Here is a 46,067-nt window from a genome sequence, read left to right as displayed (position 1 = left end):
CGGTCCGGGGGCGGTCAGGCGCCCGCGGCCTCCGGCTGCGCCGGGGTGTCGGCCGGGGCCGGGCGCGCCGGCGGCGGCACGAAGTCCTTCTGCCGGATCAGCAGCGCGCTGAGCACCGCCGAGACGATCGCCACGACCGCGCCGATCCACAGGATCAGGTTGAGCCCGCCGGTGAAGCCGTGGTGCTCGCTGCGGGTGGTGAACACGGTGCCGAGCACCGCGATCGCGGTGGCCAGGCCGACCTGCCGGGCGGTGGCGTTCACCCCGGAGGCGACCCCGGCCTGGGCCGGGGCGACCACGCCGACCGCGGTGGAGGCCAGCGGCACCGTGACCATGCCCGCGCCCAGCCCGGAGACGATCATCCCGGCGAGCAGGTGCGTCCACGTCGAGGACTCCGTCACCCCGGTCATCAGCGCGATGCCGACGGCTATGAGGACGAACCCGGCGCTGATCATCAGCCGCACCGGCACCGCGGAACTCAGCCGCCCGGCGGTGGTGGACGCCACGAACATCGCGCCGGTCAGCGCCAGCAGCCGCAGCCCGGCCTGCGCGGGCGTGTAGTGCAGGTCCTGCTGGAGGTAGAGCACGAGGTAGGTGATGAGCGCGTAGATCGAGGCGTTGAGGCCGAACGCGGCCACCAGCCCGCCGTTGAAGGTGGGTTTGCGGAACAGCGTCAGGTCCAGCATGGGGTGCGCGGTGCGCCGCTCCTGGACGCCGAACGCGGCCAGCAGCACCGCCGCGCCCGCCAGCGTGCCCCACACCTTCGCCTGCGACCAGCCGTCGGAGGCGTTGATCAGCCCGTACAGCAGCAGTGACAGGCCGCCGCTGAAGGCCACGAACCCGGCCCAGTCCGGCCGGGCGGCCGACGGGTTGCGGGACTCCTCCAGCTTCAGCAGGGTGATCGCCACCACGGCGACGCCGATCGGCACGTTGACCCAGAAGATCCAGTGCCAGCTCAGGCCGCTGGTGAGCGCGCCGCCCAGCACCGGGCCGACGGCGACCGCGATGCCGAGGATGCCGCCGTAGATGCCGAAGGCCAGGCCCCGTTCACGGCCCTGGAACGCCTGGCTGAGCAGCGCCAGCGAGGTCGCCCACACCACGGCGCCGCCGATGCCCTGGCCGGCCCGGGCCAGCGCCAGGAAGAGCGGGCCGGTGGCCAGGCCGCACAGCAGCGAGCCGATCGTGAAGACCGCGGTGCCCGCCGCGTACAGCCGCCGCCTGCCCCATAAGTCGGCGAGCGAGCCGCCGGTCAGCAGCCCGGCCGCCAGGGCCAGCGCGTAGGCGTCGATGACCCATTGCAGGTCGGACAGCGACGAGTGGAAGTCGTCACTGATGTCGGGCAGGGCCACGTTCACGATGGTGATGTCCAGGACGAGCATGAACACTCCGGCCACCACGGCCACGAGCGTCCACCATTTGCGTGCCATGCGGGATCTCTTCCTCTCGGATCAGGTCAGGTGGGGCCCGCCGGGCCGCGGCTTCGCGGCTCGGCGGGCCCGCGGGGCCGGGTCAGGCCCGGGCGAACTCGGCGCGCACCAGCGGGGCCACCTCGGCGGCGAAGCGCTCGCGGTCCTCCGCGTGGTCCAGGCCGAACAGCAGCGGGAAGGTGAACCCGGCGCGCACCACGGCCGCGAGCTGCTCGGCCACCTGCTGCGACGAGCCGGCGACGACGCGCCCGCCGGCGGCGGGCCCGCCCAGGCGGATCTGCACGTTGCAGGCGCAGGTGAGGCTGTCCGGGTCGCGTCCGGCCGCGCGGGCGGCGGCCCGCACCCGGTCCCGCAGCGCCACCGCCTCGGTCAGGCTGAGGCGTTGCAGCGACGGCAGCCAGCCGTCCGCGAGGCGCCCGGTGACGGCCAGCGCCCGCGGTCCGTAGGTGCCCAGCCACACCGGGACGGGGTGCGCGGGGCGCGGTTCGATGCGGGCGTCCTGGACGGAGAAGTGCCGGCCGCGGAACGTCGTCCGGGGCTGCCGCCACAGGGCGCGGATGATCTGCACGGCCTCGTCGAGGGCCGCGACCTTCTCGCCCGGTGTGCGGGTGCTCAGCCCGAAGGCGGCGAACTCGGCCTCGTAGCCGCCGTTGCCCAGGCCCAGCACCAGCCGCCCGCCGGAGAGCCGGTCGAGGGACTCGGCCATCTTCGCCAGGACCGCGGGGGCGCGGTAGGGCAGTCCGAGTACGTCGGTGGCCAGGGTGATCCGGTCGGTCGCGGCGGCCAGGAAGCACAGCGCGGTCCACGGCTCCCAGGTGGCGCGGTCGCTGTGCAGGTGGTCGCTGAGCGCGAACAGGTCGTAGCCGAGCTGTTCGGCGTGGCGTGCCTCGGCCACCAGCAGGTCGGGGTCGGGGCCGCGGTAGTGGGAGACGAGGCCGAAGCCGAGCTGCGTTCCTTCGACGGGGCTCATCGCGCGGCCTCCCCGGTCGCGGGCGCCCCGGTCGCGGGCGCTCCGGTTCCGTCGGCCGCGAACGGCCGGGTGCCTTGCACCACCGGGCGGTCCGGGTCGGCCGACCACGCCGACCAGGAGCCGACGAAGAGCGCGGCGTCCGGCAGCCCGGCCAGTTCCACGGCGAGCAGGTTGTGGCAGGCGGTGACGCCCGAGCCGCAGTGGAACACCACCTCCTCGGCCGCGGTCAGGCCGAGTGCGGCGAACCGGGCGCGCAGTTCGGCGGGCGGGCGGAAGAGGCCGCCGGCGGTGAGGTTGTCCTGCCAGGGGGCGCTGAGCGCGCCGGGCAGGTGCCCGGTGCGGGTCTCCCCGGCGTGGGCGTCGGCGCCCGAGTAGCGGGCGGCGGCGCGGGAGTCCAGGAGCAGGGCGGTCGGCGTGCGGCCGGCCGCGGCCGCCTCGTCGGCGTCGCGCAGCAGGTGGGCCGGCCACGGCGTCACCTCGCGGGTCACCGGCGCCCGCGTCACCGGTCCGGTCTCCAGGGTGCCGTCCCACGCGGCCAGGCCGCCGTCGAGCAGGGCGGCCCGGCGGCCGGTGCGCCGCAGCAGCCACACCAGGCGCGCGGCGAACCCACCGCCCTGGTCGTCGTAGGCGACCACCACGCTGTCGTCGGCGATGCCGAGCCGGCCGAGCCGCGCGGCGAACTCCTCGGCCGCGGGCAGCGGGTGGCGGCCGCCGGCCGCGGTGCCGGGCGCGGCCAGGTCGGTGTCGACGTCCACCCATACGGCGCCGGGGAGGTGCCCGGCGAGGTAGGCGTCGCGGCCGGAGCGGCCGTCGAGGTACCAGCGGACGTCGGCGAGTACGAGGGCGCCGTCCGAGGCAGGGCCCGGGGTACCGTCCGAGGCGGTGTCCGGGGTGGCCGCCGTACGCTCCCGGACCCAGGCGGCCGGGACGACCGGCGGTATCTGCGGGGCGGTGCGCGCGGGTATGTGCGCGGGTATGCCGTCCGGGGTGCTCATACGGCGCCCCCGACCTGGGCCACCGACGCAGCCGGAGCGGCCGGGCGTGCGGCGACGGTGCCGCCGGTGGGGCGGTCCGCGCCGAGGCCCGCGACCTGCGGGACCACGTCGGAGGCCACCAGCTCCATGGCGCGGGCGACCTTGGCGTGCGGGATGCCGCCGATGTCGACGGACAGCAGGTGCAGGTCGTGGCCCCACAGGTCGTGGAGCCGGCCGAGCTTGTCGACCACCTCGGCGGGGCTGCCGCAGATCGCCGAGCCGGGGCCCACCAGGTCGTCGAAGTCGAAGGCGAGCGGTCGGGCGCCGACCGGCAGCTTCGCGCCGCGGAAGTAGTTGGCGTAGTACTCCCGCCACTGCTCGCGGGCCTGCGCGGTGGTGTCGGCGACGAAGACGTGGCTGGCGGCGCCGGTGCGCGCCTGCTCGGCCGGGCGGCCGGCCTTGGCCCACAGCTCGCGGTAGAGCGCGAACATCGGGGCGTGGGTCTGCGGCGGGCGGGCGGTGGTGCCGAAGACCATCGGCAGCCCGGTCTCGACCGCCAGGTGCACCGAGTCCGGCTTGGAGCCGCCGCTGACCCACACCGGCGGCCGCGCCTGGTGCAGCCGCGGCTGCACCCGCACCGCGTCCAGCGGCGGGCGGAAGGCGCCCTGCCAGGTCACCTCGGGCTCGTCCTCGGACCACAGGCGCAGCAGGAGTTCGAGGTTCTCCCGCTTGCGGTCGGCCTTGCTCTCCGGCGGCTGGGCGAAGACGCTGTAGGGGTCGGGGAAGAAGGACGCGCCCGCGATGAGCTGGAGCCGCCCGCCGGAGAGCTGGTCGAGCGTCGCGTAGTCCTCGGCGACCAGCACCGGGTCGCGGTTGGCGACCAGCGTGGTGCCGGTGGCCAGGGTGATGGTGGAGGTGCGGGCGGCTATCGCCGCGAGCACCACCGGGGGCGCCGATATGACGTCGCGCTCCCCGAAGTGGTGCTCCCCCACGGTGAACCAGGAGAAGCCGAGCCGCTCGGCGAGCACCGCGCTGCGGACCACCTCGTCGAGGCGCTCGGCCTGGGAGACGCGGTGCCCGGTGAAGGGGTCGCTGAGTAGGGTGCCGAAAGTGATGGTCCCGATATCCATGTGCACGGTCCTCTGGCGGGTTGACGGAAAGCCCTCAAAGTAAAGTACAACGTGCATGGTAAATTGGGCAACGGACGACGACCCGTATCGGAGGCTTCCCCTGAGTACCCCACCGACGGCCCCCGCCCGCAAGGCGGCACCGGAGCGCCCCGGCCCCGCCCGTACCGGCGGACGGGCCGGCAAGCGCGACGCCATCACCCAGGGCGCCCGGACCGTCTTCGGCCGCGAGGGCTACAGCCGCACCAGCATCGAGGCGATCGCCGCCGAGGCCGGCGTGTCCACGCGCACCATCTACAACCACTTCGAGGGCAAGGACCAGCTCTTCTCCGACGTGGTCCACGACAGCGCCGGGCAGGTCGCGGACGCGTTCGTCGCCACCGTCGAGAAGCAGGTGACCGGCACCGACCCGCGCGCCGACCTGCTCGCGCTCGGCCGCGCCTTCGTCGGCCAGCGCACCCAGTTCCCCGAGCACTTCGCGATGATCCGGCAGATCAAGGCCGAGGTGCAGCACTTCCCCGCCGCCGTGATCGACGCCTGGCAGCAGGCCGGGCCGCAGCGCGTCCAGCGGGAGGTCGCCCGGCGGCTGGAGCAGCTCGCCGGCGCCGGGCTGCTGCGCATCCCCGAACCCGCCCGCGCCACCGTGCACTTCATCGCCCTGGTGACCTCGGAGATCACCATCCGCCCGCACGGCAGCCCGCCGCTGGGCGCGGCCGAGATCCGCGACTGCGTCACCCGCGCCGTCGACGCCTTCCTGCACGGCTACGGCACCGACCGCCCGTCCTGACCCCCGCTCCGCACTCCCCTCGCGCGGCCCTTCCCGTCAACTCCGGGCGGGGCCGCGGCCGTTGGCACCGGGCCCTACCCCCGCGGCGGTGCGGGCCCTCCGCGCCCTGTGATCCGGCCGGCCGGGCGGGGCGGCGCGTTTGGTAGCGTGCGCGTGCCGTGGTGCACGGGAAACCGGTCGGAAGCCGGTGCGGCCCTCGCCACTGTAGTCGCGGAGTTCCGCGGCCCTGCGCCGACCGTCCCCACGACGGTCGGGGCCACTGGGCGGACCGGCAACGGACGCCTGGGAAGGCCGGCCGTGGAGCGTCGACGCGAAAGCCAGGAGACCGGCCACGGCGCGACATCTTCCACGAGGGTTTGGAGTACACGTGCCGAGCAGCGCCCTGCGCCCGTTCCGCCATATCAGCCGTCTCATACGCCCCGGCGCCCGGGCCCGCACCCGCCCGCTACGGCTGCCGGCCGCCGCCGCGGCCCTGCTGGCCACCGGGTGCCTGGCCGCCTGCACGGGGGCGCCCGCCGCGAGCGGCCCGACGTCCTCCGCCGCCGCGCGCAGCAGCACCGCCCCGGTCAGCGTGCGCAGTTGCGGCGTGGCCACCACCGTCGCCGCGCCCCCGAAGCGGCTGGTCACCCTCAACGAGGGCGCCACCGAGGTCGCCCTCGCGCTGGGCCTCCAGTCGCGGATGGCCGGCACCGCCTACCTCGACGACACGATCCCCGCGAAGTGGAAGGCCGCCTACGACTCCGTGCCGGTGCTCAGCAAGGAGTACCCGTCCAAGGAGAAGCTCCTCGCCGCGCGCCCCGACTTCCTCTACGCCTCCTACACCAGCGCCTTCACCGGCAAGGTCGCCGGCACCCGCGCCGAGCTGGCCGCCGAGCACATCGGCTCCTATCTGTCGCCCTTCGGCTGCGCGGACGCGAAGCAGGTGCCCGCCGCGTCGTTCGAGGCGGTGTGGGGCGAACTCGCCGACATCGCCGCGGTCTTCGGGGTGCCGCAGCGGGCGGCCGCGATCGAGCGGCAGCAGAAGACGGCGCTGGCCGCACTGGCCGCCCAGGGCGCGGGCAAGGGCCTGGACGTGCTCTGGTACGACTCCGGCACCAAGTCCCCCTACGTCGGGGCCGGCCACGGCGGACCGCAGACCGTCCTGGACGCCGTCGGCGCGCACAACGTGTTCGGCACCCTGAAAGGCGGCTGGCAGAACGTGAGCTGGGAGCAGGTGGCCGCCGCCGACCCGGACGCCATCGTGCTCGCGGACGCGAGCTGGGACAGCGCCGCGGCCAAGATCTCCTATCTGGAGCACGACCCCGTGCTGAGCCGGCTCACCGCGGTGCGCCGGCGCGCGTTCGTCGTCGTGCCGTTCTCGGAGTCGACGCCCGGCGTGCTCCTGGCGGACGGCGCGGCCCGGGTCGCGGCCGGTCTGGCCGCGCTGCCCGCCGCGTCGTGACGGCCGCGGACCGTACGCGTACGCGTACGCCCGACCGCGCCCGCGACCGTACAGCGGCCCGCTCGGCTGCGGTGCTGGCCGCGGCCGCGGTGGCGCTGCTGGCGGTGTGCCTGCTCGGCCTCGCGATCGGGTCGGTGCACGAGCCGCCGCGGGTGGTGGCCGACGTCCTGCTGCGGCGGCTGGGCCTGGGCGACCACCATGTGACGCTGCTGGACGACCAGATCGTCTGGCAGCTGCGGCTGCCGCGGGTGGTGGGTGCGGCGGCCACCGGCGCCGGGCTCGCGGTGTGCGGCGCGGTGCTCCAGACGCTCACCGGCAACGACCTCGCCGACCCCTACCTGCTGGGCATCTCCGACGGCGCCGCCGTCGGCGCGGTCACCGTACTGGTGCTCGGCGTCGGCGCGTCCGGCGCGGCGGCCGCCGGTGCGCTGCCGGTCGCCGCGTTCGCGGGGGCGCTGCTCGCGGCGGCGCTCGTCATGGCGCTGGCCGGTGCGGGGTCCTGGTCGCTTTCCGGGACCCGCACGGTCCTCGCCGGGGTCGCGGTGGGGCAGATGTGCGCGGCGTTCACCTCGTTCGTGGTGCTCGTCCTGGGCGACCGGGACGCCGCCCGCGGTGTCATGGAGTGGACGCTCGGCTCGGTGGCCGGGGTGCGGTGGCACACGGCGCTGTTCCTCGCGGCGGTCGCCGTCACCGGGACGGCGGTGGCGCTCGCCGCGGCCCGGGACCTGGACGCCTTCGCCTTCGGCGAGACCGCGGCACGCTCCTTCGGCGTTCCGGTGGAACGGCTGCGGTGGCTCCTGGTCGGCACCTGCGCCCTGGTGACGGCCTGCCTGGTGACCGAGACCGGCGTCATCGGCTTCGTCGGGCTCGTGGTCCCGCACGTCGTCCGCCTGCTGTGCGGCCCGGGGCACGCGGTCCTGCTGCCGGCCTCCGCGCTGCTCGGCGCGGCCCTCCTGGTCGGCAGCGACCTGCTCGCCCGGTCCGTCCTGCCCGACCAGGAGATCCCGGTCGGCGTGATCACCGCGGGGCTGGGCGCCCCCTTCTTCGCCGCCCTCCTCCGCCGCCGCACCCGCACCGCGGCCCCCGCGGGAGCCCGCCCATGACCGCGGCCCGGCGCCCCCTCCCCCACCCGAACCACCACGCGAGCCCGCACATGACCGCCAGGCAACAGCCCCACCCCGGGCAGGTATCCGCCACGGGCGGAGGGCGGCCGCCGTTCGCCCCGCGCCACCACCTCGCCGGACCCGCCGTGCGGGGCCGGGCGTGAGCGCCCGGGAGCCGGTGGTGCTGGGGTGCGCCGGGGTCGGGGTGCGGGTCGGGGACGCCGTGCTGCTGGAGGACGTCGCGCTCGACTTCGCCCCCGGCCGGCTGACCGGCCTGCTCGGGCCGAACGGCGCCGGGAAGACCACGCTGCTGCGGGTCCTGGCCGGGCTGGGGCGGCCCGGCCGGGGGCGGGTCGAGCTGGACGGGCAGGACCTGTACGCGCTGCCGGCCCGGCGCAGGGCGCGGCGGGTGGCGTTCATGGAGCAGCAGGCGGACACCGGCCTGCCCCTGACGTCCCGTCAAGTGATCGAGCTGGGCCGGACCCCGCACCGCGGCCGGTGGCCGGTGCCGCCGGGCTCGGCCGCGGCGGCGCGGGAGCAGGCCGTACTGGCCGGGGCAGTGGCCGCCGCCGATGTCGGCGCCCTGCTCGACCGGAGCTGGTCGTCGCTGTCCGGGGGCGAGCGCCAGCGGGTCCAGCTCGCCCGGGCGCTGGCGCAGGAGCCCGGTGTGCTCCTGCTGGACGAGCCGGCCAACCACCTGGACCTGCGGCACCAGTTGGCGTTCATGGAGACGGTCCGCGCTCTGGGCGTCACCGCGGTGGCCGCGCTGCACGACCTCGAACTCGCGGCCGCCTACTGCGCGGACATCGCCGTCCTGCACGGCGGCCGGCTGGTCGCGCACGGCCCGGTGGAGCAGGTGCTCACCGCGGAACTGGTCGGGCGCGTGTACGGGGTGGACGTGACCGTGGCGCGCCATCCGGTGCACGACCGCCCGCATGTGCGGTGGAACGGCGTACTGCGCGGGGCGGACGCGTCATGAGCCTGGTGCTGGTCGGCATGTCGGCGGTGGAGGCGGGCCGCCGGGCCGAACTGCTGGCCCTGGCCCGGCGCTCCGGCGCCACGATCGCCTTCCTCCAGCAGGGCGAGCCGTCGCTCACGGCCGAGTTGGCCCGGCTGGCGGACGCGCGGACCACGGAAGAGGGCACCGGCACCGGCGGCGCCCCCGTCGTCCTCGTCGGGGTCCGGCTGGGCGGCGGCGGGCCGGGGCCGTCCTGGCTGCGCCGGGTCGCCGCGTACTGGTGGCGGGAGCACGGCGGCCCGCGCCCGGAGGTGCGGGTGGGCGCGAAGCTCGCCGGGGACCTGGCGGAGGTCGCCGCGGCCGCGGCCACCGCGCGGCCGGTCACCGGCGAGGAGCCCGGCCTGACCTCGGCCGCCTGGGCGGAGGTGCCCGGACACCGCCACCAGGTCCTGGTGTGCCGCGGCCCGCGCTGCACCGCGAAGGGCGCGGACGCGACCCTGCGCGCCCTGGTCGGGGGGCTCGGCGCGCACGGGCTCGGCGACGACGACGTGCTGGTGACGCAGACCGGCTGCCAGTTCCCCTGCAACCAGGCACCGGTGGTCAGCGTGCAGCCCGACGACGTCTGGTACGGCCGGGTGGACCCGGCGGCGGCCGCGGCGATCGTGGCCGCCCACCTCGCCGGCGGCCGCCCCGAGGCGGAGCACCGCCTGCCCCGGCACCGCGCCGGCCCGCCGTCCCACCCACCGGACTTTGCCGGGTGCTAAGTTTGCACAGCGCAAGGTTTTTGTTGCATCATGCAAACGTGCTGACGCCTGCCGACTTCCCGCCCGAGCGCCCCGCCTCCCCCGCCACCCCCGCCACCGCGGACGCCGCTCTGGACGCCGCTCTGGCCGCCACCGCGGGCGCTGTCCGCGTCGGCCGCGGTCCGGCCGCCCTGCTGACGGCGCTGCGGGAGGCGAAGGGCGGGCTGCTGGTGCTGGCCCTGGCGGTCGGGTGCGGGGCGGGCGCGGGCGCGATCGCGTTCCGCTGGCTGATCGGGACCTTCACCCGCGCGCTGTCCGGCCACACGGACTACTCCGCCGCCGGCCGCGCCGCCAATCCGCACGTGCCCTGGCTCGGGCACTGGTTCGTGCTGCTCGCCCCGGTGCTGGCCGGCCTGGTCTACGGCCCGCTGGTGCAGCGCTTCGCCCGCGAGGCCCGCGGCCACGGCGTCCCCGAGGTGATGTACGCCGTCGCGCGCCGCGGCGGGCGGATCGCGCCGCAGGTCGCCGTGGTGAAGTCGCTGGCGTCCGCGCTGTGCATGGGCGGCGGCGGCTCGGTCGGCCGCGAGGGCCCGATCGTGCAGATCGGCTCCGCGCTGGGCTCCACGCTCGGCCGCGCGGTGCGGGTCGCCGAGGACCGGATGCGGGTGCTGGTCGCCTGCGGCGCGGCCGGCGGCATCGCGGCCACCTTCAACGCACCGCTGGCCGGGGTGTTCTTCGCGATGGAGCTGATCCTGCGGGACTTCACCGCCGAGTCGTTCGGCATGGTCGTCCTGGCCTCGGTCACCGCGAGCGTCATCGGCCGCGCCGCGTTCGGCGACGAGCCGTTCCTGCACCTGCCCGCCTTCACCGTGACCCACCTCTCGCAGTACCTGCTCTTCGCCCTGCTCGGCGTACTGGCCGGCGCCGTCGGCGTCGCCTTCACCCGGGTCCTGTACCGGGTGGAGGACGCCTGCGACTGGGCCTGGCGCGGCCCGGAGTGGGCCCGCCCCGCGGTCGGCGGCCTCCTGCTCGGCGGCCTCCTGCTGCTCCTGCCCGAGATGTACGGCGTCGGTTACCCCGTCCTGGAGCGGGCCGTCGGCGGGAAGTACGCGATCGGGTTCCTGGTCGTCCTGCTGCTGGGCAAGATGCTCGCCACCAGCCTGACCATCGGCATCGGCGGCAGCGGCGGGGTCTTCGCGCCCTCGCTGTTCATGGGCGCCATGCTCGGCGCCGCCTACGGTGCCGCCGCCCACCACCTGCTGCCCGGCGGCGCCGGACCGGTCGGCGCCTACGGCCTGATCGGCATGGGCGCCGCCTTCGCCGGCGCGGCCCGCGCCCCGATCACCGCGGTGGTCATCATGTTCGAACTCACCGGCGAGTACACGATCATCCTGCCGCTCATGACCGCGATCGTGCTCGCCACCCTGACCAGCCGCGCCCTGTCCGCCGACACCATCTACACCCTCAAGCTGCGCCGCCGCGGCATCGACCTCGACCAGGCCCCGGGCGGCACCGTGCTGGCCGGGATCACCGTGGGCGCCGTGATGGAAGCGGTCCCCCCGCCCCTGGACGGCGCCACCCCGCTCGCCGGCGCCGCCGAGGCGCTGGCCCGCTCCCCGCACGGTGTCCTGCCGGTGACCGCCGACGGCGCCTACCTCGGCACCGCCACCGCCCGTACCGCCGCCGAGACCCTTGCCGACGGCGCCCACGCGGACGCGACCGTGCGGTCCATCACCCACCTGCCGGCGCCCGTCACCGCCGCCACCGACCTGTCCACCGCCCTGGACGCCCTGGTCAGCTCCGAAGGCGCCGGGCTGCCGGTGCTCGACGACGACCGGGCGCACCTGACCGGCTGGATCACCCACCAGGCCGTCCTGCACGCGCTGCGCGGACCGTCGCGGAGCGCCGCCGCGGCCGCCGGCTGAGACGGGACGCCCCGTACGGCGTCCAGGACCCGCCGCAGAAGCCGCGCGCCGGCTCCGGAGCACGACCGTCGGCGGTCAGCCGGCCACCGGGGCGAGCAGTTCCGCCGGCAGGTCCGCGGTGGCGCGCGGAACGATGCAGAGCAGGTGCCCGGCCGGGTCCACGAAGACCTTGAACCGGTCGCCGCCACCTGCCCGCCGAGGAAACCCTGGTAGAACCGGGCCAGCCGGATCGGATCGGGGCAGTCGAGGGTGATCGCGAGGAGCCGGGCCGCAGGGTGCATGGGCCGAGTCTTCCACCGTCGGCCCGCCCGCGGCAGGCGCCCACGGCCCGTGCCCCGCCTTCTCCGCCGGCCGAGGGGGGCCGGTGCCTGCCGGGGACACGGCCGGGGATGTAGAAAGGTGTCCATGGTCGCTTCCCCGTCCGTGCCGGACAACGACGCCGAGGCCATGGTCAGCGCGCTGCTGACCGCCTCGCGGCTCCTGGTCGCCGTTTCCGCCCGCTCGCTCGCGTCGGTCGAGGAGTCCTTGACGCTGCCGCAGTTCCGGATGCTCGTGGCCCTGCACAGCCGCGGACCGCTCAGCCTGTCCGCGCTGGCCGCGGAGTTGGACGTCCAGCCGTCCACCGCGATGCGGATGATCGACCGGCTGGTCGCCGTGGACATGGTCGAGCGGGGCACGGTGCCCACCGACCGCCGCACCACGCTGATCTCCCTGACCGCCGCCGGGCGCCGTACCGTCACGGAGGCGACCGAGCGCCGCCGCAAGGAGATCGCCCGGATCGTGGACGCGATGCCCGCCGTGCGGCGCCGCGAACTGCTGGGGGCGCTGCACGCCTTCACCGAGGCGGGCGCCGAGCCCGCCGCCAACTCCGCGAGCCTGCCCGCCTGGTGACCCGCCGGGCGCGCGCCGCCCGGCCACCCGCCCGCGCGCGCCGCCCGACCGACCCCCGCCGGAACCGCCGCGGCTACCGCCCGACCAACCCTTTCAGCAGCCGGACGCGGCCGCCCGCACCTCCTCGAACGCCTGCCGGGCGAGCGTGTCGAAGTCGTCGCCGTCCGACGTGCGGCTCCAGCGGTCGAAGGCCATCGCGGAGGCGAGCGCGCCGAGTTCCGCGGCCACCCGCGCGGTCGTGTCGGGCACCCCGCGCTGCCTGAGCGCGTCGGCCACCGACGCCACGAGGGCGAGGTTCTTCAGCGCCTCGCGCTCCCGCAGTTCGGGGTGGGCGTCGATCACCGCCTGCCGGCGGGCGACGAACGCCCGGCGCTCGGGGGTGAAGACCTCCCGGCCGACCGCGTCCAGCGCGCGGCCGACCGCGTCCAGCGGCGCCGCGCTCTCCGGCGCCGCGGCGATCGCCGCCACCAGCAGCACATCGATCGAGCCGCCGCCGAAGAGCACTTCCCGCTTGTCCTGGAAGTGCCGGAAGAAGGTGCTCTTCCCCAGCCCCGCGCGCTGCGCGATGTCGATCACGGTGGTGTTGTCGTATCCCCGCTCGTCGAACAGCTCCAGTGCGGCGTGCGCGAGCCGTTCGGCGGCATTCGGTTCCCAGCGGGCCATGGGCCCAGTCTACGGGACTCGGTCCCGTCACTCGTGTACCGTAGGTGATGGAACCAAGTCCCATCACTCTCGGTGCAGCACCGGCGGAGGAACGGCGAACCATGAAACGCATCCAGTACCACCAGTACGGCGGGCCCGAGGTCATGCGGCTGGAGGAGTTCGAGCCCGCGCGGCCCGGCACCGGCGAGATCCTCGTCCGCGTCCGCGCCGCCGCGGCCAACCCGATGGACTTCGGCATCCGCGAGGGCCGGATGAAGCAGGTGACCGGCCGGCGCTTCCCCCGCGCCATGGGCTACGACTTCGCGGGCGTCGTGGAGGCGGTCGGCGACGGCGTCACCCGGCTGCGGGTCGGCGACGAGGTGCTCGGCGGGACGCCCATCAAGGCCGCGGGCGCGTTCGCCGACGTGGTCGTGGCGCGGGAGCGGGACGTCGTGCACAAGCCCGCGGGGCTGTCGTTCGAGGACGCCGCCGCGGTCCCGACCGTCGGCATCACCGCCCTTCAGGCCCTGGTCTCCAAGGGCAGGCTGCGGGCGGGCCACGCCGTGTTCGTGCACAGCTGCCTCGGCGGCGTCGGCCGCTCCGCGGTGCAGATCGCCCTCGCCCGCCAGGCCACGGTCGCGGGCAGCTGCCGCGACAGCGCCGCCGACGAGGCCCGCGCCCTCGGCGTCGAGCCCGTCGTCGGCTTCGACTTCGACCCGGCCCCGCTCGCGCGGCGGTTCGACATCGTGCTCGTCGCCGCCGGCCCCCTGCCGCTGAAGTCCGCCCGGGCGCTGCTCAAGCCCGGCGGCCGGATCGTCAGTGTGCTGCCCACCCCGGCGAACCTCGCCCGGAGCGTCCTGCCCGGTCCGCTCCACGTCGTGATCGCCCGGCCGGTCACCGAGGACATCGAAACGGTCGCCCGGGCGGCCGGCGAAGGCACCCTGCGGCAGCCGATCGCCCGGACCGTCCCGCTGTCCCAGGCGGTCCCGGCGCTCACCGAACTGGAGCAGGGCGGCGCGAACGCACGCGGCAAGCTGATCATCACACCAGGCTGAGCCGCGGCCCCGCCCCCGGCGCCGTTGCCGGGACGGCGGCCGGGATGCGTTCCAGGACACCGCCCGCGAACACGTCGTACAGCGGGAGGGTGTTGAGGTGGACGTAGCCGATGTGGCAGTCGCACGCGGTCAGCGGACAGGGGCGCGGGCGCAGGGCGGCCCGGAAGCTGCCGTCGTAGAGGTTGCCGAGCGGTGCGGGCACGAAGTGGCAGCGGCGCACGGTGCCCGCGCCGTCGACGGAGACCACCGACTCACCCGTGCGGCAGGGCAGTCCGGCGCTCGCGTGCGGGTACCTGCTGTACGGGAAGAGGGGGTCGATGCCGGTCCAGGCGCCGGCCTCCTCGTCGGTGTACGCGCGGCCCTCGGCGGCATTGACCCACAGGTAGACGTGGCCGGGCAGATCGGCGCGCAACCGCCGGGCCGCGTCGAGGTGTTCGGGCTGCCCGACCACGCCGACGCTGAAGCGCACACCGCGCCCGGCCAGGTCGCGGCACTTGCCCAGGAAGCGGTCGTAGGGCGTCTGCCCGGGGTGGTAGGTGCACCACAGGGCGACGGTGTCCAGGTCCGCCGCCTCCAGCCAGTCGGTGCGGCAGCTCAGGTTGGTCTGGATCGCGACGCGCCGGACGTGCGGCAGCCGGGACAGTTCGGTCAGGGCGCGCCGGTACCAGGAGCGGACCAGGCCCTCGCCCCAGGGGGTGAAGAGGATCGACAGCCGGTCGTCGCTGCCCTGCTGCCGCGCCCAGTCGGTGAAGCGCGCGAGCGCGGCCCGGTCGGCGCGCAGTTGCTCCCCGGTGTCGCGGCGCTTGGCGAACGGGCAGTACGGGCAGTCGTAGTCGCAGGAGGCGAGCGGTCCGCGGTAGAGCAGGGTCAGGTCCACCGGGTGCTCACTTCCGCTCGTAGGCGGCCATCGCGGCGCGCACCGCCGGGGAGAACAGGGCCGGGCCGATCGCGTCGGAGTGGGCCAGGCCCTCGGGGGTCAGCCGCAGGGTGGTGCCGTCGTCGGTGAGCCAGCCGCGGTCGGCGAGGCGGTCGAGCACGGCGCCGAAGTGGTCGGCGGGCGCGGCGCCGAACCGGGCCCGGTAGCCGGCGTGTTCGAGCCCGGCGGCCTGGAGCAGCGACTGGAGCAGGTGGCGTCGGCGGGCCTCGCCGGTGTCGATCCGGCGGCCGGTCTCGGCGCGGGCGAAGTCGGCCGCGGGGCGGGCCGCGAAGTCGTCGATGATGCCGCGGATCTGGTGCATGCCCACCGCGTAGTCGAAGGAGTAGTGCAGGCCGGAGGTGTAGGAGCGGGCGCCGCAGCCCAGGCCGATCATGCCGTCGGTCTGGCAGGCGTAGTCGTCGGCGCCCTGGGGCGGGGCGTCGGCGCGGCGGAACATCCGCATGGACTGCTGCGTGTAGCCGTGGGCGAGCAGGTGGTCGCGGCCGGCGCGGTACAGGCGCAGCCGCTGCTCGTCCCAGGCCGGATCGGGGTCCTGCGCGTCCTGCGTGCCGCGGCGGTGCAGGCCCGTCAGCGGGCGGACGTAGAGCGGGTAGAGGTAGAGCTCCTCGGGGTGCCAGGCCAGGGCCGCGTCCAGGGAGGCGCGCCAACTGCGGTCGGTCTGGCCGTCGATGCCGTAGATGAGGTCGATGTTCAGCACGGGGATGGCCGCGTCCCGGACCCGGCCGAGGGCGGCCTCGACGTCGGCGCGGCGCTGGGGGCGGACGGCGGCGCGCGCCTCGGTGCCGACGAAGCTCTGCACGCCGAGGCTGAGCCGGGTGGTGCCGCGCTCGGCGAGCACCCGCAGCCGGTCGGCGGTGGCGGTGGCCGGGGACGCCTCGACGGACAGCGGTACGGCCCGCAGGTCGGCGCCCATGTGCTGCTCGGCGATGTCGCACAGCCGGGTCAGCTCGGCGGCGGTCAGGAAGGTGGGGGTGCCGCCGCCGAACGCGGCGGTGGCGAAGCGGGCCCCGTCCTCCAGGGCGGCGCGCACCGCGCCCGCCTGCCGCTCCAGGGCGTCGAGGTAGGCGCCGGTCAGGCCGTCGGGGGCGCCGACCCGGGTGAAGAGGTTGCAGAAGCCGCAGCGGACCTCGCAGAAGGGGATGTGCAGGTAGAGGGAGAGGCTGTGCTGGGGTTCGCCCGTCCACAGGTCGCGCAGCGCGGGCCGGTCGGGCAGCGGCCGGTAGGCGGTCTTGTGCGGATAGGCGTAGACGTAGCTCTGGTAGGGCCCGCCGTCGAGGGCGTCGAGGGCGTCGGGGGTGACGGCGGCGGGGGGTGGGGCGACGGTCATCGGGCGGCCCTACCTTTCAACTCACGGGTGCTGGGGGTCGAGGAAGAAGTGGGCGTACGGCACGGTCCACACCGAGGGGTGGCCCAGGCGGTGGCCGGTGTAGCCGTCGTCGCCGTAGGCGGTGCCGTGGTCGGAGCAGACGATCGCGAAGCAGCGGCGCCGGCTGCTCGCGGCGGCGAAGAGCCGCCCGATGTGCCGGTCGACGTACTCCAGCGCGGCGGCGTGGGTGGCGCGGCTGTCCCCGGCGTCGCGCCCGGCGCCGGGCAGGTGGAACCAGTTCGGCTGGTGCAGCGCGGAGACGTTGACGAAGAGGAACAGCCTGCGCTCGGGCGGCAGGGCGCGCACGATGTCCTCGGCGCAGGCGACCTGGTGTTCGAACGAGGTGGGCGAGGTGACGCCGAACTCCTCGGTCCAGTGGGCCTCGTGGAAGAGCCCGGGCAGCACCGAGCCGAGCGGGCCGCGCCGGTTGAAGAAGCCGACCCCGCCCACGCAGGCGGTGTGGTAGCCGGCGGCGGCGAGCCCGGAGACGAGGTCCGGCGTGTCGTAGACGAAGGTGCCGGGCGCGGTGGTCTCGCTCCCGGCGAAGCGCGCGGCGAACAGCCGGGCGTGCGGGCCCGGGGCGGCCGGGGTGGGCAGGAAGCCGGCGAAGATCGCCTGGTGCGAGGCGTAGGTGAAGCTCCCGGGCGCGTGCCGCTCCTCCCACCGCCCGCCGGGAAGGTGCCGGGCCAGGTGCGGGATGCGGCCGCGCGCGGCCAGCTCCGCGGCGACGTCGTGGCGCAGGGTGTCCAGGGTGACCAGCAGGAGGTCGTGGCTGCCGACGACCTCGGTCATGTCCGGCTCAGCGGCCGGCGGGGCGGCGGGCATCCAGGCGTCCTTCGTCGTGCGGGGCGGGCGGGGCGGGCAGGATGGGTGGGGTGGGCCGCGTGGGCAGGAGGTGCCGAGTGCTCGGCGCGGCCGGGTCGTCGGGGTCGGCTGAGGTCGGTGGGCCGGGCGGCTCCTCCAGCAGCGCCCTGACCTGGGCGGCGTAGGTGGTCAGGCCCTCGGCGGGACCGCCGGACAGGCCCGGCAGGCCCGGGAGGAGGTCGCCGAAGGCGTTCACCTCGCCGACGAAGGAGCGGCGCCAGCCGACCGCGGGGAGCAGGTCGACGCCGACGCACAGGGTGCGCGGGAAGCAGGCGGCGGCGCGCTCGCACACGTCGAGGAAGTCGCCCCAGCTCGCGCCGGACGCCTCCACCGCGGCGCGGGCGGCGGCGAGGTCGCCGCGCCGCCCGCCGAGGTGGAGGTTGGTCAGCGGGGACCGGCTGGTGCGCACCACCGCGTGGGTGGCGCGGCCGCCGACCACGACGACGCGCAGGTCCGCGGCGCGCCCGGACTGGGACGCCTTGGGCAGCCAGCGCTCCAGGTGCAGGCCGTCGGGGGCGAGCGCGTCGACGATCGCGGCGATGTCGGTCTCCTCCTCGTAGCGGCGCACCTTCAGGGAGTTGTGCAGATGGCCGTCGGCGCCGCGCTCCACGGAGGTGGTGGCCCGTATCCGCCCGCCGCCCGCGGTCTCCACGGCCAGCACCCCGGACGCGGAGGAGCCGTGTGCGGGTTTGACGAACAGCCGCGGCATGCGGTGCTCGCGGACGGCCGTGCGCACGTCGTCCCAGCCGCGGACCGGGGCCGCGCCGGGCCCGGAGGTCGGCGAGTCCGGGACCGGTATCCCGGCGGCGCGCAGCACCGCGTGGCAGCGCCGCTTGTCGAACAGCACGGCGAGGTCGGCCGGGTCGTCCAGCCGCCGTCCGCCGCGCAGCCCGGCGACGGCGGCCAGGAAACCGGTGTACCAGCGGGCGGAGCCGTCCACCCGCGTGGCGGCGTGGCCCGCGCCGCGCAGCCGCCGGTCGACCTCGGCGTCCTCCCCCGGCGAGTCGAGACGTACGACCTCGCGCGGGTCGAAGTCGGCGCCGCCGTCGCGCAGGACGTCGCGCCAGGCGACGACGCGCGGGGCGGGCAGCCCGGCGGCCCGGACGGCGTCCGCGAAGAGCGTGACGCGCCGGTTCTCCGGGTTGCCGACGACCGCGAGGCGCGGTGCGGCCCTGCTCGCCGGGGAGGCCATCACTCGCCCACGGAGACGTAGCGCCAGACGGTGCCGTCGCTCTCGCGGTCCTCGTCGGCGTCGTCGGCGTCGACGTCCACCTCGACGCCGGACGGGCGCAGGGTGTCGGTCAGCCGCTCCCGCATCGGGTCGCTCAGGTAGTTGTGGTGCAGGTCGAGCGTGGTGAGGTGGGTCAGCGGCTGGCCGGCCAGCAGCGCGCCGGCGCCCTCGTCGGTCAGGACGCCCATGGACAGGTCCAGCACCTCCAGTCGGGCCACGACCGGCGCCGCGGCGACCGCCGCCGCGACCGCGTCCTGCATCTCGCTGTTGCGCAGGGCGAGGTGGCGCAGCTTCGGGAAGCGGACGCCGGACAGGATGCCCTCCAAGTCGGACACCTCGCTGTCGCCGCCGTAGTCGGGGGTGCCGAGCCACAGGTCCAGGTGCTCCAGCGCCGGCAGGTCGCTGGCGCCGACGCCGCGCACCACCTGGGCGGGCAGCCCGCCGGTCTCCATCACCAGCCGGCGCAGGGCGGCGTGCTCGACGGCGGGGAACTCCAGTTCCGTGCCGCCGCGCACGCCCAGCTCCAGCAGCTCGGGGTAGGCGGCCAGCACCGGGGTGACGTCGCCCTGGTGTATCCAGGAGATCTCGCACTCCTCCATCACCATGTCGCCGATGAACACCGCGCGCAGGGCGGGGAAGCGGTCGCGGGCGCCGGCCAGCGCCTCCACGACGGGGTCGGACGAGCTGTCGTACGCCTCCTCCCAGGCGCCCACGATCAGCGCCTTGACCCGGGTGGTGTCGACGGCGCCGCAGAAGCGGGCGAAGGCGCCGTGCCAGTCCTCGTCGGAGTCGTACACCTCGCCGCGGACGCGCCAGGCGACCGTGTCGGGGCCCGGGAGGCCGGCCACGGGCGCGTCGGGGCCCGGGAAGTCGAAGGCGGGCAGCCCGTGCTGCTCGTCGAGGTGGTCGCCGATGGTCATGCGCCTGCTCCTGTGCGGAAGATCCGGGTGGTGCCTGGTGCCCGCAGTTGTACCAACCGGGTCTGACAACAGCCGTGCAGGGGTGGTCCGGCGGGTGCCGGGCGGGCGAACGGGCGCGGCGCCGCGGGCGGTTGGCGGCTGTCTTGCCGCTGGCCGCCGCCGGCCGCTGCCGCCGGCCGTTGTCAGTGCCCGGCCCTAGGGTCGAGGACAGATGGCCGGCGCGCGGTGCGCCGCCTTGGGGAGGAGGTGTGCCGTGTACCGGCAGGGAGACGTGCTGATGGTGCCCGTGGCGGCGGAGGCGCTGCCCGCCCACGTTGGCGCGGCCGACCGGGAGCCGCGGGACGCGCGCGGCCGGCTGGTGCTGGCGCTGGGCGAGGTCACCGGTCACGCCCACGCGGTGGTCGGGCCGGGCGAACTGGTCCGGGAGCCGGGTCCGTTCGGGCCGTTCCTGCTCCATCTGCCGCAGGGCGGCCGGGTGGTGCACGAGGAGCACGCGACGATCACGCTGCCGCGCGGCTGGTTCCGGGTGATCCGTCAGCGGGAGTACGTACCGGGGTCGGTGCGGATCGTCGCGGACTGAGCGGGGCGCGGGCACGCGCGTCGCACGCCGTCAGGCATCGGATCTGGCGTCGGATCAGGTATCGGCATCAGGCAGCAGGCATCGGGATCGGGGCAGAGCAGGGGATGGACGGGAACGCGATGAGCATGGTGGACGCGGTGGGGACGGCGACGGACCCGGCGGGCGTGGTGGGGCAAGTGGCCCCGGTGGGCGGCGCGGCGGGCGAGGGCGCGCCGGGCGACCCGGTGCGGGTCTGGCGGGAGTACGCCTCGGCGACCGGCCCGGCCGACCGGGCGGCCGCCGAGCGCGGGATACGGCTCGCCTACACGCGGGCCGGGCTGCCGCAGCCGCGGGAGATCCGCTGGGTCGGCTCGCCGCGCGAGGCCGTCGATGTGCTGCGCGCCCTGCCGGACGCCGGTCCCAGCCTGCGCGAGCAGATCCGTACGGCCCCGTGGGCGGCCGAACGCGCCCGGCTGCACACCGAGTTGGGTGCGGCGGGCTGGTCGGCGCACTGGGGTGCGAGCGGCGGGCGGCTGTGGGCGGCGACGCAGGCGCTGGTCGACCGTGTCCGGGAAGGCGTCGTCGAGGACGTCACCGGGGTCGCCCCGACCGCGCCCGGCGGCGCGACCGGGGGCGCCGCGGGGCTTCCGCGAGAGGAGCGGGCGGCGTACGAACGGGTGGCGACCGAGGTCCGGCTGCTGATGCTCGACGCGGTGCTCGGCCAGCACGACGCCCCGTGGCTGGCGGCCTTCCCGGCGGACCTGCCCCCGCTGGACGGGCTCGCCCAGGTGTGCCGCCACGCCGGCTGGTGGTGGCCGTTCGCGCGGGTCGCGGTGGTGAGCGAGCGCCCGGTCGCCCTGCACCGCGACGAGGCCGGGCGCCTGGACCACGGCGCGGGCCCCGCGCTCGCCTACCCCGACGGGTTCGCCCTCCACGCGTGGCGCGGCATGCCGGTGCCCGCCTCGTTCCTGGCGGAGTTGGGCGCCCTGACGCCGGACCGCATCCGCGCGGAGGAGAACGCCGAACTGCGGCGGGTGATGCTGGAGTACTACGGCTACGACCGGTACCTCGCCGAGTCCGGCGCCCGCCCGGTGCACCGCGACGAGACGGGCGTGCTGTGGCGGATCGACCTCACCGGCGACGAGCCGGTGGTGATGGTGGAGGTGGTCAACTCCACCCCGGAGCCGGACGGCACCCACCGCACGTACTGGCTGCGGGTGCCGCCCTCGACCCGCACCGCCCGGGAGGGCGTCGCCTGGACCTTCGGGGTGGCCGCGGAGGCGTACGAACCGATGCAGCAGACCTGACCCGGGCCGGGCGTCCGTTCAGCGCCGTACGAGGCCGGGCCGTACCGGGTCGTGGCCCGCGCGCATCCCGGCCACCGCGCACCCGCACAGCAGGACGACGAGCGCGGTCAGCGGCGCGGTCCAGCCGCCGGTGGCGCCGTGCAGGGCGGCCGCGAGCACCGGGCCGGTGGCGGCGAGCAGGAAGCCGCAGGTCTGGGCCATGGTGGACAGGGCCGTGACGTGGTCGCGGTCGTTCCCGCGGTGGGAGTAGAGCACGCCGGGCAGCGCCTGCCCGGCGCCGAGCCCCATCCCGAGGACCGCCACCCACACCGTCCAGCTGCCGGCGGGGGCGAGCAGCAGCCCGGTGAAGCCGGCGGCGCAGGCCAGGGCGGTGCCGAGGATATGCGGGCGCTGGTCGGCGCGTTTGGCCGCCAGCACCGGCGCGACGAACCCGCCGACGGCGACACCGCAGATCAGCAGCGCCTGGCCGGAGCCCGCGGCGCCGCTGGCGACGCCGGACCGCACCAGGATCGAGGGCAGCCAGGCGAGCGTGGTGTAGAAGGCGAGGGTCTGGACGCCGAAGAAGGCGGTCAGGCTCCAGGCGACCGCGGTGCGCGCCACGTGCGGCCGTTCGCTGTGCCGGGTGCCGGTGACGGCGGGGGTGGCGGGCCGTGCCGGGCGGGGGCGGTCGCGCGCCGGCGCGGTCATCCCGGCGGCGGCCAGCACCGCGGGCACCACCGCCAGGCCGATCGCGGGCTGCCAACTGCCGGTCGCGCGGGCGACGGGCACCACCAGGGCCGCGACCAGCGCCGAACCGGTGCCCATCGCCAGGGCGTAGACGCCCATCATCGTGCCGACGCGCTCCCGCGGGAAGCGGGTGCGCACCAGGACCGGGATGAGCACATTGACGACGGCGGTGGCCGCGCTGACCACGACGGTGCCGGCGAACAGCCCGCCCATGCCGCACATCCGCAGCACCGCGCCGGCCACCACCACCAGCGCGGCCCACCACAGGCCGCGCTCCTCGCCGAGCCGCCGCCGCACCGCGCCCGCGAGCGGCGCGAACGCGCCCATGCACAGCGGCGGCAGCAGTCCCAGCAGGGAGACCGTGGCCTGGCTGAAGCCCGCGACCGGGGCGAGCGGCCCGACCTGCCCGAACGCGACACGGGTGTTCAGGCTCATCAGCACGAAGCCGACGACGAGCAGCGCGCCGGCGCCCTTGGCGGACGGCGGCGCGGTGCGCCCGCGCGGCGCGGCGGCACCGGCTTCTGCGGCAGCGGCGTCCGCGGCGGCGGAGCCGGTGGTCGCGGCGGAGCCGGTGGTCGCGGCGGGCGGCGGGGACGCGGACACGGCAGGAGCCTCCAGGCGCTCGGGTGGTTCGGTTACGCTGGTGACCACCCTGCGCGCTCAAGCGGACTTGAGCGCAAGTGCCGTCGTCCCGGGAGGTGCGCATGCCGCGTCGGCTGTACTCGATCAGCGAGGTCGCCCGCGCCTTCGGGGTCTCGGTGCCGACACTGCGCTACTACGAGGAGTGCGGACTGATCCGTCCCGCGGCCCGGCGCGGCCGGGTGCGCCACTACGACCGGGCGGCCCTGGAGCGCCTGGCGTACGCGCAGCAGTGGCACGACGACGGCATGATGTCGCTGGCCGACACCGCTGCCGTGATGTCCAGCGCGCACGCGCCCGAGCGGCACGCGCTCATCGCCGCCGAGTACGGCGCGATGCAGGAGCGGATCGAACGCCTCACCCGGGCCGCCGCCCTGCTGCGGCACATGATGGACTGCCCGTCGGACCACCCGCTGAGCTGTCCGGTGACCGGCGCCGAGATCCGCGCCCGCGTCGACGCGGCCCTGACCGCCGCGGACCTGCCGCCGAGCTGACCCGAGCCCCAACCGGCCGTTCGGCCGACCTGCCCGCCGACCGGTGCCCGCCCCGGGCGCGGCGGCCCGGGGCGGGACGCGGTCAGCTCGCGCTGCTGACGGTGATGTTCCGCCAGCTCGCCGTGCTGGACTGGTCGCGCACGCCGATCGCACCCTGCGTGAAGGCGCAGCCGGTGTCCTGGTAGCTGAAGCTCGCGGTCGGCCCGCCGGCGGCGGGTGTGCCGGTCACCTCCAGCGTGCAGCCGCTCACCTGCACCTCGACGTGGTACCAGGTGCCGTTGGCGAGGCCGCCGGAGATCGGGGTGTCGGCCAGTGCGGTCCACCCGCCGTTCTGCCGGCCGAGGAAGAGGCTCGACGCGGAGACGCCCACGTAGTAGCCGTTCAGCGCGTCGGTGCCCGCGGCCGGGTTCGAGGCGCGGACGAGGAAGCCCGCCTGCGTCCCGCTGTCGATCCGTACGTCGCCCGCCAGGCGGTAGTCGGTCCAGCCGGTGGAGCCCGCGATGGACTTGTCGCCCCCGTCGCCGCCGCAGGTCTCCGACAGCACGCCGCCGGAGGTGGTCCAGCAGCCCCCGTAGTCGATCCAGCCCGACGTGCCGTTGGCGAAGTCGCCGGCGTAGGGCAGCACTCCGGAGTTGCCCTCGGCCGTGCCCTCCTCGCAGCCCGTCGCGCCGCCGACGGTGGGCGTGGTCAGGCGGACGGTGGCTCCGGTGGTGCCGAGCAGCAGGTCGGGGCTGTAGTTGGTCTTGCAGCTGGAGTCGTCGGTGGCGGCGGGCTCGAACGGGGCCGGGGTCCAGGACCAGGAGCCGGTGGAGTCGGGGTCCTTGACGAACACCGCCTGCCGGTCCTCCGGCGTGAAGTCGTTCGATCCGGTGAAGCGGGTGCGCATGCCGGCCAGCATCAGCTGCCCGTCGGGTCCGCCCTGCGGGCTCCAGACGATGTAGGGGCTGCTGCCGAGGTAGCGGCCGTCGGAGGTGACGGCCTCCGTCCCCAGGTCGGAGGGCCCGCTCCCCCACGTGGTGCCGCCGTCGGTGGACGTCTTGGTGTGCGCCTCGCAGTTGCGCCCGTCGCCGCAGATCTCGTACGCCATCACCATGCGGCCGTCCGGGAGGGTGGCGACGGTCGGCATCCCGGGCCGGTCGGTGTCGGAGGTGCTCTCGACGTCGGCGACCAGGCCCGGCGCGAAGTTCGTCGACCCGTCCGGGTTGGCGCTCCAGGTCACGCCGCCGTCGTCGGAGACCATGTGCGCGATGATCTGCGCGTGCGCCGGCTCCGGGCGCTCGTCGGAGAAGTACATCGCCAGCCGGCCGGCGCCGTCGGTGGTCAGGAACGGCTCCCAGATGCCGGAGCCGCCGTGGGGCGCGCCGGAGCCGCCGCCGCCTTTCTGCACGATGTCCTGGTACGTCCAGCTGGCGCCGTGGTCGGTGCTGCGCCACAGCACGAAGTCGGTCTCGGCCTGGCTGCTGGGCGCGATGTTGCCGACCAGCAGCAGGGTGCCGGCCGGGTAGGCGCCCATCTGCTGCGGCAGTTCGTACAGGAACGGCTGCCAGAACTGGTCCGAGGGGTGGCCCGCGCCGGTCAGCGGGTCGCTGACGGTGCTGAGCGTCTGCCAGTCGGCGCCGTCGTCGGCGGAGCTGCGGATCACGAAGCCGGACGCGCTGCCGTCCAGGTTCGCGTGCTCGAAGGAGCCGATGAGCGTGCCGTCCGCGCTGCCGCTGTGCGCGAGCCGGATGACCCGCGAGTAGGCCAGGAACTCGTTCGTCGAGGCGCGGGTGTACATACTTCCGCCCGCCGCGTTGGCCGAGGCGCTCGGCGCGGTGGCCACGGCGGCGGTCGCCGCCAGGATCACCGCGGTCAGGAGCATGATCAGTCGGGGCGGTCCCGTCCGGTGCCACCGTCGCCATTCCATGGGGAGTCCTCTCGCGTCCGTGGTCCGGACTCTTTGCATCGTTGCAATTGCGGCGACGGTACAACTGGGCCGGATGGGGCGTCAATGCACGTGCGGGAAAGAGCACTTGCCCGCTCCCAGGTCACGCGGGCCGCGCCGCGGGGGCGCGGATACGGCGGCCGACGGGCTGCCGACCGGCGGGACCTGCGGCTCACGGTCGGCGTCGCGGTCAGCGCTTCGCGGTCGGCGTCGCGGTCAGCGGCCTCGGCGCGGGCGCCGCGGAGCGCCGTCACGGCGCTGGCGACGGTGGCGACCGGCGTGCCGTCCGCGCGGTCGCGGGGGGCCGCGGCTGAACGCCCGGCGGGCCTTGGGCCCGGCCCCGTCCGGTGAAGTGGTCGCGGATGCCGGCGGTCGGCGTGCCGGGGTGCTCCAGGGCGGCGAAGCGGCCGCTGCGAGGGGCCACGCACCACTGGGCGAAACGCGTGGAGCCGTTCAGCCGTTCGTACCAGGTGCGCTGGAGTTCGCCCTCGGGGAGGCACGCGAACCTGTCCGCCCGGTGACCGGTCAGTGCCCGCAGGTGGTCCAGGTCGGTGCCCTGCTCGCAGGGGCGCCCGGGTGCCGGCGCGGGCCGGGTGCTCGCGCGCAGCCGGGCGCGCAGGTCCCGCAGCGCCTCGTCGGGCACGGACACGCGGAAGGTTTGGAGCCGGTCACCCTCCATGCCCCCGTGCTCGCGGCCCGCCGGGCGGGCACGGGCCTCACAGGGCGGTGCGCAGGGCGGGCAGCAGGGTCTGCTCGGCCCAGTCCAGGAAGGGCCGTTGGTGGTCGCCGCCGATCTGGATGAGGGCGATCTCGTCGAAGCCCGCCTTGGCGTACGGGCGCACCGCGTCCACGAACGCGCCGACGTCGTCGCCGCACGGGATGGACGCGGCCACGTCCTCGGGCCGGACGAACTGGGTGGCGCCGGCGAACCCCGCGGTGCCGGGCAGTTCCGCGTTGACCTTCCACCCGTTGCCGAACCACCGGAACTGGTCGTGGGCCCGGGCGACCGCCTTGTCGCGGTCGGGGTCGTAGCAGACCGGGAGCTGGCCGACGCGCGGCTTGCCCGCGCCGCCGCCGCGGTCGAACGCCTCCAGCAGGCCGCGGTCGGGTTCGGTGGCGATGGCCAGGTCGGCGAGCTGCCCGGCCAGCGCGCACGACCGCGGGCCGGAGACGGCCATCCCGATCGGCGGCGGGGTGTCCGGCCGGTCCCACAGCCGGGCGCCGCGTACGTCGAAGTACCGCCCGCGGTGGTCGAGTTCGGCCCCGTCCAGCAGGGCCCGGATGATCCCCACGGCTTCCTCGAACTTCTCCAGCCGGGTCGCGACCGGCGGCCAGCCGCCGCCCACCACGTGCTCGTTGAGGTTCTCCCCGGAGCCGAGGCCGAGCCGGAAGCGGCCCTGCGACAGCAGTTGGACCGTGGCGGCCTTCTGGGCGACCACGGCCGGGTGGTAGCGGGTGGTCGGGCACGTCACGTACGTCATCAGCGGGATGCGCTCGGTGGCCTGCGCGGCCGCGCCGAGCACGCTCCAGGCGTACGGCGCGTGGCCTTGCGTGTCCAGCCACGGGAAGTAGTGGTCGGAGGTGACGGAGAAGTCGAAGCCCGCGCGTTCCGCGCCCACCACGTGCTCGACGAGGTCCCGCGGCCCCGCCTGCTCGGTCATCATCGTGTATCCGAACCGCACCATGCCGCATCGTCCTTCCGCTCGGTGTGCAGCCTCGCGGCGCCGCCGTACGGAGCCTGCCGCAGCACGAGCGCCGACGGCCTGCGGGTACCCGGTGCGGCGCGTCCGACACGTACGGGCCGTTTCGGCGGGTGTGCGGGCCGCTCCGGAAGGTGCGGGCGTTTCGGACGGTGCGGGCGGGCAACCCGGAGTGCGGCACGTCCACCCGCGGGCGGGAGGGAGAGCCGGGCATGCCCGAACTGCCGGACGTCGAGGGGTTCCGCCGGACGCTGGACGCGTGCGGGCGGGGCCGGCGCATCGAGAAGGTGCACGTCACCGATCGCGGGGTGCTGCGCGGGGTGAGCGAGCGGGGGCTGCGCGGCGCCCTGGAGGGCCGCACGCTGCGCGCGCCGCAGCGGCACGGCAAGTGGCTGATCGCCCGCACCGACGGCGGCCCGGCGCTGCTGCTGCACTTCGGCATGACCGGCCGGCTGCTGTGCTGCCCGCCGCGGGACCCGCCGCAGCGGTACGACCGGGTGCGGCTCGATCTCGGCGGCGGGCGCGGGCTGCGCTACCAGGACCAGCGCAAGCTCCAGGGGCTGCGGCTGGCCGCGGACGAGGCGGAGGTCGAGCGGGCGCTGCGCGGGCAGGGCCCCGACGCGCTGTCCGTCGGCCGGGAGGAGTTCGGCGGCCTGCTGCGCCGGCGCCGGGCGACCCTCAAGGCGGTGCTGATGGACCAGTCCGCCCTCGCCGGGCTCGGCAACCTGCTGGTCGACGAGATCCTCTGGCGGGCCCGCCTGTCCCCGGCCCGCCCCGCCAACACCCTCACCGACGAGCAGGCCCGCGCCCTGTACGCGGCGATGCGCCGCACGCTGCGCCTGGCCGTGCCCACCGGGCGGGTGCCCGGCCGCCGCTCCTGGCTGACCGGCCGCCGGGACGACGCCGACCCGCGCTGCCCGCGCTGCGGCACCGGCCTGCGCAGGCGGCGGATCGCGAGCCGTACGACGGTCGACTGCCCGCACTGCCAGCCCGAGCAGGGGCGATGACCGCCGGGGCTCGTTTTCGCCCGGCCGGGGTGGGTAGCCGCAGGGGTGACCGCGCCGGACCGGGCGATTGCGACGAGAGGGTGTGATGTCGTGCGTGCCGCTTTCCTGACCGCTACCGAAGGTGTCGAGCAGGTGGAGTTGACCTCCCCCTGGCAGGCGCTGGCCGAGCAGGGGGTGACGCCGTCGCTGATCGCGCCCGAGGCGGGTGAGGTGCAGGCGTTCGACCACCTGGACAAGGCCGACACCTTCCCGGCCGACCTCACCGTGGAGGAGGCGTCGGTGGACGACTTCGACGTGCTGGTGCTGCCCGGCGGGGTGGCGAACCCGGACGCACTGCGCCAGGACGCGAAGGCGCTCGACCTGGTGCGCGGGTTCTTCGCCGCGGGCAAGCCGGTCGCGGCGATCTGCCACGCGCCGTGGACCCTGATCGAGGCGGACACGGTCCGCGGCCGCACGCTCACCTCGTGGCCGAGCCTGCGCACCGACCTGCGCAACGCGGGCGCGACCTGGGTGGACGAACGGGTCAAGGTGTGCACGGCCGGCCCCAACGTCCTGATCACCAGCCGCCGTCCGGACGACCTGGACGCGTTCAACCGCACGGTGCTGCACCAGCTCGGCGCGGCCTGAGCCGCGGGCCGCCCGGGGGCGGTGTGCTGTTCAGGGCAGGCGTGCCGCTCAAGGACCAGGGTGCTGCTCAGGGCAGCAGGACGACCTTGCCCAGCGGGTGGTCGTGCTCGAGGTGGGCGAAGGCCGCCCGGACCTCGGCCAGCGGGAAGGTGCGGCTGATCGGCACCTCGATGCGGCCGCTCGCCGCGGCTTCGGCCAGTGCGCCGAGCACCTGGGTGCTGGTGCCTTGGACGCTGCCCTGCGCGCGGGTGCCGAGTGCCTTGGCGGCGGCGTAGTCGAGGGTGTTGATCCGGTGCGGCGGCACCCCCAGGGCCAGCGCGGTCCGCGGGTCGTCGCCGCCGTGGAAGTCCAGGAAGGCGTCCACGGTGCCGGCCCCGTCGCTCTCGACGGCCCCGCGCAGGCGCTCGGCGAGGCCGTCGCCATACTCGACGAGGGTGGCGCCCTGGGAGGCCAGCCAGTCCCGGTGCCGCGAGGAGGCGATCGCGAAGACGCGGGCCCGGCGCAGCCGCAGGAGCTGGACGGCGAAGCTGCCGACGCCGCCGGTGGCGCCGCTGACCACGACGTTCTCGCCGGCCTGCGGGTCGACGGCTTCGACCGCCGCGTGCGCGGTGCAGCCCGCGACGTAGAGCGCGCCGGCCGCCGCCCAGGGCAGCGGGTCGGGCTTGCGGACGAGCTGGCCGGCCGGGACGACGACGTACTCGGCGTGGCTGGAGCGTTCCCAGGACCAGCCGATCACCTCGTCGCCGGGCGCCCATCCGGTGACGTCGGCGCCGATCGAGGTGACGGTGCCGGCAAGGTCGCTGCCCTGCCCGGAGGGGAAGGTCGCGGGGAAGACGTCGTGCAGCGCGCCGGTCCTGATCTTCGCCTCGCCCGGGTTGATGCCGGCGGCGCGCACCCGCACCATCACGTCCTCGGGGCCGAGCGGGCGCGGTGCGACGTCCTCGACGCCGAGGACGTCGATGTCCCCGTAGCGGTGGAAGCGGACGGCTTTCATGAGCGGACCTCCGTGACGGCGGACTGACGTTCCCACCCTCCGCCGGGCGCGACCATCTGTCCAATGCATGATCGCCATACCTGCTATGCGCATGGCGTATGTCAACCGTCCTCGAACCGACCGCTCCCGCTGCCACACTGCGTCCGTGCATACCGACCCGGCCGGCGCCGCCGCCGCGCGCCTCCACCTCGGCCTCAGCCGCGGCGAGGTGCGCGCGGCCGACGTGACCGCCCTCGCCTGCGAGTTGTTCGACCTGGGCCACCCGGGTGCGGCGGTGCGGGAGGCCATGGAGTGCGTCCCCGCCCGCCTTCCCGCCCCCGATCTGGCCGGCCTCGCCCGGCGCCTGCTCGCCGAGACCGGCTTCGACCCGGACTTCGACCTCGCCCCGGGCATTTCCGCCGTCAGCGGGGGACGACGTCGTGCAGGCGGTGGCGGCCGTGGCCGCGCTGCTCCAGGAGGACGTGATGGAGCGGACGTGGCGGGTGTGGCCGGTGTGTGCGACTGACGGGGTCGGGCTGCACCCGGTGGTGCAGGAGGGGGGTGCCGTCTGGTGGTGTGCGGCGGGGGGTGGGCATGAGGCCGCGGTGGTCGGGGGGTTGGGGGCGGGCCGGAGCCAGGCTTAGGTTAGGTTTACCTTATGAGAAAGTGGGCCTTGCGCATTCTTCCCGCCGCTGCCGTGGCGTTGTCGCTCGCCGTGGCGGGCTGCTCCAGCGACTCGAAGGGGTCGTCGTCGGACGCGGCGGCGTCGTCCGGCGGGACGTCGTCCGCCGACGCGTCGGCGTTCCCGGTGACGATCGACTCCTCCGTGGGGAAGGCGACGATCCCCTCGCAGCCGAAGCGGGTGGTGACCATCGGCTGGGGCAGCCAGGACGTGGCGCTGGCCCTCGGGGTCGTCCCGGTCGGCATGCAGGACATGAGCGGCGACACCGGCGACAACACCGGCATCCTGCCCTGGGACACCGCCAAGCTCGGCGGCGCGAAGCCGACCCTGCTGAAGTACGTCTCCGACGAGGTGCCCTACGAGCAGATCGCGGCGCTGCACCCGGACCTGATCCTCGCGGTCGACTCCGGGATCACCGCGAAGCAGCAGGCGCAGCTCAGCCACCTCGCGCCGACCGTCGGCTACCCGGGCAAGCCGTGGCTGACGTCCTGGCAGGACCAGCTGGAAGTGGTCGGCAAGGCGCTGGGGAGGTCCACGAAGGCGGCCGCGCTGGAGAAGTCGACGGACAAGCTGATCAGCGACGCGAAGGCGGCCCACCCGGAGTTCGCGGGCAGGACCGTGGCGTTCGGCTCGGGCACCGCCGCCGACAACTACAACCTCTACCTGTCCACGGACTCCCGCGTCGAGCTGCTGCACGAGCTGGGCTTCACCATCTCCCCGAGCCTGCCGTCCACGGCCGCGTCCTTCTCCGCCCAGGTCAGCCTGGAGAAGCTGGACTCGATCGACTCCGACGTCCTGGTCTCCTGGTACCTCAGCTCCTCCGTGCAGAAGCAGTTGGAGTCCAACGCGCTGTTCCAGCGGATGCCCGCGGTCAAGCGCAAGGGGTACGTCCCGCTCACCGACCCGGCGATGGTGTACGCCACCAGCGCGGTGTCGGTGCTGAGCCTGCCGTGGATGCTGGACCGCTACCTGCCGCTGCTGAGCGCCGCCGCCAACGGGAAGGCGTCGTCCTGACCGGGCCGTTCACCGGTCTGCTGGACGAACTGGCCGACGGCGTACGGGTCCTGGGCTGGGCCGAGGGCATCCACGTCCGCGCGCAGTACCTGCGGGCCCGCAACGCCGTCGTCCGCCACCTCGTGGCACGGCACGGCCTGCGGGCCGTCGCCGCGGAGACGCACTTCGCGCTGTCCCGGCCGGTGGACGCCTACGTGCGCGGGCTGGGCCCGGCGGAGCCCGCCGCGGCCGTGGTGCGCGGCGTCTGGTCGTGGTGGACCGGTGCCGCACTGCGCGACAACCTCGCCCTGCTCGCCTGGCTGCGCCGGCACAACACCGGGCGCGCCCCGGCCGACCAGGTCCGCTTCTACGGCCTGGAGATGTACGGCGCCGCCCCCGGCGACGACGCCGCCGCGGGGCCGTACGCGGAGCCGGCGGACGTGCGGCACGCCGCGCTCCTGCACCGGCGGCTGGCGGCCCACCGCGCGGCGGGCGGCGACCACCGCGACCTCGCGGTGCGCGACGCCGCGCAGTACCTGACCTTCCAGGAGGTGGCCCGCCGCCACCCGTACGGGCCGATCCTGGTCTTCGAGCAGACCGAGCACCTGGACCGGCGCGTCCCCGGCTCCCTCGGCGAGCACCTCGCCCGGCAGGAGTACGGCCCCTTCCGCGCGGTCGGCGCGGTGTGGCGCGAGGGCGACCCGGCGGTGCGCTACCCGCTGGGCCGCTACCGGGAGTTGAGCCGTCACCTGGCGCGCGCCGCGGCGGAGCGCTCCCCCGGCCTGCTCCCCGGCCCCGCGGGCACCGCGGCACTCGACCTGCGCCCGTACCGGACGCCGCACCGGGGCCCGGCCGTCCCCGCGCTGGCGGACGCGGCGACCGCCTTCGACGCCGCCCTGTACGCGCCCGCCCTCAGCCCCGCCCCGACCCTCGCGGACGCGCCGGACCCCCCGGACGTACCCGCCGCCCCGTAGGTCCGCGCCCGCGGCTCCTCACCGCGCCGGGGCCAGCTCCACCGCACCGGTGCCGCCGGGCAGGCTGACCAAAGTGCCCTCGCCCGTCCGCTCCCACCGCGCCGCCGGGTCCGCCGGCACCGCGGCGAACTCACCGGCCAGCAGCACCTGCCAGGGCGCCACCGGCCCGGCCGCGGCCCGCGCGGTGATGTGCACCCGGTCGCCCTCGCGGCGTACCACGAACGCGGCGGCCTCCTCGCCGTCGAGGCCGGGCACGCGGACGGTGTGCTCGCCGTCGCCGCCGCCGGTGTGCACCCGCAGGGTGACGCCGTCCGCCCACGCGGTGTCGGGCCGGTCGGCCGCCGCGCCGAGCGGCAGCACCGCGCCGGGGCGGACCAGCAGCGGGAGGCTGTCGAAGCCGTACCGCTCGCGCCGCCAGCCCGGGCCCTGCACGGTCTCGCCGCTGAGCAGGTGCGTCCACCGGCCGGCCGGGACGTAGTACTCCACCTCGCCGTCCTCGGTGAGGACCGGCGCCACCAGCAGGTCGGGGCCGAGCATGTACTGCCGGTCGAGCCCGGCGCAGGACGGGTCGTCAGGGAACTCCAGCACCATCGGGCGCATCACCGGCACGCCGGTGCGCGACGCCTCGACGGCGGCGCCGTACAGGTAGGGCATCAGCCGGTTCTTCAGGCGCGCGAAGTCGCGCGCCACGGCCACCGCCTCCTCGCCGAACTGCCACGGCACCCGGTAGGAGGTGCTGCCGTGCAGGCGGCTGTGGGAGGACAGCAGCCCGAACGCGAGCCACCGCTTGAACAGCGCGTCCGACGGGGTGCCCTCGAAGCCGCCGATGTCGTGGCTCCAGAACCCGAAGCCGCAGGCGCCCAGCGACAGCCCGCCGCGCAGGCTCTCGGCCATCGAGGAGAACGTCGCGTCACAGTCGCCGCCCCAGTGCACGGGGAACTGCTGGCCGCCGGCGGTCGCGGACCGGGCGAACACCACCGCCTCGCCCTCACCGCGGACCTCGCGCAGCAGCGCGAAGACCGTCTCGTTGTACAGCTGGGCGTAGTAGTTGTGCATGGCCTCCTGGTCGGAGCCGTCGTGCCACACCACGTCGGTGGGCACCCGCTCGCCGAAGTCGGTCTTGAAGCAGTCGACGCCGGCTGCCAGCAGCGGGCGCAGCTGGTCGGCGTACCAGGCGCGGGCGGCCGGGCTGGTGAAGTCCACCAGCGCCATGCCCGGCTGCCACATGTCCCACTGCCACACGCTGCCGTCGGCGCGGCGCACCAGGTGCCCGGCCTGCGCGGCCTCGGCGAACAGCGGGGACTTCTGGGCTATGTAGGGGTTGATCCACAGCGACAGATGCAGTCCGCGGTCCCTCAGCCGGCGCAGCATCGCGGCCGGGTCGGGGAAGGTCCGCGGGTCCCAGGTGAAATCGCACCACTGGTACTCGCGCATCCAGAAGCAGTCGAAGTGGAAGACGCTCAGCGGGATGTCGCGGTCGGCCATGCCCTGGATGAAGGAGGTGACCGTCTCCTCGTCGTAGGAGGTGGTGAAGGAGGTGGTCAGCCACAGGCCGAAGGACCAGGCCGGGGGCAGCGCCGGGCGGCCGGTCAGCGCGGTGTAGCGGCGCAGCACGTCCTTGGGGGTGGGGCCGTGGATGACGAAGTACTCCAGCGCGTGGTCCTCGACGCTGAACTGGACCTCGCCGACGGACTCCGAGCCGATCTCGTAGGAGACCTTGCCGGGGTGGTTGACGAAGACGCCGTAGCCGCGGTTGGTGAGGTGGAAGGGGACGTTCTTGTATGCCTGTTCGCTGCTGGTGCCGCCGTCGGCCTGCCAGATGTCGACGCTCTGGCCGTTCTTGGTGAACGGGGTGAAACGCTCGCCGAGGCCGTAGACCTGTTCGCCGACGCCCAGCGAGAGGCGGCCGACCATGTGGTGGGCGCCGTCGCCGGTGGTGGCGAAGGCGGTGCCGCTGGCTCCGGAGGAGGTCAGCACGCGGCCGTCGGCGTCGCGGAAGTCGATCCGCCAGGGCGCCGCGGTGTCGATCCGGGCGGTGAGCTCGCCGCTGGTCAGCTCCACCACGGAGCCGTCCTGTACGGCGCGGGCTCCGCTGTCGGGGTCGGTGTGCAGCGCGAAGCGGGGGCCGCGGCGGACGCCGCCCTCGTGGTGGACGCTGCGCACGCCGATGACACCCTCGGCCGGCGACCACAGCTCGACCCGGATCAGGGGCGCGTTGAGGGTGTCGCCGCGGGTCCGCACCTTGCGCACCGCGGCGTGCAGGGTGATCCGGCCGTCCTTCGCGCGGACGTCCTCGACGCCGGTCGCGTACGAGGCCGCGACCCCCTCGCGCAGGAGCCAGAACCCGTCGGTGAACTTCATGCGAACCTGCCTCGTGGAAAAGATGGTGGGACCGGGCGTGCCGCGGGCCCGGCCGGAACAGCGGTTCCGGACGGGCCCGCGCGGTGTCCGGCACTAGTCGACGCTGAAGCCCTGCGCCTTGGCGTAGCTGACGATCTTCTTCTGCCAGGCCGCCAGGCCGTTCTTGAGCGAGGTTCTGCCGGCGAACGCCTGGCCGACGGTGTCGCTGTAGACGCTGTTGGCGTACGGCTCGAAGGGCAGGTACTGCCAGCCGGCCGGGGCGTGGGCGGACGCCTGCGCGTACACCTGGTTGACCTGCTGGCCGCCGAAGTAGGTGCTCTTGTCGCCGAGCCAGCCGGCCGAGGTGAGGGTGCTGTTCAGCGCGGGGACCTGGCCGGCCTGCACCCAGATCTTGTTGGCGGCCGCGCTGGTGGTCATCCAGCGGACGAACCCGGCGGCGGCGAGCTTGTTCTTGCTGCCGGAGGGCACCACGAGACCCGATCCGCCGCTCTGCGAGCTGTCGCTTCTGCCCGCGGTGTACTGCGGGATCGGCGCGACGCGCCAGTCACCGGACGCCTTGGGCACGTGGGTCTCCAGGGCCGATCCGCCCCAGGCGCCGGCGACCCAGGTGGCGTAGGTGCCGTCGGCCATGCCGGTCAGCCACTCGTTGGACCACTGGGCGGTCTTGCTGTCGATCAGGCCCTTGCTGAGCAGTCCGCCCCACATGCCGGCGTAGGCGGTGCTGCCGGCGTCGGCGAGGTCGACGGAGAGCTTGGAGCCGGAGGAGGAGAAGGGCTTGCCGCCGGCCTGCCAGATCATCGCGGCGGTGCCGTTGCCGTCACCGGCGTCGGCGGTGATGTACTTCGAGGCGTCGGCCTGGTGCAGCTTCTGCGCGTCGGCGGTGTACTCGGCCCAGGTGGCCGGCACCTTCAGGCCGTACTTCTTGAAGACGTCGGCGCGGTAGTACAGCACCAGCGGGCCGGAGTCCATCGGCACCCCGTACACGCCGCCGTCGAGGGCGACCTGCGACCAGGTCGAGGCCGGGAACTGCGAGGAGAGCCCGGACTGGCCGTACTTCGACAGGTCGGTGAGCGACTTCTGGAGCGCGAACTGCGGCATGGCCAGGTATTCCATGTAGGCCACGTCGGGTACGCCGGAGCCGGCCTTCACCGCGTTCTGCAGCTTGGTGTACTCCACGTCGCTGCCGCCGACGTTGCTGACCTTGACGGTGATGTCGGGGTACTGCTTCTCGAACGCCTTCGCCAGTTCGCCGGCCTGCGGGGCCCACGACCAGAAGGAGATGGTGGTCTTCTTGTGCAGGGCCGCGTCGATGTCGGCCTGGGTGGCGCTGCCGCCGCCCGAGCCCGATCCGCTCGACGAGGAGCAGCCGGTCAGGGCCAGGCCGATGGCCAGCCCGACGGAGGCCGCGGCCAGGACCCGGCGACGTGCGGTTCTTCTGAACGCCATGACTTTCTCTCACTTTCACCGGAGGACCCGGATTCCAGGCCGCTGGCACCGCGGCCGGGTTTGTCGCCGCCCTGGGCCTATTCCTTGACGCTGCCGGAGACGAGTCCGGCTTCCCAGTAGCGCTGCAGGACGAGGAACACCACGATGGTGGGGATGATCGACAGCAGCGATCCGGTGAGGATGATGTTGTCGATGGGGTGGCCGCTGGCGGTGACCGCCTGCTGGTTCTGCATGCTCCAGTTGTTCAGGCCCACCGTGATCGGGAACCACTTGGTGTCGCTGAGCATGATCAGCGGCAGGAAGTAGTTGTTCCAGGCGGTCACGAAGCTGAACAGCAGCACCGGCACCAGGCCGGGCATCAGCAGCCGCAGCGCGATCGAGCGGAAGATCCGGAACTCGCCGGCCCCGTCGATCCGGGCCGCGGCGAGCACCTCGGCCGGCAGCGCGTCGTCGGCGAAGTACCAGACCAGGTACAGGCCGAAGGGGTTGATCAGCGAGGGGATGATCACCGCCCAGGGCGTGTTGGTCATGCCCAGCTTGCTGAACATCAGGAAGGTCGGGACGGCCAGCGCCGTGGCCGGGATCGCGACGGCGCCCAGCAGCATCGGGAAGAAGACGCGCTTGCCGGGGAAGTCGAACCGGGCCAGCCCGTATCCGGCGAGTGTCGCCAGCAGCGTCCCGCAGCCGGCGCCTATCACCACGTACAGCAGCGTGTTCAGCAGCCACCGGCCGAACTGGCCGTCGGCGTAGGCGAACGTGTCGTGGATGTTCTGCCAGAGCGAGAACTTCCCGGAGAACCACAGGCCGAAGCTGTTCAGCCGGGCGTCCTGGGTCTTGGTGGCGTTGATGAACAGCCAGACGATCGGCACCAGGGTGTAGACCAGGAACAGGCACATCATCAGGGTGAGGACGACCGACTTGCGGCGCCTCGGAGCGATCGCGGTCCGGCTCATCGGGTGCCCTCCCGTCGTGCGCCGCCGAGCTGGATCAGGTACGCGACGAGCATCGTGATCACGCCGATGACGATGGAGATCGCGGCGGCGTAGTTGAACTGCTGCCCGGCGAAGGACAGGTTGTACGCGTACATGTTCGGCGTGTAGCCGGAGGAGATGGTGTTCGGCGCCAGTGTCTTCAGCACGCTCGGCTCGTTGAAGAGCTGGAAGCTGCCGATGACGGAGAAGACCACGGACAGCATCAGGGACTGCTTCATCGCCGGGACCTTGATGTGCCGGATCACCCGCACCCAGCCGGCGCCGTCGATCTCGGCGGCCTCGTAGCGCTCCTTGGGCACCAGTTGCAGCGCCGAGTACATGATCAGCATGTTGTAGCCGACGAACTCCCAGGTGGCGATGTTGCCGATGGCCGCCAGGACGTACCCGCCGGAGAGCGGGTCGGGGATGCCGAGGTGCAGGTCGGAGTTGAGGTTGCCGACCAGCCCGGACTGCGCGCCGTACATGAAGCCCCACATGAGCGCGGCGACCACGGCGGGCACGGCGTACGGCAGGAACAGGGTGATGCGGAAGAGCGACGACAGGTACAGCCGCGCGCTGTCGATCGCGAGCGCCGCGATCGTGGACAGGGCGAGCATCACCGGGACCTGGACGACGAGGTAGACCACGATCCGCAGCAGGGAGTGCCAGAGCTGGCCGTCCGACAGCGCGGTCTTGTAGTTGTCGAGTCCGACAAAAGTCGTTCCGCCGATCAGCCGGTCCTGGAAGAGGCTGAGGTAGATCGCATACAGGACCGGCGCCACCAACACGAAGAGGAAGACCAGCAGGAAGGGCATCACGAACCACAGTCCGGTCCAGTCCCGCCGGGCCCCGTTCGCCCGCGGCGTCCGGCCGAACCGCCCTGACCTGCGCCGCGGCACGCTCACCGGTACCGCGGTGGGGGCGGTCACCTGCCGCGCCCCTCGCCGGCGGCGAGGACACCGGGCCCGACGCGCAGGGCGGCCGGCCGGTCCTCTCCGCAGAACTGCACCTTCATCGCTGAGTCCTCCCCGAAGCGGGCGTGTGATCTGGATTTAATTTGTTGTTGGTGCAAACATGTTTATCAGGCGCCCCCGGGTGACGCAAGCAGTCGGCACACAGCAGAATCCGGCTCTCCGGGCGCCGGGTCGCGGTGACGCGGCCGTACCGGAAGGAAGGAACGGAATGCCCCTCCAGCACATCGAGGTGGCGCGCGACCTCGCGGACGGCGCGACGCTGCGGGCCGATGTCGCGGTCATCGGCTCCGGGGCCGGCGGCGCCGCCGTGGCCGGCGAGGTCGCCCGGCGCGGTCTGACCGCGGTGGTCGTCGAGGCCGGCGGCCGCCCGCACCCGGGCGGCCTGGGCACCCACGTGCGCAACGCCTACCCCGAAGAGGAGCAGTTGCAGAGCGAGTTCGGCCCGGCCGTGCTGGCCGGGCTGACCCCCTACGAGGGGGCCGAGCAGCCGCTGGCGGGCCTGCGCGGGCAGCGCTTCGCCCACGCGGTGGGCGGCATGATGTCGTTCTGGTCCCACGTCTGCGCGGTGCCCGACCACGCCACCGAGGCCGAACCGGGCGTGCCCGAGGACGAGATGCGGGCGCTGTGGCGGCAGGCGGCGGCGCTGCTGTGGTCCAACACCTCGGTCGGCGCGCACGGGGTGCGCCAGCGCCGCCTGACCGAGGCGCTGGCTGCGGCCTTCCCCGGCCTGCCGCCCGGCCGCGAGGTGCAGCCGCTGCCGGTCGGCATGCGGATCGGGGCGGCCGGCTCGCCCGAGTACTCCGGCATCGACGCCCTGTTGACCAGCGGCGACGCCGCCGCCCCGGGCCGGGTGACGCTGGTGCCCGGATACGCGGTGCCGCGCGTGGAGATGGCCGGGTCCAGGGCGCGTGCCGTCCTGGCCGTCGCGGTGGCAGGCGGCGGGCGGCGGACCCTGCGGATCGAGGCCGGCACCGTGGTCACCGCCGCCGGCGCGCTCGGCTCGCCGATGATCCTGCACAGCTCCGGGGTGCGGCCGCCGGCCCTGGGCCGCTACCTCACCGACCACTCCATGGTCAGCTCCCGGGTCCGGCTGTCCCCGGAGGTGCTGGCGGGCATGGGCGCGCGGGACGAGTCGTTCGGGGTGTGGGTGCCCTCCAGCAGCGCCCGGCCGCTGCACACCCAGCTGGTGCCCGGGTGGACCCGGGTGCCGGGCTTCGACGAGAGCGTGCCGGTGCGCGAGACCAGCGACATCGGCCAGTTCGTGGCGGTCGCGCCGCACCCCGGCAACCGGCTGCTCTTCGACGACGAGCACCGCGACGCCTGGGGCCTGCCGGCCACCACCGCCCGCTTCGAGCTGAGCGAGGCCGACCGGGAGGCGATCCGCGCCGCCGCCGCCGACCACGTCCGGGTCGCCGACGCCGTCCGCGACACCTCCTACGGCCTGTCCGTCTCGATCGCGCCGCCCGGCGGCAGCCTGCACCTGATGGGGTCCACCCGGCTGGGCACCGAGGAGACCGGGGTCGCCGACGCGTACGGCAAAGTGTGGGGCACCGACAATCTCTATGTGGCGGGCAACGGCGTGGTCAGTACCGCGACCACCAGCAACCCGACCCTCAACGTCGTCGCGCTGGCGCTGCGCACCGCGCGTGCCGTCGCCGGCTCCTGACGCGACCGGAAGGACCCGCGCATGTCACGTATCGGCCGCCACCCGGTGGCGATCAACCCGCTGCAGTTCATGGCGACGCCCGACGGCTGGTTCGACTTCGGCGCTCCGCCGCCGGCTGCCGAGATCCTCGCCGCCGTGGCCGAGGCCGGGTTCGGCGCCGTGCAGGCGGCGGTGCCCGCCGGGACCGCGCCGCGCGCCTACGCCGACGAACTGGCCCGCTGGGGCCTGGCGGTCGGGCCCGGCTATGTGGCGCTGGGCTGGAGCGAGGACGCCGCGGCGCGCCGCGGGCACCTGGAGCAGGCCCGCACGCAGGCGGCCGCGCTGGCCGCGTGCGGCGCGGACCTGGCGTTCGTCGGGCTCGACGCCGCCCCGGACGGCGCCCGGATGGCACGGCCCGCCGTCGGTCTGGACGCCTGCGACCGGCGGCTCGACCGGATCGCCGCGCATGTCGGCGCGGCCGCGGAGATCCTGGCCGCGGAAGGCGTCACCGCGGCGCTGCACCCGCACGTCGGCACCTGGATCGAGACCGGGCAGGAGTGCGCGCGGGTGCTGGACCTGGCGGGCCCGGCCCTCGGCTTCGGGCCGGACGTCGGGCACCTGGCGTGGGCGGGGGCCGACGTGCCCGGGCTGGTCGGCCGCTACCGACCGCGGGTGGCCGGGCTGCACCTGAAGGACATGTCGCGGGCGGTCGCCGACGAGGCGCGCGCGGCGGGTCTGGACTACCGCGGCACGGTCGCCGCCGGGCTGTGGCGCGAACCGGGCGACGGCGACCTGGAACCGGCCGCGCTCGTCGCCGCGCTGGGTCCGACGGACGACTGCTGGCTGGTGGTGGAGGTCGACCACTCCGCGCTGCCGCCGCGCGACAGCGTCCTGCGGTGCGGCCGCTGGGTGCAGGCGGTGGACGCCGCCTTCCGCGCCGGCTGACACCCGAAGCGCCGGGCCCGCGCCTTCGTGAGGGAAGGCGCGGGCCCGGTTCTGCGGCCTCCCCCGCTGAGCCGCACGCCCCCGCGCGTACGCCCCCGTGGTGAGCGGTCGGAGAGCGGGGCGGCTGTCAGGGGCCGTCCGGTCTCCGACCGCTCACCACGGGGGCGTACGGGGGGCGAGCTTGGTCACGGGCTTCAGGTCGCGGGCCTCACGTCAGGGGCTTCAGGTCGCGGGCCTCAGCGCGGCACGGTCCGCGGCGGGGTCGGCCAGCAGGTCGGCGAAGGCGAGTTCGGCGGTGCCGATCAGCAGCTGGTCGGGGCCGAGTTCGGCGGTGGTGACGGTCAGCGCCTCCCGGTCCGCGCGGATCGCGTCCTGGCCGAGGTCCGTGCCGGCGGGCCGGTTGCGGTACAGGCTCGCCAGGAAGCCGCCGAGGACGACCATGGCCGGGTTGAAGACGTTGACGGCGTTGCGCACGGCGATCCCCAGCAGGTCCAGGTCGTGCCGGACCAGGGCGAGCACCTCCGGGTCCTCGCCGGCCGCGGCCAGCGCCTCGTCCAGCCGCTCGGCCTGGTGCGCCGGCAGCGCGACCGCGTCCAGCAGCGCCTGCTGGGTGACCTCGGCCTCCAGGCAGCCGGTGGCACCGCAGTGGCAGGCCAGGCCCCCGGTGCGGACGAAGGTGTGGCCGAGTTCCCCGGCGTACCCGGACACGCCGGTGATGACCTCGCCGCCGCTGACCACGCCGCCGCCGATGCCGCTGGCGCCGCCGATCAGATAGACCAGGTCGTCCACCCCGCGCCCGGCGCCGAAGGCGACCTCGCCGAACATGCCCAGTAAGGCGGCGTTCGCGGCCTTGACCGGCAGCCCGGTCGCGCTGCCCAGCTCCGCGGCCAGCGGCTCCTCCTGCCACCGCAGGTGGGTCGCGTCGCGGACATGGCCGTCGGAGAGCCGGACCTGGCCGGGCACGGCGACACCGATGCCCACGACGTCCAGGGTGCGCCCGGTCAGCAGGCCGTTTATCGCCGCGGCGCTGCGCGCCACCACCTTCTTCGCGGTGAGGTCGGCGGCGGTCTCGATCCGCCAGCGCTCGATCACCTGGCCGCCGAGGCTGACCAGCCCGACGGTGATCGCGTCGACCTCGGGGTTCACCGTGACCGCCACGGTGCTGCTCGACGGCGTGATGACCGCGCTCGGCCGGCCCTTGCCGGGGCTCGCGGCGGGCCGGCCCTCGACGACCAGGCCCAGGCCCACGAGTTCGGCCAGGCAGACGCCCACGGTGGAGCGGTTCAGCCCGGTGCGCCGGGTCAGCTCCGCGCGGGAGAGCCCGCCGCCGCGGTGCACGAGCGTGAGGAGGGTGGCGAGGTTGTTGCGGCGCAGGTCGTCGGCGGTGCCGCCGGCGGGCCGCCGGGCGCCGCCGTTCACCGGTCGGGGCATGCCGGCCACTGGGTCGTTCCCTTCTCCTCCGGCGCGGGGGCCGGCGCGCCGCCGGGCACCGGCCACTGCAACGACCGTACGTAGGCGAGTGCTTCGGCCGCCCCGTGCGCGCGGTCCATACCCATGTCCTCCCACTCCACCGAGATCGGGCCGGCGTATCCGGCGGCGGTCAGCGCGCGGAACGCGTCCTCCCACGGCACGTCGCCGTGCCCCACCGACACGAAGTTCCAGGCCCGGCGCGGGTCGCCCCACGGCAGGTGCGAGCCGAGCAGCCCGGAGCGGCCGTCGCGCGGGCGCAGCCGGGTGTCCTTGCAGTCGACGTGGTAGATCCGGTCGGCGAAGTCGGTGATGAACACTACCGGGTCCACGCCCTGCCACATCAGGTGGCTGGGGTCCCAGTTGAAGCCGAACGCCCGCCGGTGGCCGAGGACTTCGAGGGTGCGGTGGGCCGTCCAGTAGTCGAAGGCGAGTTCGCCGGGGTGCGGTTCGTGCGCGAAGACCACGCCCTCGTCGTCGAAGACGTCCAGCACCGGGTGCCAGCTGCGCGCGAAGTCCTCGTACCCGGCGTCGACGACGTGGTCGGGGACGCCGGGGAAGCCGACGACGTAAGGCCAGATCGTGGAGCCGGAGAACCCGACGACGCGCTCCACGCCCAGCCTGCGGGCGACCCGGGCGGCGCGCTTCATCGCCTCGGCGGCGCGGGCCCGCACGCCCTCGGCGGCGCCGTCGCCCCAGATGTGCCCGGGCAGCAGGTCGGCGTGGCGGAAGTCGAAGGCGCCGGTGCCGACGGCGTTGCCCGCGGCGTGGGCGGACAGCGCCCACACGCCCAGACCGTGCCGGTCCAGCAGTGCCCGGAAGGAGTCGAGGTAGCCGGGGTCCTCCTCGGCGCGGACCAGGTCGAGGTGGTTGCCGCAGTCGACCTCCAGGCCGTCGTAGCCCCAGGCGGCGGCGTCGGCGGCGATCCGCTCCAGCGGCACGTCGTACCACTGGCCGGTGAACAGCGTGACGGGCCGGGCGGCCGGTGCGGTCATGGGGTGGGGGCTCCTTCGGTGTGCTGTACCGCCGGGTGCTGCGGGGTGGTCGGCGCCGGGGGTGTCTCGGCGATGTCGGTCCAGGTGCCGGACGCGGCGGACGCCACGACGGCCGCGGTCAGCCGCACCATCGCCAACCCGTCGCGGAAGGTGGGCAGTTCCGGGCGCGGCGGCGCGCCGGCGGCGGCGTCGTAGCTGTCGCGGACGAAGGCGTTGAAGGCGTCCTGGTAGCCCATCGGGTGGCCGGCGGGCAGGATCGACAGCCGTGCGGCTTCGGCGGACAGGTGCGGGGTGTCGCGGGGGATGCGGCGCTCGCCGGTCTTGTCGGCGTACCACAGCGCGTTGGGGTTCTCCTGCTCGAACAGCACGTTGGCGTCGGTGCCCGAGACCTCCAGGAAGAGGTGGTTCTTGCGGCCGAAGGCCATCTGGGAGACCATCAGCGACCCGATGGCGCCGCCGTCGAGTTCGACGACGAGGGCGGCGAGGTCCTCGGTGGTCAGCGGGCGGCCCTGCGGGCTGCGGTCGTGGACGGTCCGGGTGACCGCGTTGACCCGGGTGATGCGCCGGCCGGAGACGAACTCCACCAGGTCGCCGAGGTGCGAGCCGATGTCGCCGAAGGCCCGGGACGGTCCGGTCGCCGCGGGCAGGCTCCACCAGCCGTCCTCGTCGTAGGCCAGCCGCCATTCCTGGAGGTAGGCGCCGCGCACCCCGACCAGGGCGCCGAGGCCGCCGGCGGCGGCGCGGGCGCGGGCCTCGACGGCCATCGGGTGGTAGCGGTAGACGAAGGGGACGGTGGCGGTCAGCCCGCGGGCGGCGGCCAGGGCGAGCAGGGCGGCGCCCTGGTCCGGGTCCACCGTCAGGGGCTTCTCGCAGATGACGTGCTTGCCCGCCTCGAGCGCCGCCTCGGCGTAGCCGGCGTGGGTGCCGTTGGGGCTGCACACGTGCACCACGGTGACGTCGTCGTCGGCGAGCAGGTCGTCCACCGAGGCGTACGCCCGTGCCGCGCCGAGGTCGCGGGCGGCGGTGCGGGCCCGCTCGGGGGAGCTGGAGGCCACGCCGTGCAGCGCTCCCCCGGCCGCGCGGACGGCGCGTGCGTGCACGGCCGCGATGAAACCACCGCCGATGATGCCGGCGCGCGGCGCCGGGCGGGGACTGGTGTCGGCTGTCCACATGGGTGCCATCATGGCATAGTTATGTTTGCGGTTCAAACAATTGGGTCCCGGCGGGAGCAAGGAGAACTCGGATGGCGCAAGAAGCGGCGGCGCACCAGGCACCGCGGGAGCCCGGCCCGTTGGAGTGGCCGCAGGGGGGCCTCGCGTTCGGCGGTGACTACAACCCCGAGCAGTGGCCGCCGGAGGTGTGGCCGCAGGACGTGGCCCTGATGCGCGAGGCGGGCGTCACCCTGGTCACCGTCGGCGTCTTCTCCTGGAGCGCGCTCGAACCGCGCGAGGGCCGCTACGAGTTCGGCTGGCTGGACCGGGTGCTGGACCTGCTGCACGGCGCGGGGATCGGGGTGGACCTGGCGACGCCGACGGCGAGCCCGCCGCCGTGGCTGCTGCGCGCGCACCCCGGCATCCTGCCGGTCCGGGCCGACGGCACCCGGCTGGGCGCCGGCGGCCGGCTCGGCTGGTGCCCGAGCAACCCCGACTGGCGCCGCCACTCCCTGCGCATCGTGCGCGCGCTCGGCGAGCGGTACGGCGACCACCCCGCGGTGCGGCTGTGGCACGTCGGCAACGAGTACGGCAACGGCAACCGGATGTGCCACTGCGCGGACTCCGCCGCGCACTTCCGCCGCTGGCTCGCCGCCCGCTACCCCTCGCTCGACGCGCTCAACGACGCCTGGGGCACGGCCTTCTGGGGCCACCACTACGCGGACTTCGAGGAGATCGACCCGCCGCGGGACGCGGGGATGCCGGGCAACCCGGGCCTGGTGCTGGACTTCGGCCGCTTCTCCTCCGACGCGCTGCTGGCGCAGTACGACGCCGAGCGGCAGGTGCTCGCCGAGTTCTCGCCGGACCGGCCGGCCACCACGAACTTCATGGTCGGGGCCGGGCCCCACGTCGTGGACCACAGCCGGTGGGCGCCGCGGCTGGACGTGGTGGCCACCGACCACTACACGACGGCCGCCGACCCCGAGCGGGTGCAGGAGCTGGCGTTCAGCGCCGACCGCACCCGGGGGCTGAGCGCGGGCCGGCCGTGGCTGCTGATGGAGCACGCGGCGGGCGCGGTGAGCTGGCAGCCCAGGAACCTCGCCAAGGAGCCCGGCGAGCTGGCCCTCAACTCGCTCGCGCACGTCGCCCGCGGCTCGGACGGCGCGCTGTTCTTCCAGTGGCGGCAGTCCGCCGCCGGGTCCGAGCAGTACCACTCGGCGATGCTGCCGCACGCCGGCACCCGCACCCGGGTCTGGCGCGAGGTGCGCGAACTGGGCGGCCTGCTGCGCCGGATCGGCGAGGTGGCGGGCAGTACGGTGCCGCCGGCGCAGGTCGCGCTCCTGGTGGACGACGAGTCGGCGTGGGCCTGGGAGGCGGGGCCGAAACCGCACCAGGACCTGCGGCTGGAGCAGGTGGCGCGGCGCTACCACCGCGCGCTGTGGCGGCGGAACGTGCCGGTCGACGTGGTCGCGCCGGGGGCCGCGTGGGAGGGTGCCCGGGTGCTGCTCGTGCCGGGGCTGTACCTCACGGCGGACAGCACCGCGCGCCGCGTCGAGGCGTTCGCCCGGGCCGGCGGCAGGGTCGTGGTGACCTACCTGTCGGGCGTGGTGGACGGCGCCAACCGGGTGCGCACCGGCGGCTACCCGGGCGCGTTCCGGGAGCTGCTGGGGGTGTGGGTGGAGGAGTTCCACCCGCTGCTCGACGAGGACCGCGGCACGCTGGACAACGGCTGGGCGTACGGCCGGTGGAGCGAGCACCTGCACGCCGACGACGCCGAGGTGGTGGCGGCCTACACCGCGGGCGCGCTCGCCGGGCGGCCCGCGGTGACCCGGCGCACGGTGGGCCGCGGCGAGGTCTGGTACGTCTCCGCGGACCTGGACGCCGAGCCGGTGGCGGCCCTGCTGGAGCAGGTCCTGACCGGCAGCGGGGTGCGGCCGGTGGCCGACGCGCCGGACGGAGTGGAGGCGGTGCGCCGGGTCTCGGCGGCCGGGTCGTATCTGTTCCTGCTCAACCACGGCCGGTCCGAGGCGCGGGTCCCGGCCGCCGGCCGCGAGCTGGTCGGCGGCCGGGAGGTCACGGGCGAGGTGGTCGTGGCGGCGCGGTCGGTGGCCGTGGTGCGGGAGGAGCGGCCGACGCGGTGACGGCG

42 protein-coding genes and 1 riboswitch are annotated in these 46,067 nt (G+C 75.0%); of the genes, 19 read left to right on the top strand and 23 right to left on the bottom strand.

All coding sequences use genetic code 11. From position 1 onward, the window contains the following. Positions 1-14 precede the first annotated feature (14 nt). From AC3ERT_RS33525 to AC3ERT_RS33510, 4 genes are all read right to left on the bottom strand, one after another. On the bottom strand, positions 15-1,427 hold the full coding sequence (locus tag AC3ERT_RS33525) for an MFS transporter (RefSeq protein WP_435126872.1): 1,413 nt from the start codon (positions 1,425-1,427) through the stop codon (positions 15-17). An 82-nt stretch (positions 1,428-1,509) separates the two neighbouring features. Further along, positions 1,510-2,397: an LLM class flavin-dependent oxidoreductase gene (locus AC3ERT_RS33520; RefSeq protein ID WP_435178696.1), complete on the bottom strand. Its 888-nt coding sequence runs from the start codon at positions 2,395-2,397 to the stop codon at positions 1,510-1,512. After that, positions 2,394-3,392, bottom strand: coding sequence for a sulfurtransferase (locus tag AC3ERT_RS33515; RefSeq protein WP_435178694.1), 999 nt, complete (start codon positions 3,390-3,392; stop codon positions 2,394-2,396). The genes AC3ERT_RS33520 and AC3ERT_RS33515 overlap by 4 nt, the downstream gene beginning before the upstream one ends. Next, the gene (locus tag AC3ERT_RS33510; RefSeq protein ID WP_435178692.1) at positions 3,389-4,501 is read right to left on the bottom strand and encodes an LLM class flavin-dependent oxidoreductase; all 1,113 of its coding nucleotides are present in this window, start codon (positions 4,499-4,501) and stop codon (positions 3,389-3,391) included. The genes AC3ERT_RS33515 and AC3ERT_RS33510 overlap by 4 nt, the downstream gene beginning before the upstream one ends. Before the next feature lie 55 nt (positions 4,502-4,556). On the opposite strand from AC3ERT_RS33510, the gene AC3ERT_RS33505 reads away from it, so the two are divergent. The 7 genes from AC3ERT_RS33505 (at position 4,557) to AC3ERT_RS33475 (ending at position 12,346) form a co-directional block, all read left to right on the top strand. Further along, positions 4,557-5,285, top strand: coding sequence for a TetR/AcrR family transcriptional regulator (locus tag AC3ERT_RS33505; RefSeq protein ID WP_335972563.1), 729 nt, complete (start codon positions 4,557-4,559; stop codon positions 5,283-5,285). Positions 5,286-5,427: 142 nt separating this feature from the next. Continuing rightward, a riboswitch (cobalamin riboswitch) is annotated at positions 5,428-5,633 on the top strand. A 19-nt stretch (positions 5,634-5,652) separates the two neighbouring features. Next, positions 5,653-6,726 carry an ABC transporter substrate-binding protein gene (locus AC3ERT_RS33500; RefSeq protein ID WP_435178690.1) on the top strand — a complete coding sequence of 358 codons (1,074 nt, stop codon included), beginning with the start codon at positions 5,653-5,655 and terminating at the stop codon, positions 6,724-6,726. Beyond that, complete coding sequence (locus tag AC3ERT_RS33495) at positions 6,723-7,829, top strand: FecCD family ABC transporter permease (protein ID WP_435178688.1); 1,107 nt, start codon at positions 6,723-6,725, stop codon at positions 7,827-7,829. The genes AC3ERT_RS33500 and AC3ERT_RS33495 overlap by 4 nt, the downstream gene beginning before the upstream one ends. Before the next feature lie 160 nt (positions 7,830-7,989). After that, complete coding sequence (locus tag AC3ERT_RS33490) at positions 7,990-8,808, top strand: ABC transporter ATP-binding protein (protein WP_435178686.1); 819 nt, start codon at positions 7,990-7,992, stop codon at positions 8,806-8,808. Further along, the gene (locus AC3ERT_RS33485; RefSeq protein WP_335972574.1) at positions 8,805-9,551 is read left to right on the top strand and encodes a (2Fe-2S) ferredoxin domain-containing protein; all 747 of its coding nucleotides are present in this window, start codon (positions 8,805-8,807) and stop codon (positions 9,549-9,551) included. Before AC3ERT_RS33490 ends, AC3ERT_RS33485 begins: the two co-directional genes overlap by 4 nt. A gap of 206 nt (positions 9,552-9,757) precedes the next feature. After that, the gene (locus AC3ERT_RS33480; protein ID WP_435178698.1) at positions 9,758-11,455 is read left to right on the top strand and encodes a chloride channel protein; all 1,698 of its coding nucleotides are present in this window, start codon (positions 9,758-9,760) and stop codon (positions 11,453-11,455) included. A gap of 405 nt (positions 11,456-11,860) precedes the next feature. Then, complete coding sequence (locus tag AC3ERT_RS33475) at positions 11,861-12,346, top strand: MarR family winged helix-turn-helix transcriptional regulator (RefSeq protein ID WP_335972578.1); 486 nt, start codon at positions 11,861-11,863, stop codon at positions 12,344-12,346. A gap of 93 nt (positions 12,347-12,439) precedes the next feature. Here AC3ERT_RS33475 and AC3ERT_RS33470 read toward each other — a convergent pair whose 3' ends face one another. Continuing rightward, positions 12,440-13,009, bottom strand: coding sequence for a TetR/AcrR family transcriptional regulator (locus tag AC3ERT_RS33470; RefSeq protein ID WP_435178684.1), 570 nt, complete (start codon positions 13,007-13,009; stop codon positions 12,440-12,442). A gap of 101 nt (positions 13,010-13,110) precedes the next feature. On the opposite strand from AC3ERT_RS33470, the gene AC3ERT_RS33465 reads away from it, so the two are divergent. Continuing rightward, positions 13,111-14,043, top strand: a complete 933-nt coding sequence (locus AC3ERT_RS33465) for an NADP-dependent oxidoreductase (protein ID WP_435178682.1) — start codon at positions 13,111-13,113, stop codon at positions 14,041-14,043. On the opposite strand, the gene AC3ERT_RS33460 is transcribed toward AC3ERT_RS33465, so the two are convergent. From AC3ERT_RS33460 to AC3ERT_RS33440, 5 genes are read right to left on the bottom strand one after another with little or no spacing between them, the layout of a single operon-like run. Then, entirely contained in the window at positions 14,030-14,920 is an 891-nt protein-coding gene (locus AC3ERT_RS33460; protein ID WP_435178680.1) for an STM4011 family radical SAM protein, read from the bottom strand. The genes AC3ERT_RS33465 and AC3ERT_RS33460 overlap by 14 nt on opposite strands. Positions 14,921-14,927: 7 nt before the next feature. After that, positions 14,928-16,307: an STM4012 family radical SAM protein gene (locus AC3ERT_RS33455; protein ID WP_435178678.1), complete on the bottom strand. Its 1,380-nt coding sequence runs from the start codon at positions 16,305-16,307 to the stop codon at positions 14,928-14,930. 21 nt (positions 16,308-16,328) lie between these two features. Then, positions 16,329-17,138 carry an STM4013/SEN3800 family hydrolase gene (locus AC3ERT_RS33450; protein WP_435127369.1) on the bottom strand — a complete coding sequence of 270 codons (810 nt, stop codon included), beginning with the start codon at positions 17,136-17,138 and terminating at the stop codon, positions 16,329-16,331. A gap of 7 nt (positions 17,139-17,145) precedes the next feature. After that, the gene (locus tag AC3ERT_RS33445) at positions 17,146-18,402 is read right to left on the bottom strand and encodes an STM4014 family protein (protein ID WP_435178676.1); all 1,257 of its coding nucleotides are present in this window, start codon (positions 18,400-18,402) and stop codon (positions 17,146-17,148) included. Next, a complete protein-coding gene (locus tag AC3ERT_RS33440; protein ID WP_435178674.1) occupies positions 18,402-19,361 on the bottom strand; it encodes an STM4015 family protein in 960 nt (319 codons plus the stop codon). Before AC3ERT_RS33440 ends, AC3ERT_RS33445 begins: the two co-directional genes overlap by 1 nt. A 253-nt stretch (positions 19,362-19,614) precedes the next feature. On the opposite strand from AC3ERT_RS33440, the gene AC3ERT_RS33435 reads away from it, so the two are divergent. Together AC3ERT_RS33435 and AC3ERT_RS33430 are read left to right on the top strand one after the other, a co-directional pair. Next, a complete protein-coding gene (locus tag AC3ERT_RS33435) occupies positions 19,615-19,941 on the top strand; it encodes a hypothetical protein (protein ID WP_435126841.1) in 327 nt (108 codons plus the stop codon). A 104-nt stretch (positions 19,942-20,045) separates the two neighbouring features. Then, positions 20,046-21,227 (top strand): DUF6745 domain-containing protein, encoded by a 1,182-nt coding sequence (locus tag AC3ERT_RS33430; protein WP_435178671.1) that lies wholly within the window; start codon positions 20,046-20,048, stop codon positions 21,225-21,227. An 18-nt stretch (positions 21,228-21,245) separates the two neighbouring features. Here AC3ERT_RS33430 and AC3ERT_RS33425 read toward each other — a convergent pair whose 3' ends face one another. Continuing rightward, a complete protein-coding gene (locus tag AC3ERT_RS33425) occupies positions 21,246-22,556 on the bottom strand; it encodes an MFS transporter (RefSeq protein ID WP_435178669.1) in 1,311 nt (436 codons plus the stop codon). A gap of 101 nt (positions 22,557-22,657) precedes the next feature. Here AC3ERT_RS33425 and AC3ERT_RS33420 point away from each other — a divergent pair, with 101 nt between their 5' ends. Continuing rightward, positions 22,658-23,086, top strand: coding sequence for a MerR family transcriptional regulator (locus tag AC3ERT_RS33420; protein ID WP_435178667.1), 429 nt, complete (start codon positions 22,658-22,660; stop codon positions 23,084-23,086). 82 nt (positions 23,087-23,168) lie between these two features. Here the strand turns inward: AC3ERT_RS33420 and AC3ERT_RS33415 are convergent, their stop codons facing one another. The 3 genes from AC3ERT_RS33415 to AC3ERT_RS33405 form a co-directional block, all read right to left on the bottom strand. Further along, the gene (locus AC3ERT_RS33415) at positions 23,169-24,992 is read right to left on the bottom strand and encodes a 3-keto-alpha-glucoside-1,2-lyase-like domain-containing protein (RefSeq protein ID WP_435178665.1); all 1,824 of its coding nucleotides are present in this window, start codon (positions 24,990-24,992) and stop codon (positions 23,169-23,171) included. 268 nt (positions 24,993-25,260) lie between these two features. Beyond that, positions 25,261-25,659 (bottom strand): hypothetical protein, encoded by a 399-nt coding sequence (locus AC3ERT_RS33410; RefSeq protein WP_435178663.1) that lies wholly within the window; start codon positions 25,657-25,659, stop codon positions 25,261-25,263. A gap of 67 nt (positions 25,660-25,726) precedes the next feature. Then, entirely contained in the window at positions 25,727-26,695 is a 969-nt protein-coding gene (locus AC3ERT_RS33405) for an LLM class F420-dependent oxidoreductase (protein ID WP_435126829.1), read from the bottom strand. A gap of 227 nt (positions 26,696-26,922) precedes the next feature. On the opposite strand from AC3ERT_RS33405, the gene AC3ERT_RS33400 reads away from it, so the two are divergent. Next, positions 26,923-27,717, top strand: a complete 795-nt coding sequence (locus tag AC3ERT_RS33400; protein WP_435178661.1) for an Fpg/Nei family DNA glycosylase — start codon at positions 26,923-26,925, stop codon at positions 27,715-27,717. A gap of 90 nt (positions 27,718-27,807) precedes the next feature. After that, positions 27,808-28,344, top strand: coding sequence for a type 1 glutamine amidotransferase domain-containing protein (locus AC3ERT_RS33395; RefSeq protein WP_335972626.1), 537 nt, complete (start codon positions 27,808-27,810; stop codon positions 28,342-28,344). A gap of 67 nt (positions 28,345-28,411) precedes the next feature. Here the strand turns inward: AC3ERT_RS33395 and AC3ERT_RS33390 are convergent, their stop codons facing one another. Beyond that, a complete protein-coding gene (locus tag AC3ERT_RS33390; protein ID WP_435178659.1) occupies positions 28,412-29,338 on the bottom strand; it encodes an NADP-dependent oxidoreductase in 927 nt (308 codons plus the stop codon). A 145-nt stretch (positions 29,339-29,483) separates the two neighbouring features. On the opposite strand from AC3ERT_RS33390, the gene AC3ERT_RS33385 reads away from it, so the two are divergent. Continuing rightward, entirely contained in the window at positions 29,484-29,843 is a 360-nt protein-coding gene (locus tag AC3ERT_RS33385; RefSeq protein WP_435178657.1) for a hypothetical protein, read from the top strand. 125 nt (positions 29,844-29,968) lie between these two features. Here the strand turns inward: AC3ERT_RS33385 and AC3ERT_RS33380 are convergent, their stop codons facing one another. Beyond that, positions 29,969-30,190, bottom strand: coding sequence for a hypothetical protein (locus AC3ERT_RS33380; RefSeq protein WP_435178655.1), 222 nt, complete (start codon positions 30,188-30,190; stop codon positions 29,969-29,971). Between AC3ERT_RS33380 and AC3ERT_RS33375 the strand changes: the two genes are divergently transcribed. Then, on the top strand, positions 30,183-31,013 hold the full coding sequence (locus tag AC3ERT_RS33375; protein ID WP_435178653.1) for an iron-siderophore ABC transporter substrate-binding protein: 831 nt from the start codon (positions 30,183-30,185) through the stop codon (positions 31,011-31,013). The two genes, AC3ERT_RS33380 and AC3ERT_RS33375, sit on opposite strands and share 8 nt — an antisense overlap. After that, a complete protein-coding gene (locus tag AC3ERT_RS33370) occupies positions 30,950-31,966 on the top strand; it encodes an erythromycin esterase family protein (protein WP_435178651.1) in 1,017 nt (338 codons plus the stop codon). Before AC3ERT_RS33375 ends, AC3ERT_RS33370 begins: the two co-directional genes overlap by 64 nt. An 18-nt stretch (positions 31,967-31,984) precedes the next feature. On the opposite strand, the gene yicI is transcribed toward AC3ERT_RS33370, so the two are convergent. The 4 genes from yicI to AC3ERT_RS33350 all read right to left on the bottom strand — a co-directional run bounded on the left by yicI (position 31,985) and on the right by AC3ERT_RS33350 (position 37,643). Then, positions 31,985-34,327 (bottom strand): alpha-xylosidase, encoded by a 2,343-nt coding sequence (gene yicI / locus AC3ERT_RS33365; protein ID WP_435178649.1) that lies wholly within the window; start codon positions 34,325-34,327, stop codon positions 31,985-31,987. A 93-nt stretch (positions 34,328-34,420) separates the two neighbouring features. Further along, positions 34,421-35,773: an ABC transporter substrate-binding protein gene (locus AC3ERT_RS33360; RefSeq protein WP_435178647.1), complete on the bottom strand. Its 1,353-nt coding sequence runs from the start codon at positions 35,771-35,773 to the stop codon at positions 34,421-34,423. 77 nt (positions 35,774-35,850) lie between these two features. Then, positions 35,851-36,726, bottom strand: coding sequence for a carbohydrate ABC transporter permease (locus AC3ERT_RS33355; protein ID WP_435178645.1), 876 nt, complete (start codon positions 36,724-36,726; stop codon positions 35,851-35,853). Next, positions 36,723-37,643, bottom strand: a complete 921-nt coding sequence (locus tag AC3ERT_RS33350) for a carbohydrate ABC transporter permease (protein ID WP_435127367.1) — start codon at positions 37,641-37,643, stop codon at positions 36,723-36,725. Before AC3ERT_RS33350 ends, AC3ERT_RS33355 begins: the two co-directional genes overlap by 4 nt. Before the next feature lie 283 nt (positions 37,644-37,926). On the opposite strand from AC3ERT_RS33350, the gene AC3ERT_RS33345 reads away from it, so the two are divergent. Beyond that, complete coding sequence (locus AC3ERT_RS33345) at positions 37,927-39,384, top strand: GMC oxidoreductase (protein WP_335972655.1); 1,458 nt, start codon at positions 37,927-37,929, stop codon at positions 39,382-39,384. Between the two features lie 21 nt (positions 39,385-39,405). Next, positions 39,406-40,308 carry a sugar phosphate isomerase/epimerase family protein gene (locus AC3ERT_RS33340; RefSeq protein WP_435126811.1) on the top strand — a complete coding sequence of 301 codons (903 nt, stop codon included), beginning with the start codon at positions 39,406-39,408 and terminating at the stop codon, positions 40,306-40,308. A 222-nt stretch (positions 40,309-40,530) separates the two neighbouring features. Here AC3ERT_RS33340 and AC3ERT_RS33335 read toward each other — a convergent pair whose 3' ends face one another. The 3 genes from AC3ERT_RS33335 to AC3ERT_RS33325 are packed head-to-tail and all read right to left on the bottom strand — an operon-like array spanning position 40,531 to position 43,942. After that, positions 40,531-41,739: an ROK family protein gene (locus tag AC3ERT_RS33335; RefSeq protein WP_435178643.1), complete on the bottom strand. Its 1,209-nt coding sequence runs from the start codon at positions 41,737-41,739 to the stop codon at positions 40,531-40,533. Next, a complete protein-coding gene (locus AC3ERT_RS33330) occupies positions 41,724-42,770 on the bottom strand; it encodes a sugar phosphate isomerase/epimerase family protein (RefSeq protein ID WP_435178641.1) in 1,047 nt (348 codons plus the stop codon). Before AC3ERT_RS33330 ends, AC3ERT_RS33335 begins: the two co-directional genes overlap by 16 nt. Then, a complete protein-coding gene (locus tag AC3ERT_RS33325) occupies positions 42,767-43,942 on the bottom strand; it encodes a Gfo/Idh/MocA family protein (RefSeq protein WP_435178639.1) in 1,176 nt (391 codons plus the stop codon). Before AC3ERT_RS33325 ends, AC3ERT_RS33330 begins: the two co-directional genes overlap by 4 nt. 71 nt (positions 43,943-44,013) lie before the next feature. Here AC3ERT_RS33325 and AC3ERT_RS33320 point away from each other — a divergent pair, with 71 nt between their 5' ends. Then, positions 44,014-46,062: a beta-galactosidase gene (locus tag AC3ERT_RS33320; protein WP_435178637.1), complete on the top strand. Its 2,049-nt coding sequence runs from the start codon at positions 44,014-44,016 to the stop codon at positions 46,060-46,062. The last annotated feature ends 5 nt before the right edge of the window (positions 46,063-46,067 follow it).

The sequence above is a fragment of the Actinacidiphila sp. bgisy145 genome, from assembly GCF_057708125.1.
This window is presented reverse-complemented; position numbering and strand designations above follow the sequence as displayed.

Excerpts from the sequence above, each read along its gene's own strand:
- AC3ERT_RS33525 (WP_435126872.1), bottom strand. The coding sequence starts at position 1,427 with ATGGCACGCAAATGGTGGACGCTCGTGGCCGTGGTGGCCGGAGTGTTC.
- AC3ERT_RS33520 (WP_435178696.1), bottom strand. The coding sequence starts at position 2,397 with ATGAGCCCCGTCGAAGGAACGCAGCTCGGCTTCGGCCTCGTCTCCCAC.
- AC3ERT_RS33515 (WP_435178694.1), bottom strand. The coding sequence starts at position 3,392 with ATGAGCACCCCGGACGGCATACCCGCGCACATACCCGCGCGCACCGCC.
- AC3ERT_RS33510 (WP_435178692.1), bottom strand. The coding sequence starts at position 4,501 with ATGGATATCGGGACCATCACTTTCGGCACCCTACTCAGCGACCCCTTC.
- AC3ERT_RS33505 (WP_335972563.1), top strand. The coding sequence starts at position 4,557 with ATGGTAAATTGGGCAACGGACGACGACCCGTATCGGAGGCTTCCCCTG.
- AC3ERT_RS33485 (WP_335972574.1), top strand. The coding sequence starts at position 8,805 with ATGAGCCTGGTGCTGGTCGGCATGTCGGCGGTGGAGGCGGGCCGCCGG.
- AC3ERT_RS33475 (WP_335972578.1), top strand. The coding sequence starts at position 11,861 with ATGGTCGCTTCCCCGTCCGTGCCGGACAACGACGCCGAGGCCATGGTC.
- AC3ERT_RS33470 (WP_435178684.1), bottom strand. The coding sequence starts at position 13,009 with ATGGCCCGCTGGGAACCGAATGCCGCCGAACGGCTCGCGCACGCCGCA.
- AC3ERT_RS33465 (WP_435178682.1), top strand. The coding sequence starts at position 13,111 with ATGAAACGCATCCAGTACCACCAGTACGGCGGGCCCGAGGTCATGCGG.
- AC3ERT_RS33455 (WP_435178678.1), bottom strand. The coding sequence starts at position 16,307 with ATGACCGTCGCCCCACCCCCCGCCGCCGTCACCCCCGACGCCCTCGAC.
- AC3ERT_RS33450 (WP_435127369.1), bottom strand. The coding sequence starts at position 17,138 with ATGACCGAGGTCGTCGGCAGCCACGACCTCCTGCTGGTCACCCTGGAC.
- AC3ERT_RS33445 (WP_435178676.1), bottom strand. The coding sequence starts at position 18,402 with ATGGCCTCCCCGGCGAGCAGGGCCGCACCGCGCCTCGCGGTCGTCGGC.
- AC3ERT_RS33440 (WP_435178674.1), bottom strand. The coding sequence starts at position 19,361 with ATGACCATCGGCGACCACCTCGACGAGCAGCACGGGCTGCCCGCCTTC.
- AC3ERT_RS33430 (WP_435178671.1), top strand. The coding sequence starts at position 20,046 with ATGGACGGGAACGCGATGAGCATGGTGGACGCGGTGGGGACGGCGACG.
- AC3ERT_RS33420 (WP_435178667.1), top strand. The coding sequence starts at position 22,658 with ATGCCGCGTCGGCTGTACTCGATCAGCGAGGTCGCCCGCGCCTTCGGG.
- AC3ERT_RS33415 (WP_435178665.1), bottom strand. The coding sequence starts at position 24,992 with ATGGAATGGCGACGGTGGCACCGGACGGGACCGCCCCGACTGATCATG.
- AC3ERT_RS33405 (WP_435126829.1), bottom strand. The coding sequence starts at position 26,695 with ATGGTGCGGTTCGGATACACGATGATGACCGAGCAGGCGGGGCCGCGG.
- AC3ERT_RS33400 (WP_435178661.1), top strand. The coding sequence starts at position 26,923 with ATGCCCGAACTGCCGGACGTCGAGGGGTTCCGCCGGACGCTGGACGCG.
- AC3ERT_RS33390 (WP_435178659.1), bottom strand. The coding sequence starts at position 29,338 with ATGAAAGCCGTCCGCTTCCACCGCTACGGGGACATCGACGTCCTCGGC.
- AC3ERT_RS33380 (WP_435178655.1), bottom strand. The coding sequence starts at position 30,190 with ATGGTCACCACCCGCTTCGGCTGCGAGGGGATCGTCGCCTTCCCCACG.
- yicI (WP_435178649.1), bottom strand. The coding sequence starts at position 34,327 with ATGAAGTTCACCGACGGGTTCTGGCTCCTGCGCGAGGGGGTCGCGGCC.
- AC3ERT_RS33360 (WP_435178647.1), bottom strand. The coding sequence starts at position 35,773 with ATGGCGTTCAGAAGAACCGCACGTCGCCGGGTCCTGGCCGCGGCCTCC.
- AC3ERT_RS33355 (WP_435178645.1), bottom strand. The coding sequence starts at position 36,726 with ATGAGCCGGACCGCGATCGCTCCGAGGCGCCGCAAGTCGGTCGTCCTC.
- AC3ERT_RS33345 (WP_335972655.1), top strand. The coding sequence starts at position 37,927 with ATGCCCCTCCAGCACATCGAGGTGGCGCGCGACCTCGCGGACGGCGCG.
- AC3ERT_RS33340 (WP_435126811.1), top strand. The coding sequence starts at position 39,406 with ATGTCACGTATCGGCCGCCACCCGGTGGCGATCAACCCGCTGCAGTTC.
- AC3ERT_RS33335 (WP_435178643.1), bottom strand. The coding sequence starts at position 41,739 with ATGCCCCGACCGGTGAACGGCGGCGCCCGGCGGCCCGCCGGCGGCACC.
- AC3ERT_RS33330 (WP_435178641.1), bottom strand. The coding sequence starts at position 42,770 with ATGACCGCACCGGCCGCCCGGCCCGTCACGCTGTTCACCGGCCAGTGG.
- AC3ERT_RS33325 (WP_435178639.1), bottom strand. The coding sequence starts at position 43,942 with ATGTGGACAGCCGACACCAGTCCCCGCCCGGCGCCGCGCGCCGGCATC.
- AC3ERT_RS33320 (WP_435178637.1), top strand. The coding sequence starts at position 44,014 with ATGGCGCAAGAAGCGGCGGCGCACCAGGCACCGCGGGAGCCCGGCCCG.